Genomic DNA, 57,671 nt, shown 5'->3' with positions numbered 1-57,671 from the left:
TCTTTTTGGGGCCCGAGTTTCTCTTGTTCTATTATCCGTTTATCAAAAATAACGCAAAGGCACAGAAGTGGGCCCATCTCGCGGTTGCTCATACGACCTTGCTCTACCTGATTATACTGGTGACCACCCTCGGTTATTTCAATATGCGGCAATTACGGCATACCCTCTGGCCGACATTGATTCTCTCCAAAATCATCCGTTTTGCTTTCCTGGAGCGTTTTGACTATATTTACATCTTCAATTGGCTGCTCGTTATTTTCCCGATATGCTGCGTTTCGATCTGGGCGGCGGTCCGCATTTTGAACCAAACGCTGAAGTTCTCGAGGAGATGGGCGCTGGGGACGACCCTGCTCGTGATCATCGGGATGGTGCTCTCGCTGCGGACTCCCGTGAGTATCGAGCGGATGGAAAATGTCATCTCGCTGGTCGGCAGTACCCTGACATTCGGCTACCTTCCGCTGCTGCTCCTTATTGCCATAGGCAGACAGTGGGTAAAACAAAGCCGCTCGGCCCGGAGCAATTGACGACGGAGCCGGGCGGATTTTTTTGTTGCAATATACAGTAAAACTATATATAGTTAAACTATACAGTTGAACGATATATTTAGGACCACCTTGGGAGGAGGGACGAAACCGATGAGCAGGGACAAACATTTGCCCTTAACGGAAACGGTATATTACATTTTGCTCGCGTTGGCGGAGCCGGCGCACGGCTACCTGATCCTGCAGAAGGTGGAGGAGCTCAGCCACGGGCAGGTAAGGATGGCGGCCGGCACGTTGTACGGGGCGATCGACAATCTGGTGAAGCTGAAGTGGATTGAACCCGTAGCTACGGCGGACAGCCGCCGCAAGGTATACGCGATGACGACCCGGGGGAGGGAGATTCTAAGGCTGGATTACGAGCGGATGAACCAGATGAGGAACGTCACCCGGGACGTCATGTCTTGGGATTAAGGAGGAGGCAACGGCATGCGGCAAATTAAATTTTTCATCGGTTTTGAAAAAGAGGAGCAATGGCTGAACGAGATGGCCAAGCGGGGATTCGCGCTGGTAGGGAAGTCGGTCGCCTATGCCTTTGAACGGGCCGAACCGGAGGATGCGGTGATTAAAATCGACTTCCGTCAGTTTAAAAGCCGGGCGGATTTCGAAGACTACCTGGCCTTGTTCGAGGACAGCGGCTGGAAGCACGTGGCCGGCAGTAAGTCGTCCGGGTCGCAGTATTTCCGCAAGGTTGACGAGACCGTCAGCGATGATATTTTCTCGGACGCCGATTCCCGGGCGGGGCGCTACCAACGCTTGTCCCGAATGTGGTTCTCGCTCGCCTGCTGCTATATTCCGATTTTTGTGGCCATGGTCTCGACGGGATTGGTGGATGCCGCAGCGTTCACCCATCCGAAGGCTTTATATTACACCCCGGGTCTCTGGGAGAAAACGGGCGTTTCGTTTTGGCAGGCGTTTCTGTTCGAAACGCCGTTTGCGTTGGGGCGCGGCTTCGCTTGGTTGTTGTTCCCGCTGCTGATCGGGCTCTATTTCATCTTCTCGGCCTTGGCCAAAAGCCGGTACCGGCAGGCGAAATCGTAGGAGTAGGCTGTGTGGGGCAATAAAACAAAAAACCTGCAAAAATGCAGGCTTTTTCGGGGAAACTCGATAAACTAAAGAAATACCTGCAAAAGTGCAGGTATTTCTTCGGATTATTCCGGATTGGGCCAACTCTGGCCTAAATAACTGTATTTTTGCAGTTATTTTGAGTCGGAAGGCCATTGCGTTGATAAATTACTGCATTTTTGCAGTAATTTCACGACGTACAGGGGGAGGGGGGCTTGCACGAGGCGTTGGTTCGGTGAACCGCCGCCCAGCATCATGGCGTGCGACGCAGCCAAGCGTATGCCCCAGCGCATCATGGCGTGCGACGCAGCCAAGCGTATGCCTCCGCGCATCTTTCCCGCACATCCGCGCAGGACCCGTCCTTCTAGGCTTTGAACCCGCCGGTTAAGTGCTTCTCCGTCAGGATGGTCAGCATTTGGATGCCGACTTCGTTATGCCCGCCTTCGGGGATAATGAGGTCGGCGTATTTTTTGGACGGCTCAATAAACGCTTCATGCATCGGCTTGACCGTTGCAAGGTACTGTTGATGAATCGAATGGATCGAACGGCCGCGTTCCTCCATGTCGCGCAGCACGCGCCGGAGGATCCGTACGTCGGAGTCCGTGTCCACGAACACCTTGATGTCCAGCATCTCCCGCAGCTTTTCGTCATACAGGACGAACAGTCCCTCAACGATAATGATGTTGTTCGGCAGCAGCTTCACCGTCTTCTCGGAACGGGTGTGGATCGTAAAATCGTACACCGGCGCATAGGCGGCTTGTCCGTTCTTAAGTTGGGTAAGATGCTCCACCATCAGCTCGTTGTCAAAGGCGAAGGGATGGTCGTAGTTCGTTTTCTCCCGTTCGGACATGCTGAGATGCGACTGGTCTTTATAGTAGTTGTCCTGCGAGATGAACGTGACTTTATCCGTGTCCAGCTGGCCGATAACCGAACGGGCGACCGTCGTTTTCCCGGACCCGGTGCCGCCGGCGATACCTATGATTAACATGAAATTGAATACCCTCCTAAGTACATCCCTCTAAACGTTCCCGTTTAACATTTCAGTATTGTAGCATAGCCCGGGCATTTTTTCATCTTGTTGCGGCCTAAACGGGTGCCTTCATATTATGGCGATTTTATGGCAAGATATCGAACCGATCAGATTTTAAATTGGGACAACTTGTCCAGCAGCTCCTGCACCATGTTGCTCAGCGCTTCGCTGGAAGCGGAGATTTCCTCCATGGAGGCGAGCTGCTCCTCGGAAGCCGCGGCGACGCTTTGCGCCTCCGCGGACGATTCCGAAGCGATGTCGGCCAACTGCACCACGCTAGCGGAGACTTGATCCGTGCTTGCGGTCATCTGCTCGGCCGCGGCGGAGACTTCTTGCAACTGGTCGTTGACGTTGCTGATTTCAGCCAGAACGAGCGACAGCATCGCGTTGCTGTCGGTCACGCTTTTCACGCCCCGTTCGACCTGGTCGCTGCCTTTGGCCATGGAATCCGCCGCCACGCTGGTATCGGTGCGCACTTGTTCCACCAGCTCCGTAACCTGCTCGGCGGCTTGCTTGGTCTGATCGGCCAGCTTGCGGATCTCTCCGGCAACGACGGCGAAGCCGCGTCCGTGCTCGCCGACGCGGGAGGCCTCGATCGCCGCATTCAGCGCGAGCAGGTTCGTTTGCGTGCTGATATTGGCGATGAGTTCGATCATGCCGCCGATCGCCGTGGACCGCTCTTCCAAGCGCACGATGGAGGAGGCGGTGGCTTCGGTCGCCGCCTGAAGCTCCTTCATGTCGGACACCGCCCGTTCCAGTTGGACGCTGCTCTCCTTCGTTCTTGACGTGACTTCGCTCGCGGACACCGAGATTGCGGAGGAGGAGTCGGCAATGCGCCGCACGCCCATGGACATTTCGGACACGGCTTGCGATGACTCGGCAGCATAACCGTTTTGGTCCTGGGCACCCTGGGCGACGCGGCTGATCGAGGCGGCGATCGTCTCGGCAGCTTTGCCGGTCTGTTCGGCGCTGGCGGTCAATTGCTGGGACGTCGCCCCGACGGACATGGATAGATCGGCAACAAGCTGGAACATGTCGCGCAGCTTCTCGGTCATTTCATTGAAATGACCGGCCATTTTTCCAAACTCGTCGCCGCTTCGAACTTGCAGCTTCTGCGTGAGGTCGCCGCCTGCCATGAGCTGCAGCTTCCCCGTCAACAGGCGTAAAAGAAGAATGACCATGCGCCAAACCAGCAAGCCGAGAATCGCCGCAAGCACGACCAACGCACCTACGGACATGGCGATCGAAGTCGTTCTTGCCTGGGTGAAATCTTTCAGAATGACATCTTTGTCTACGGCCGTCTGCGTATACCAGACATGATCGCTCCCCGGCATGGTTACCGGTTCGAATGACCGAAGGACCTCTCGGCCCGCGGAGTTCAGGGTGTAGCCCTTCAGCGTTGCCCCGCTTTTCACTTGCTGCCACAGCGCTTCTTTTTCCGGATTATCGCCGTACGGCTGGAGGACCGACTCGGGATCATGCGGGTTGGCCGCATAAAGTCCGTTTTCCGTCACCAAGGCGACGTAACCGCCAAGCGGGGTGTATTTTGCTGCTGCCGTTTGCAAATAATCCATCAGCACGTCCACTTTGATAACGCCGAGAAAAGCACCCGACGCATCGAGTATCGGATAGGCTGCTGTCATCATTTGTACAGGATGCCCTCCGATCTCATCGGTATATGGCTCGAGGTAGGCCGCTTTTCCGGTGGATTTCGTGATTTGGTACTCCTCGTGCTCGTCGGGAGATCCGTAATCCGCCAGGGGCGCCAGCTTCGCCTGATCCCCTTCTTTATAGAGGTAAGGGAGAAACCGTCCGCTCGCGTCGTTGTAGGCCGCCTGGTTTGCGTTCTTTACGTCGGCGCCGTCAAAGGCGTTTGGCTCCCACAACATGCCGATTCCGTAGACCTCGGGGTGACTCAGCAATTCCTTCTCCAGCAGGGTTACGGCTTCTTCCCGGGACAGATCGCCTTCCTTGCCGGTCTCGACCATCATCTTGGCCAGGCTTTCCGAAGAAACCTTGAGGCCGATAAACATTCTTTCGAAATCGGCTTCGTATTGTTTGCCGGCCAATTCGGCTTCCAATTCGCCTTTGGCCATGCTGGTATCCATGGACTGGCCCAGGTTGACGAGAAGCAGAAGGGTCAAGGAAATGACCACGACCAAGCCGGCGGTCGTCATGAATTTGACAGCTAATGAGAGTTTGCGAAACATTTCAATGGATCTCCCCAATCTATGATGTAAGATGTTTCTACAAATATCGACATAATTCGCCGTGATTTGAATAGGCTGGCCAAACTTCTTACTATAAGGAAGATTGCATCATAATTTTCCGTGGATGTGGTTTACAATAATGGTAAGTCATTGCCTGCCAAATTTGAGTAAAGAGGTGCTGCCGCATGTGGCATACCAAAACCCGGGAGGCCGTTCTGCAGGAATTGCAGGTGGACCCCGCAGCCGGGCTCTCCTCGGGAGAAGCCGGAAAAAGGCTGTCCCAGTACGGGCCGAACCAAATCAAGGGCAAGCCGAAGCCTAGCGTGTGGTCGCTATTTTTCGCCCAGCTCAAGGATATGCTGATCTACGTCCTGCTCGGCGCCGCAGTCGTCACGCTCATCGTCGGAGAATACATGGATGCCGTCATCATCCTGGCCGTTGTCCTGTTGAATGCGATCATCGGGGTCATCCAGGAGCAGAAAGCGGAGAAAGCCATCGAGGCGCTGCAGCAAATGACGACGCCCAAATCGCTGGTGCGGCGCGACGGCGATGTGAAGGAGATCGATTCCGGGGAGATCGTTCCGGGCGATATCGTGATTTTGGATGCCGGACGCTTCATCCCGGCCGACCTGCGGCTGCTCGATAGCGCGAACCTGCAAATCGAGGAATCCGCGCTGACCGGGGAATCCGTGCCCTCGGACAAAAACGCGGACGACGTGCACGAGGAGGTTCAAACCCCGATCGGGGACCAAAGCAACATGGCGTTCATGTCCACGCTCGTGACCTACGGGCGCGGCGAGGGGGTCGTCGTCGGGACGGCCATGAACACCGAAATGGGCAAAATCGCCAAAATTTTGGACGAAGATACGCATGAGTTGACCCCGTTGCAAAAAAAGCTCGAAGAGCTCGGCAAAATGCTCGGGTATATCGCCATCGGGATTTGCGTCGTGATTTTCGTGATCGGCTTGATCCAGGGACGGGATCTGTTCGAGCTGTTCCTGACCGCGATCAGCCTTGCGGTCGCGGCCATCCCGGAGGGGCTGCCGGCGATCGTGGCGATCGTCCTCGCGCTTGGCGTAACCCGGATGTCCCGCGTCAACGCCATCGTGAAGAAGTTGCCGGCCGTTGAAACGCTGGGTTCGGTCAACATCATCTGCTCCGACAAGACCGGAACCCTGACCCAGAACAAAATGACGGTCGTCCAGCATTTTACCGCGCAGCCGCTGGGAGACGAGGCGCCGATCGAAATGCTCAAGACGTTCGTGCTCTGCTCCGACGCCACTTACGAGAACGGCCAGGGCACCGGCGACCCGACGGAAATTGCCCTTGTTGCCTACGGCGAGCAACATGACCTGCTCAAAAAATCGCTGGAGGTCGAATACAAACGGATCTCCGAGAAGCCTTTCGATTCGGACCGTAAGCTGATGTCCACGCTCAACCAAACACGGGAGGGGTATCGCGTTCATACCAAAGGGGCGATCGACCAGTTGCTGCGGATTTCGACTTCCGCCGTAGTGAACGGGGAGGTCGTGCCGCTGACCGAGGAACTGAAACAGCGCTACATCGAGGCGGCCGAAGTGATGTCGGACGATGCGCTCCGCGTGCTCGGGGCCGCTTACAAGGATACGGACCGCATCCTGCCGCCGGAGGAAATGGAGCAGGATTTGACGATCCTTGGCTTCGTCGGCATGATCGATCCGCCGCGGATCGAGGTGAAGGATTCGATCCGCGAAGCGAAGCGGGCCGGGATCACGCCGGTGATGATTACGGGCGACCATCGGAACACCGCCGTAGCGATCGCCAAGGAACTGGAGATCGCCAACTCCCTGGAGCAGAGCATGACCGGGGCGGAGATTGACGAGCTTTCGGACGAGGCTTTTGCCCAGAAAATTAACAACATCCGCGTGTTCGCCCGCGTATCGCCGGAGCATAAGGTGAAGATCGTCAAGGCCTTCAAGGCGAAGGGCAACATCGTTTCGATGACCGGGGACGGCGTCAATGACGCGCCCTCGCTTAAGACGGCGGACATTGGCGTGGCGATGGGGATTACCGGCACCGATGTGTCGAAGGGCGCCAGCGACATGATCCTGACGGACGACAACTTTACGACGATCGTCCAGGCGATCCGGGAAGGACGGAATATCTATTCCAATATTCGCAAGACGGTGACGTTCCTGCTCGCTTGCAATTTCGGGGAGATCGTGGCGATCCTCGCTTCGATTCTGTTCTTCTGGCCTTTGCCGCTCCTGGCGACCCAGATCCTCTGGATCAACCTGGTCACCGACACGCTGCCGGCCATTGCGCTCGGGGTGGATCCCGGCGAGAAGGACGTGATGAAACGTAAACCGCGCGATCCGAAGGAGAGCTTTTTCGCCGGGGGAGCGGCAATGCAGGCGGTGCTGGGCGGATTGTTGATCGGTGCGCTGACGCTGGTTGCCTTTTACGTGGGGCTTCGCGAACATGGGTATGGGTTGCGTTCTGCCGACATACCCGAGGATGTGATGACCTATGCGCGGACGATGGCTTTCGTGGTGCTGGCGGCTTCGCAGCTGTTTTACTCGTTCTCGAAGCGCAGCTCGACCAAGTCGATCTTTACGGTCGGCTTGTTCTCCAACCTGCTGCTGGTCGGAGCGGTCGTAGCCGGATTGCTGCTGCAGTTTCTTTCCATCTCCATTCCGTTCCTGGCCGCGGCGTTTAAAGTGCAAAATCTCAGCTTGGCCGACTGGGGGCTCGTGATCCTATTGGCGTTGATCCCGTTGCTCCTGAATGAAGTCGGCAAGATCTTCATGCGGGCCGGGAAAACGGAAAAGGCGTAGCAGAGGCGATAAATATGAGAATTTTGCTAGAAGACAGGAGAATTTTGAATTCCCCTCCTGCCATGGTTTGATAGATGATACAAGTGAATAAACAGAAGAAGCATAGGCCGCGGATGACAAGTCTCGCGGCCCTTGTTTCGTTGGAACAAACCAAGGGGGGCTAATAGATGAAGAATCAGGGGAATTCTCGGATGCGGCGAAACGGGCGGCACGCATTTTCGCTGGGGCGGAAGCTGACAGCGGCTTTTATTACCGTATCGCTGCTGGTCGGAGTCATTGCAGGAGTGGCTTACGTGTTCTTGAACCGGCTGGATCAAAACTATAGCGAGTTGCTTCAGCAAAATACGGCGGCCCTGGATCAAGTGGCCAAGCTGGAGATCGAGACGCAGCGCCAGAACAGCCTGCTGTTCGGGTATATCGTGGAGCCGGCGTCCGAGAAGGAACAGCAGCTGACGGAAGCCAATGCGCAGCTGAGCGCGTTGATCGACGAAATCGTAAGCGCTTCCGCAGGGAAGGAACAAGAGGCGGTGGCCTCCTCGTTGTCCGAGTCCAACGCCACGTTTGCCCGCCTGTTGGTGAAGGTCCAGGATTACGTCCATTCGGACAAGCCGGATCTGGCGAAAGCGGAGGCCTTGATGTGGGCGATCCCGACGTCGGATACGATGATTGAGGGAGCCGGCGAGCTGCGGACATTGCAGGAGAACGAGCTTCAGGCCAAATTAGGCGAGTTCCAGAAGGAATCGGCGCTGACGATGTGGATTTTGGCGTTATGCGGCGTCGTCGCGATCGTGTTCGCCGTCTTGACCGGCGTCATGTTGTCCCGGCAGATCGTCAAGCCGATGCGAGTGATGGTGAAGGGGGCGCGCGAACTGGCGGAAGGCGACTTGACGCTTACGGAGACGGTCGTGAGAAACCGCGACGAGATTGGCGAACTGGCAGCTGCGTTTAACCACATGAGACGCAGCTGGCAGGACATGATTGGCAATTTGGGGCGGCATGCCGGCCGGGTTGCCGAATCGGCTGATCAGTTGCGCCGCCAGTCGGAGCAGTTTCGTGCCTCCTCTGGAGAGATTTCGGAAATCATGGGCCAAATCTCGGCAGGGAGCGAGGAGCAGGTGCAAAGCGTGGAACTTGGCGTGGCCCAAGTGACGGAAATGGCGGACGGAGCCCGGGAGATGGCCGGCCTGGCGGACGATGCTCGTCAGCAATCGGCGTCGGCCGTGCATGAAACGAGAGCCGGCGAGGAGATCGTGGCGTCGGCGGCGGCTCAGATGGCGTCGATTCAGCGTCAAATGGACGAGCTGCGTGCGTTCATCGAACGGCTGGGCGTCCGCTCCGGGCAGATCGCGGAGGCGGCGGAGCTGATTGCCGGCATCGCCAAGCAGACGCAGATGCTGTCGCTGAACGCCTCGATCGAAGCGGCACGGGCCGGGGAAGCCGGCAAAGGGTTTGCCGTGGTCGCCGGCGAGGTGCGGAAGCTGTCGGCGGAGACCGGGGCAGCGGCCGCGGGCGTGGCCGAGATGGTTGAAGGCGTACGCAGCGAGATGGAGCTGGTGATCGAAGCGGCGCAGGCCGGTTCGCAGGAAGTGGCCGCCGGCATTGCCACGGTTCATCAGGCCGGCGAGGTATTCACCCGCATCCGGCAAGCGGTCGAGCAGGTGGCTGGACGGATCGGCCGGGTCGCCGGTCAGGTTGACCGATTGTCCTCGCAATCGGAGTCTGTGGTGCAGGCGATTTCCTCGATCGACCGAGTCGCGCAGCAAACGGCCGATGGCTCCCGCGAGGTGTACGCGCATACCGAAGAGCAATACGCCGGCGTTCAGGAAATGATGGCTTCTATGGAAGGACTCAGTCAGTTGTCCGAGGAACTGCAGGCGTTGATCGGAAAATTCAAAGTATAAGCGAGAGCCAGGTCCCGGTGGACAACAGTACTGACGTGATCAGCATCGCCAGCAGCGGCCGGAGCGCTTTGGAACGGAGCTCCCGCAGGTTGACGTTCAGCCCTAGGCCCACCATGGCCATCGTCAGCAAGAAGCCGGTCAGGGTGGAGATACCGCTTAGAGACGTATCCTTCACAGGGATCCAGGTCCCCAACGCATAGGTTCCGATCACGCTGGCCGAGATAAAACCGAGCAGAAACCAGGGGAACGGGACGGCGGCCCGCGGTTTAGCCGCGTATTCGTCGGCCGGTTTCGCGGCGGTTGGGTCTAGCGACCGTTTTCTATTGGCCCGCTTCATGCCATACATCAGCAGGAAACTAAGCGGGATGAGCAGAAATACGCGGCCCAATTTGGCTAATAAAGCGACGGCCAGGGCGTCCGGGCCGGCCGGCTCGGCGGCGAGCACCACATGGGCGATCTCGTGCAGGCTGACACCGCTCCAAACCCCATATTGAAGCTCGGACATCGGAAGCAACGGCCGAAGAAGCGTATATCCTACGGAGAACAGCGTGCCGACGAAAGCCACCAGTCCTGCGCCGATGGCGGTATCGTCTTCCTTGGTTTCGAGGATCGGCGAAACGGCCGCGATCGCCGCCGCTCCGCACACCCCGGTACCGATGCCCAACAGTAAGGAGAGGGAGAAATCCGCCTTCAACCATTTGCCGATCAGCAGAGTGGCGGCGATGCTGAAGGCGATCGTTGCGGCATCCCGCGCCAGCAGAGGTAGGCCCTGCTGCAATACGACGTCCAGGTTCAGCTTGAGCCCAAACAGAACGATGGCCAAACGCAGCAGTTGTTGGGAAGCGAACCGGATGCCCGGACGCAAGGCTTCCGGGTATCCGACGAAATGCCGGTAAAGGACGGCCAGCAAGATCGAACAACCCAGCTGTCCGATCCGGTTGAAGCCGGGCAGTTGTGCGAGTCCGAAGCCGAGCATGGCGATCACGAGCGTAAAGCCGATGCCTCCGAACAGGAGATCGGCTTTTTTCGTTGTTTCGGGTGTTGTCAACACCGCTTTAGATGGAATGAGAGGAGTTGCCACGTGAAATCACCTCCGTTGATTTGCCTTTTAAGCTTAATTCGGCTTTAATGATAAGTAAAATAATTCATATGTATAATTATGATAAGCATTTAATTATGAAAAAAGTTGTTTGATAGGAGGAGGAAGCCGAAATGGATCCGGCACTTGAGGTATTCCTTACCGTAGCGGAGAAGCAAAGCTTTACCCGGGCGGCCGAAATGTTGCATATGACGCAGCCGGCAGTGAGCCAATATATCCGTTCCTTGGAACAGGCGCTGGGAACGAAGCTGCTTGATCGCAGCAATAAATATGTGCGTTTGAACCCGGCAGGACAAATCGTCTATCATCATGCCCGGGAAATCTCCGGGTTGTATGCGCGTATGCAGTATCTCATCGACGACATGAAACACGCGGCGCGAGGGGATTTGTCGATCGGCGCCAGTTATACCTACGGGGAATACGTGCTGCCGCATGTATTGGCGGAGATGATGGCGGGGTACCCCGACATTAAACCGACGATCACCATCGGAAATTCTAAGGAGATCGTGGATTTGGTGGGAAGCCGCCGGCTAGACGTAGGAATCATCGAAGGAGAGGTTCGGGATGAACGCTACCGGATCGTGCCGATCGCCGATGACGCGATGTACGTAGTCGTCCCGGCGGGACACCGTTATGCCGAGCGCAGGGGACTTCGACTTGCCGATTTGAGCGAGGAGACCTGGATCGTCCGGGAAGCCGGCTCGGGGACACGCGAAGCGGCGGATCATCTGTTTACCCGGCATCATTTTCACCCGGAGCGGTTGATGGAATTCGGCAGTACGCAAATCATTAAGGAGTCGGTGGAGGCGGGGCTTGGGATCAGCCTGTTGTCCAAAGCGGCGGTGCGAAAGGAAATGGCGCTCGGAACGCTGAAGTTGCTGGAATTGGAGGGCTTACCGTACTACCGTCAATTTTCGTTAGTAACGCAGAAATCGCCTTTTTACACCAAGGCAATGGAAGTGTTCATGGACCTTGCGCGGGGATATCGTCCGATTTGACCAAGGTCCGGTGCAAGCAACGTGCTGATGAATAATGATCAGCCATTCAATGCAAACATCCCGCGGCTGCCCGCGGGATGTTTCCGGTTATATCGTATAAGGTACCGCTTCGAACGTCTCCGCTTTCGCGACGGCATCCTCCAGGGATAGCCCGGTGAAGCTTTGCGCGGGCAAGTAACGCCCGCTCTTCTTGTCGTCGACGAAAGCGCCGACCACGATGCCCGGCAGCACGCTTTCCACCGAGTTTGGGGCCTGGGGGCCTCCCAGATCGGTTCGGCACCAGCCCGGATCGTTCAAATTGATCATCACGTCCGTGCCTTCGAGGCGGGAGGCCAGATCTTTGGTGAACTTATCGAGCGCCGCTTTGCTGGCTGCGTAGCCGGCTTGCTCCGGCTCGTTTTTGATCCCGCTGGTGGTATTGATGACCCGGCCGAAGGCGCGTTCGATCATCTTGGGAATCAGACGGTTACAGATCGTCGCGACGGATATGAAATTAATTTGAAAGCTTTGTTCGAAATCCGAAACCGGGGTTTTCCAGTAGTCGGTCCGGTAGGCGATTTGCACGGCAGCGTTATTAAAAACAATGTCGACCGGCGTGCCCTTCGCTTCGATTTCATCCAGCATGGCCACGACTTCCTCATGGTTGGCCAGTTCGGCTTGGACGGAGTATACCTGGACGCCCATTGCCCGGAACTCCTGCTCCATCTGCCGGGTATGCTCCAGCTTGCGGCTGTGCAGAATCAAGTTGCATCCCTGCTCGGCCATAAACCTTGCGGTCTGGTCCCCCACCCCGCGGCTTGCTCCGGTGACGAGCGCCCATTTGCCTTTCACATTAACCATTCCGATATCCTCCCTGTTTGCGATTCTTCTAGGTTGGTGTCCTAACGAATCTCATTTTACTAGACTTGTAAGCGGTTTACCATCATCCGGTCTTAAATTTGACTGTAGTGAAATGGAACTATATAATGAACATCACATGTAATATATGGAACTTATGACCTATTCGAAGCTAGGAGGAGATACCCGAATCTATTAAAAATTTTACTAAAACAATGTTGATATCATTCCTACCATACTACGATCAAGGTGATGCTAAGATGAATCGAATTCGTAACATTTCTATCCGTACCCGGATCATGGTGCTTGTCTTCTTGGCCATGTTCGTCTCGAATACCGCATTAATCGTCACGTTGTCCTATAGCCAACATCATGACTTTTTTAAGCTGATTACGCCCTCTTTGGGATTAAAGGCACTGATCATTTTTATCATCTTTGAAGTGGGGGCGGCATTCATCTCCGAAGCTTTGCTGGTTCGGCCGCTCAAACAAGGCGTGAAGCTGGCCAATTCGATGGCCGAGAACGATTTATCCGCCGAGATCCGGACGACGCAGCAAGGGGAAGCGGGGCAGATGATCCAGTCGCTTCAGAAGGCCAGAGATAACCTGAAACACCTGATCGCGACGATCCAGTCCTCCTCCGAACGGGTGACGTTGTCTTCGGAAGAATTGAACCGGATTATTGAGCAGGCCAATGGACAGGTACACGAAATCAATGAGGGTGTTAAGCATTTGCTAAACGTGTTTACCCAAAACGCGGAAAGCATGAAGCAAACGGCCGTTGCCATTTCAGAAATAACGAACCATTCCCAGACGACGGCAGAACTCGCAAATCAAATTGCCGAGCGGGCTCAATTGGTCATGAATTCCGCGGAAGGCGGAAAGCAGTCGGTAGATTCCATCGTCGAGGCCATCAACGAACTGGCGGCGAACACCCAGCATGTCAGCGGCGAAGTACTCGCGCTGGAGGAACAGAGCCAGAAAATCACCGAGGTTGTCCGTATCATTCAACAAATTTCCGAGCAGACCCATCTGTTAGCCCTCAACGCGGCGATCGAAGCCGCCCGGGCCGGGGAAGAGGGAAGAGGATTCGCCGTCGTCGCCGGACAAATCCGGAAGCTGGCGGAGGATACGAATCAATCCTTGCAGGAAATCGGCAACCTGGTCCAGAATATGACCGTCCGAACCGGCAGCGTCGTGGCCGCCGTTGCCCAGACCGGGGAGAAGGTCCGAGAGGGCGTAACGCAATCGGAGAACGTGAAGACCAATATCGAGCACATCATCGACAATATGGAGAACACCTTCGCCATGTTGACCGAAATTTCCGGCGGCGTGAACACTCAAGCGGCTTCGCTGGAGGAAATGACCGCAACGCTGGAGGACGTCAACGGCACCATCGAGTCGGGGCTGCAGGTTTCCGGCAAGATCCAGGGGCAGCTCGGCACGCAGGAGAAGATTTTTGGCGAAATCGAGAAAACGTCCGGCAAGCTGGTCGAATTGTCTGAGAATATGAATGGGCTGACGAACGTATTTAAGCTTTAAATCTCCAACAACCATAAGGAATGAACGCTTGCGGATTGCAGGCGTTCTTTTTTTTGGATTATGGCGAATATCGTCGATAAATATTTGTCCGTAAAACGTGTTATTTGTCGAAATAAGACGGTTTATGTCTGTAAGGTTTCGATGTTCGAACCGATATATGAATCAACAACTTGATACTACTAACAAACATAAAAGGAGGGGTTGTATTGGGAGCCTGGATCCAGCGTTTACGTAACATCAAGATCGTGCACAGCGTAGTACTGTTGTGGGTACTTTCCTTGCTTGCCACCACGGCCATCGGCGTAGTTGGAATGAATTCGATTTTGAAGCTGCATCAAACGACGGAGGAGATTACCTCCGAGATCATCCCGGAGCTGAAGGATTGGGAAGATGTGAATGGCCACATGGGGAACCTGCGAAATACGGTGACGAAGATCATCGACCGCGATTATGACGAAGCGATGGTTCAAACGCTGGAGGAGCTGGAAGGGAAAATCTCCACGATCCTGGAGCGGAATGTGGCGGCTTCCCAAAACAACCCCGAAGAATCAGAATTGGCGCAGAAGGCCGCGCAAAGCTATGAAAAATACGTGTCTTACCTTCCAGCCGTGATCGAACAGCGAAAACAAGGACTGGTCGCCGATCGCAACTTGACGAACGTGGTCATGGCTGAGGCCGGGAATCAATTGACCCAGGACATCCTGAACATCGTCGATTACCAAAAAAACGTGGCGGAAGACCGGAGCCAGGCTTCCAAGCGGCTTTATGAGCAGAGCCTGAAATTCTTTATCTATATTTTCGGTGCGGCGCTCCTCCTGGTCAGCGCCATCTCCGTGCTCGTCGTCATCATGATTCGCTCTTCCATGAAGGAGTTCATCTCCAGGGTCGAGCTGGTTGCGGAAGGCGACGTGACGGTCCAATTTAACGGAAAACTCGGCAACGAATTCGGGATGATGAACCGCGCATTGAACAAGACGATCGGCTCGATCCAATCGATCCTGCAAACCATCGGGCAGGATTCGCAGAAACTAACTGAACAAACCATTGCGCTGACAGCCTCCTCCGAGGCGATGAACACGAGCGTCGGCGAAGTCTCGACGGCGATCCATGAGGTTTCCCTGGGCTCCGTCAATCAAGCGGAAGAGCTGGCTTCGATGACCGAATCCTTCCAAGCGTTCGGAGACCGCCTGGACGAAATTACCCGCTCGCTGGAGACGGTGGATGAGGCGGCAAAGCAAGCGAACGACAAGGCCCAAAGCAGCAGCGGGAAATTGGCCGAGTTGGTTACGTCCGTGAAAGGGATCGCCGATTCGTTCGAGGAAACGCAAAGCAAAGTCCATAACCTGACGGGCAGCCTAGCCCGCGTGACGGAGATTACCCGTTTGATTAGCGATATTTCCACGCAAACCAATCTGTTGTCGCTGAACGCGTCCATCGAAGCGGCGCGCGCCGGTGAAGCGGGCCGGGGCTTCGCCGTCGTGGCGGGGGAAATCCGCAAGCTGGCGGAACAAACGCAGCATTCCTCGCAAGGAATCGACGAGCTGCTGCAGGAGATCGGACAGGAAATGGACGGGGTATCGGCAACTTCAGCCAGAACGGGCGAAGTGCTCGCCCGGCAATCGGAGGTCGTGCTTACGACGATGGAGGCCCTCCAGGAGATCATCCGGTCCATTCGGGAAATGATGCCGCAAATCGAGGAAATCACGACGTCCGTGGTCGCCGTCAATGCGGACAAGAACCGCGTACTGCTTACGGTAAGCTCCGCCTCGGCCGTAGCCGAACAAAACTCGGCGTCCGCGGAGGAAATCTCCGCATCGTCCATCGAACTAAACGGCGCCACCCAGGAGATCGCCCAGGCGATCAAAGAGCTTGAATCGCTTTCGCGCGATATGATTCGCGAAGTGGAGAAATTCAAGCTGACGTAAGAGGTAACCCCCGCGACACGATCAACATCGCTTCCTGCTCCGAATCGAGCTATAATAAGCATAAATTCACAGTTTATGCAGACAGCTTGGAGAGGAGCGGCGAGGATCGATGTATGGAAACGAAGGAACGGCGGACAAGAAAACGTTAAAGACGGCATTTGATCGGACGGTTTATCAGGTGGGGGGCCACGGCAAACGGAATGTGGAGGTGCTGAAGAAGGCCTTAACCGTGATCGACGGGGAGCTGGACAGCGACATGTACGGCATCGGACAAGCCTTGGAAGCGTTCGAGGCGAAAATGGCCGGGGTGCTTGGCAAGGCCTCGGCCGTGTTTTTTCCCAGCGGCACGATGGCGCAGCAAATCGCCCTGCGGATCTGGTGCGACCGGAAAGGGACGAAACGCGTGGCGTATCACCCCCTATGCCATCTGGAGATTCATGAGGAAGATGGCTTAAAGGAGCTGCACGGGATCGAGCCGATTCTCCTGGCGGACAGGGACCGCCTGATCGGGCTGAAGGAAGTTCAGCGCTTGCCCGAGGACGTCTCGTGCCTGCTATTGGAGCTGCCGCAACGCGAGATCGGCGGCCAGCTGCCGCCGTTTGAAGAACTCGCGGCCATTTCCGGGTACTGCCGGGAGAAAGGCATAAAGCTGCATCTGGACGGTGCCCGGCTGTTCGAAATCCTTCCCTTCTACCAGAAAACCGCGGCCGAAATTTGCGCCTTATTCGACAGCGTTTATATCTCCTTCTATAAAGGCATCGGCGGGATCGCCGGGGCGATATTGGCCGGAGAACCGGAGTTTACGAAGGAATCCAAGGTGTGGAAAAGAAGGCACGGCGGCGATCTGATCAGTTTGTATCCGTATTTTTTGAGTGCGGATTACTATTATGAGCGGCGCATCGGGAAGATGGATCAATATTACCGGCAAGCGCAGGAGCTCTCCGGTCTGTATAACCGCTGCCAACATCTGAAGACCGTACCGGAGGTCCCGGTTTCAAACATGTTCCACGTCCATGCGGATCTCCCTAAGGATCGGCTGGAGCACATTTTGATCGAGGTCTACCGCGAAACCGGGGTTGGCTTAACGCACGTAGTCAAGGAGAAGGCGGAGCGGGCCTGCAGCTTCGAGGTAAGTATCGGGGACCGCTATGGCGAGGTGCCGAAAGACCGGCTGCAACTGACATTTGAACTGCTCGATCAAAAGCTGAGAGGTGAATCGTATGAACCGTAAAGTCGTTTTTCTGACCACCGACAGCTTGGGGAACGGCGACCCGGCGCTCGGGACGCAGCTGCTGGAAACGTTCCTGACGCTGTTGAAGCAACGGGAACAGGGGCAGCTTCCGGCGGCGGTGTTTTGCGTAAATCGGGGGGTTCTCGCACTGACGGAGCAGTCGTTTGCTTCGCTGCACTTGAAAGAGTTGGCCAACCGCGGCGTTCCGGTATTGGCGTGCGGCACCTGCGTGAATTATTACGGCATTCAAGATCAACTTGCAGCCGGCGAGGTATCCAGCATGGGGCATTTCATGGAACTGGCGGCGCAATACGAGGTCTTGACGCTAGCTTGATCGATTCGGCTTGGAATCATCCTAGAAAAACACCGTAAGAATACGGCTTCTGTCGTTTCTTACGGTGTTTTTCTCTTATCCGGGCTTTGCAATTCCTGCAAGTATTCGTCAAGCCGGTCGAAGCGGGCTTCCCACAAGCTGCGGAACGAAGCGATCCACTCGTCCAGCTCCCGAAGGGGCTCTGGCCGAAGCCGGTAAATCCGGCGATTCGCGACGGGTTGAACCTCGACGATGCGGGCTTCGTTCAACACCTTCAGATGCTTCGATACCTGCGGCTGCCGGACTTGAAGCCGGTCCGCGATTTCGCCCACGGTCAGGGGGCCGTATCGCAGCAATTCGACCATCTCCAGACGATGGGGTTCAGCAAGCGCGCTCAAAGTTGCAGTGTTCATCATTCTCACTTCCTTGGTTCAAGTATACCTTAACGAAATGGAAATATTCCAGTATAGGAATATAAAAAATAGGAACTGTTTTTTTGCAACTTGATGCATACTAACCTAAACGAGACTAAGGGAGGTACCAAGGTGCTTCGGACAAAAATCATCTGTACATTAGGCCCAGCCTGCGATTCGGTTTCCGTACTGAAGGAAATGATTCAAGCCGGGATGACGGTCGGCCGGCTGAATATGGCCCATGGCGAGCTCGAGGAGCATGTAGCCCGCATTCAGCGGGTGCGGCAAGCCGCGCAAGAACTGCATACCTTTGTGCCCATCATGATGGACATCAAAGGGCCGGAGGTGCGAATCGGCAAATTGCGGGAAGCTTCTTGCGAACTGATTGCCGGGGAGGAAATTGTCCTTACGACGGAGCCGCTAGCCGGAGACGCCGCAAGGATTTCGGTCAACTATCCCGAATTGCCCCAGGTGGTGAAGGCGAATGACCGGATCCTGATCGACGATGGATTGATTGAGCTGCGCGTAATGTCGGCCGAGGGTGCCGAAGTTCGCTGCCGCATCGTCAACGGCGGGAAGCTGAAGCCGAACAAGGGCGTCAATCTGCCGGGAATCCATACGACGCTGCCTGGCGTCACGGAGCGCGATATTCGGCATCTTCATTTCGGCCTGGAGAACGGGGTGGAGATGATCGCCGTATCGTTTGTCCGCAAAGGCGACGATATCCGTGAGGTTCGGCGAATCTTGCAGGAGAACAACGGGGGGCATGTCCAGATCATCTCCAAGATCGAAAACGAAGAAGGCGTGGACGATTTGGAGGATATCATCGAAGCCTCGGACGGCATCATGGTCGCGCGCGGCGATCTGGGGGTGGAAATTCCGGTCGAGGAAGTGCCGATGCTTCAGAAGGAAATGATCGACAAGTGCAACTTGGCCGGCAAACCGGTCATCGTCGCCACGCATATGCTGGAGTCGATGCAGGTCAATCCGCGTCCGACGCGGGCGGAGGTCAGCGACGTGTACAACGCCGTGATGCAAGGGGCGGATGTTGTGATGCTGTCCGGCGAGTCGGCGGCCGGGAAATATCCGGTCGAGGCCGTGCGGACCATGGCTGCCGTCGCGCGCAAGGCCGAATCCATGATCGATTACGGAGAGGCCTTCCACCGGAGAAGAATGCTGCATGGCACCAATATCACGGAGGTGATCAGCCAAGGAGCGGTCAGCGCTTCCCTGGAGCTCAACGCCAAAGTGATCATCACGTCCACCGAGAGCGGGTTTACGGCCAGAATGGTCTCGAAATATCGGCCGAAAGCGCCGATTCTGGCGATCGCCCATCACCCGCATGTGTTGACCAAGTTAATCCTGTTGTCCGGGGTCTTCCCTTATTTGGGCGGCCCGGTTACGACGACGGACGAAATGCTGGCCTCGGCGATCGACAGCGCCCGCCGATCGGGTTACGTCCAGGAAGGCGATACCGTGGTTTTCTCGGCCGGATTGCCGCTGGGTCAAGCGGGAACGACAAACCTGATTCAAATCCAGCAGGTGTAGAAAAAGCAAGGTCCCCCGAAGCCGTCACGACGGCTCGGGGGACCTTGTCTTTGTGTTAATGGATTTGATCCAGCATCTGGTAGGCTTCCTGTTTGGATTTCACCTGTAGCAATTGCTCGCGGAATCCGTCATCCATCAGCTTGCGGGATAACATTTGCAGGATCTTCAGATGCTCGTTGCCTTTATTTTCGGCGGGGACGGCGATCATGAAGATCAGCTTCGCGGGCGAACCGTCCGCGCTGCTCCAATCAACGCCTTCCGGCTTCATTCCGAATACGACCCGGGGCTTCAGCACGGCCGCCGATTTGCCATGCGGCACGGCGACGTTCATGCCGATGCCGGTAGAGCTTTCCTGCTCGCGCTTCAAAATCGCCTCTTTAAACTCGGACGAGGAAGTAAGCACTCCTTCGGCGTTCAGCTTCGCGATCATTTCGTCGATGATTCCGTCCCGCGTCGAGGCGGAAAGGGAAGGTTCGATCAAATCCAGACTGATGATATCGGTTAATTTGCTAACCGGACGATGGGCTTCGGCAGCCGGCATGCTCACCGGGCGGACGGTGCTTGATCGCGGCGCTTCAACGGCCGGAGCTGCCTCCTCCGCAGCGCTTGCCCCAACGAGCTGAGGTTCGGCCTGGTCTTTCTTCAGCAGCTTGATCATCAAGGCGGTAACAATGGAACCGACGATGACGGCTACGAAAAACATGAGGATATTGTCAACGGCGCCAAGCACGGCTACGATGGGACCTCCATGAGCGACACGGTCGCCGACGCCGCCCAGCATGGCGATCACGGAACCGGCCATCGAGCCGACCATGATGCTGGGAATGACGCGCAGCGGGTCTTGAGAAGCGAATGGAATCGCGCCCTCGGTAATCCCGAACAAGCCCATGGTAAAGGCGGCTTTGCCCGATTCCCGTTCTGCATCATGGAACTTGCGCTTGAATAAGAACGTTGCCAGACCCAGCCCGATCGGCGGAATGCAGATCGCCACGGCGATCGGACCCATGATTTGATAGTTGCCCTCCGCGATCATCGCGGAGCCGAACATGAAGGCCACCTTGTTGACCGGACCGCCCATGTCAAAGGAGATCATGGCGCCCAGAATCAATGCCAGCAGAATCGAGCTGGCTCCTTGCATGCTGGCGAGCCAGCTCGTCAGCGATTCGAACACCTGGGCGATCGGGCCGCCGAGCAAATAAATGAAGGCCAAACCGACAATTAACGAAGATAGGACCGGAATGATGATGATCGGCATGATCGGGTTAATCGCTTTCGGTACCTTCCACTTCTTGATCCACAGCGCGACGTAACCGGCCAGGAAGCCGGCGATAATCCCGCCGATGAATCCGGCACCGGCTTCACTGCCGTAGAAGCTGCCATTGGCGGCGATATAACCGCCGATGATCCCGGGAGCCAGACCCGGCCGGTCGGCGATACTGAACGCGATGAACCCGGCTAACACCGGTACCATAAACGTAAAGGATGCGGCCCCCAGCTTCTCGATTGTTTTCCAGAACGAGTCTTCGGGAATTTGCAGCCCGCCCGGCGTCGGTACGCCGCCGATCGAGAGAGCGATGGCGATCAGGAGACCGCCTACGACGATAAACGGAATCATGTACGAGACGCCGCTCATCAGGTGGCGATAAAAAGCATTTTGTTGCTTGGCGCCGGTTTGCTTCGCCGGCGTGCCTTCACCGCCGCCTTGTCCTTGGTATACCGGCGCTTCTCCGCGAATCATCTGTTTGATCAGCGCTTCGGGATTCCGAATGCCTTCCTGCACGCCGACGGCAATCAATTTCTTGCCGACGAACCGGCTTTTGTCTACCGATTTATCGGCGGCGATGATGATGCCGTCCGCTTGGCTGATATCTTCATCGGTGAACTGATTTTCCACGCCGATCGAGCCCTGGGTCTCGACCTTCATGGCTATGCCTAGCTTGTCGGCGGCTTTTTGCAGATTTTCCGCCGCCATGTACGTATGGGCAATCCCGTTGGGACATGAGGTAATCGCCAATAATTTCATGGTTGTTTCCTCCCGTATTCAAAGATCGAAATCGTTTACATCACCCATCTTATCGTAAAAAGAACGGCGGAAAAGAACTTTAGATTACCGCAAGTTGCGGAAAAACCGGATTATATCCCTATAAGAGGTTGTCGCTTTTTAAACAGGCACTATAAGCTGCCGAGGAGTTCCTCGGGGGTTTGCGCCCGCACTAACCGCTCGACCGTCGAAGGTTGTTCGCTTAGCAGAGACAGGCGCTGAAACAGTTTTTTCATCATTTCTTGCTCCTGCGGGGCGAGCGCCAGCATAAACACGATGGAAACCTTCTCTTCCTGCCATTCCAGGGGCTCTTGCAGGGTAGCCACGGCGATCCGCGAGGTCCGAATCAGCTTCGGATCGCCATGGGGGATCGCGATGCCGCCGCCGATGGTCGTGGATGAAAGGCGTTCCCGCAGCAAAGCTTGATGTGCGTAATCCCGATCGACGAACCCCTGATCCGCCAATTCGTTCGCCAACCATTCGATCAGCTCGAACCGATGGCCGATGGAGAGGCGCGGATAAACGAGCGAGGGCTGGGTATACAAGCCTAGTATCGAGCCGGCGTGTTCGGCATGACCGGGTTCTTGATCCAGCTTGCCGATGAAGTCGGCGATCTTCTGCATTTCGCCGGCCTCCAGCAGCGGGGACACCGTGATGGAGGGGGTGTTGACCTGCTCCAGCGGAATCGTGGAGATGATAAAGTCAACCGAATGTTGGGCCAAATACGCCGGGAGGTCGGCCTTCCGAACGGAGTCCAATACATCCAGCTCAGGAAACTTCCGCTCCAGTTTGGTGCGCAGGATCTGCGACATGCCGACCCCCATATGGCAGACGGTCACGATTCTCTTCCGATCCTCGGCCGGCTGGCTAAGCCGCTCCACTGCGGCCTGAAAATGCAGCGTCAAATAGGCCGCTTCTTCCTCGGGAATGGCGAAGGGATATCCTGCGCTTAACTCCCTTGTCGCATAGATCACCATATCGAACATGTAAGGATACATTCTCTTGATATCCTGCAGCATCGGGTTGGATACCGTAAGTCCATAGCTTAACCGGTTCAATGTGGAATATAAATGAATGCGCAGCCCTTCCATCAAAACCTCGTCTTTGCCAAAATCCACCCAGGTCAAGGCCGACATTTTCCGAACGAGCGTCTCCGCCAAACCGCGGGCTTCGGCCGTTTCCGCCGCCGGAGCTGCTCCGGGGTCCTCCGTTTCGATCCGTGCTTGAGAGCGGATTTTCCCGCCTAGAATATGAGCGGTCAAATAAGCGGCTTCGTCCTCCGGAAAGTGCACCGCAAAGAGACGCTCCAGCTTACGGATGAAGGCTCCGGTCCAGCGGAACTCCTGCTTCTCGCGGACAAAGATTTTCTCCTGCTCGGAGAAGGTGATCGGCTGCTTCAGCTTCGTCCGGCGAATCATCAGCAGCGTATGGATCAGCAGGTTGTCGAACGCTTCGTCCGTAAACGCAAGCTGCGCATCAAGTTCGAGCTGCTTGAGCTCCCGGGTCACGATATCGAGCTCATGGGGGGCAAACCGATCCTTGATGAATGTCTGGCCTGCTTCGCCGGTGAGTTGGGACAACTTGGACAACGCCGCCCGCTTGTCCCGTTCTTTCCCGTCGACGAGGACGCCGACCTTTTGCTTGGAAACGACGGCCAGATCTCGTTTTTCGAGCCATTCCCGCAAGGTGTCCAAATCCTTTTTGATGACGGTCTTACTGGTATAATGCTTGTCGGCCAGTTCTTGGATCGTTATCGGCTTCGTCTCCATCAGCAGCTGATAGGCTACGGCAACGAGCCGCTCCTCCTCCGTCTCCTGCTCCTTGTGCTTGGCGGGCCGGAGCAGCCGTGAGGCGATCTCGGACTTGTCCGACTCGGTCATGTCCAGGGTGACCCCGAATCCGGGTTTGCGGACAAGCCGGGCGTTCGACGTCTCGGTCAAATACCGGTCGATTTCATCCAAATCGTTGCGTATGGTTCTCTCCGAGCAGCCAAATTGCAGGGCAATGTCCCGGACCACCAAGTGAGGCCGGGTTTCGGTGAGCAGCATATGTAAAATGTCCTTCTGACGGTTGTTCATCGGTTCGCGTCACCCCATCGATCTGGGATTTAAGTATCCGCGTCAGGCTTTTCACACTTCGTCTAGCATTTCTGGAAAAGGCAGATTCGATACGGGCGGGCACCAAACCAAGCATCCGCACGTACACTAACCTAGATTCACCCGAATATTGACAAGGAGGGGAACAGGTTTGATCCTTCTGCCGCCAAAAGATAAAAGGCAACTATCCCAAATGATGTTGCCAGCGTTTCAACGGGACATCGTGCAGGCTCAAGAAAGAAGCCCGGTGCCCTATCGTTACGGCTCATTGGATGAACTGCTGTTTGAACTAAGCTTGCGCAATTCGATCGTCGACTCCGCCCTGGCGCTCAATGAGAGCGGTGCCCAATTCGCCGTCTACCGCAAATCCCGATGCAATGAGATGTACTGGAACCGCACGGAGGAGGGAGGGTTCCGGCTGAGGGCCGGAGCTGCGCCGGCGGACGCCATCCTGGACATCTACCGGAACGGTCCGCTTTACGGCTTCGAATGCTCGATGGCGATGATGATCGTGATGTATAAAGCCGTGCTGGATCAAATCGGCTACCAGGCGTTCAATACTTATTTCACCAATCTGCTTCTGTACGATTGGCAGTATGACAGCGATCTGGGTTTTCGTCAAGGCAGTCTGCGGCTGGGCCCGTATCCCGGAGATATTCTCTACTTCAAAAATCCGGACCATCATCCCGAAACTCCGGAATGGCAAGGGGAGAACGTGATCATGCTGGGCGAGGACCGCTATTACGGCCATGGTATCGGCATTCGCTCGTCTTCCGGGATCATCGAGGCGCTGAACCGGCGAAGAAAACCCGGCAGCCGGAAATCGGCCTATTTGCTGGATACGATCATTTATCCCAATTACGAGCATATCCGCAGCCTGAGGGGCGTGTATGCCCGGATCGGCAGCACCGTGTACCGATACGGTCAATCGGAGGAGAGAGCATAACCCTCCCCATGATGTGGCAGGATAAAGCTGATCTAACTGCATTTGAGGAGAGGAATTGCGATGTCCGGAACTATCCCAATCGAGAACGAGGCGCTGACCGGATCCCTGCAGCAGGATATCCGAACCTTGAAAGGTATTTTGGACCGGTCCGCGGACATCCAATTCCGCTACCTGGAGATCGGATCCCGCTTGCATGGGGTTCTCGTGTTTGTGGATGGACTCACCAATCAGGACTTAGTAAACACTCATGTCGTCAAGCCATTAATTGAAATGTCTTCCGGGGAGCCGGAGGTTCCGCCGGAAGACATGGCGGCAATCCTGAAGAACCGGGTTTTATCCGTGGGCCAGATCACAACCCCGCAGCGAGTTGGCGAATTGGTCGACGACATTTTATCGGGAAGCACCGTGCTTTTAGTGGATGGAATGAAGCAGGCAGTCTCCGTCAGTGCGGTGCAATGGGATAAGCGTTCGGTGGAGGAGCCGACCACGGAAGCCGTCATTCGAGGCGCGCGGGACGGATTCACCGAATCGCTCACTACGAATACGGTGCTGATTCGCAAGCGATTGCAAACGCCACAGTTGAAGATGGAATCGATGAAAATCGGCAGATTGTCGAGAACCCAAGTGATCCTTGCCTATTTGGACGGAATTGCCGAGCCGGCCGTCATCGAGGAAATTCGGAGCCGGTTAAAACGTATCGACATCGACGGCATCCTGGAAAGCGGATATATCGAGGAACTGATCGAGGACAATCATCGTTCCATATTTCCGCAGATCCTAAATACGGAGCGTCCGGATCGGGTAGCCGCTTGCCTTCTGGAAGGGAAAGCGGCCCTCCTCATCAACAACACGCCGTTTGCCCTCGTGATGCCGATGACTTTTCTCGGATTCTTACAAGCCACAGAGGACTATTACCAGAGATATCTCTTTTCCACGTGCCTTCGCTGGCTAAGGTATTTCTTTGGGTTTTGCGCTTTGACGTTGCCTTCGATTTATATTGCCCTAACGACCTTCCATCAAGAAATGATTCCGCTAAGCCTTTTACTTAGCATTGCGTCTGCACGGGATACCGTGCCGTTCCCCGCAGTGGTCGAAGCCTTGCTTATGGAGGTCACTTTTGAAGGTTTAAGGGAAGCCGGGGTCCGGTTGCCCAAAACCGTCGGACAGGCCGTCAGCATCGTGGGCGCCCTGGTCATCGGACAGGCCGCCGTTCAAGCGGGCATCGTGGGCGCGCCGCTGGTCATCATCGTTTCTTTTACCGGGATCTCCTCCTTCGTGCTTCCCTCCTATAATCAGGCGATCTCGATCCGGCTGTTGCGGTTTCCCCTGATGTTCCTGGCTTCGACGCTAGGTTTATACGGCATTTTGCTGGGAATTCTAGCGATATTGATTCATCTGGCGCGGCTACGTTCCTTCGGCGTCCCCTTCATGGCTCCGATCGCGCCGGTGCATCTCGGCGCATTGAAAGATACGCTGGTACGGTCCCCTTGGTCGGAGATGAAGACCCGCCCGCCGGAAACCGCGAAACGAAACCTGACGAGAATGCGAAATAGCGATGAACGGAGATGATTCGATGGACGGTTTCCATAGAGGCTGGTGCGTATTGCTGGCCTGCTGTGCGGCCTCTCTTCTCCTGTCGGGATGCTGGAGCCGAAACGAGATCAACGATATCGCGGTGGTTACCGCAATAGGCATCGATAAGCAGAAAGACCAGTATACCGTGAGCCTGCAAGTGCCGATCTCCCGTCTCCTGGGGCCCGCCATCTCAGGCGGGGGGACCAACACCAAGCTGGTTTCCGATGCGGCTAGAACGATTTCGGAGACCGGGGCAACCATTATGGAAGCTTACCGGAAAATTCAACAGAAGGTCCCCCGGGAAATATACTTCACCCATAGTCGAATCATCATCTTCGGACAAGAGTTGGCGCAAAGCGGAATATTGCCCGTAATGGACTTTTTCGAACGATACCGGCAGCCGCAGCTTGCGAGCTATATCCTCGTGACGAAAGGGAAAGCGCTTGATGTTTTGTCGTACAAACCTAAGATCGAAAGCCTGGACGGTCACCAGTTTCGGGAGGAATTGACCAACGGGTCCGTGCTTGCGGTCCACGCCAAGGACTTTATGAACGCGTTGATGAACGATGGGATAGAGCCTTCGGCGGGACAGGTGGAAGTTATCTCCGGATATAATCGACGGAAAAAGGAAACAACCGGGCAGAACCTCGACCTGCCCGACGAGAAGACGACCATCGCCATGCTCGGAACGGCGGTTTTCAAGGACGATAAGTTGGTGGGTTGGTTGGATGATGAAGAAACGCGAGGATTGCTCTGGATCAAAAACGAGGTCAAATCGGGCAGCGTCATCACGGTTGCTGTCCCCGAAACCGAAGGGGGCGGTACAATAAGCGCACAGTTGAATGCGTGCAAAACCAAGGTGACTCCGAACATAGGCGGGGATGAACCCTCCCTTGGGCTGCGGATCAACTCGGGTGTGGAAATCTACGAGAATAATAGCCGACTGGATTTAAGCGATCCGCGAACGGTCGAAAAGGTGGAGAAGATGATGGAGGCCGCTGCCTTGTCCCGCATCGGCGAGGTGCTGGACAAGGTGCAAAAGGAATGGCGGGCCGACATATTTGGGTTTGGCGATGCCTTCTATCGGAAGTATCCGAAAGTATGGAATCAAGAGTTGAAGAAACAATGGGACGACAGGTTTCCGTATCTTCCGGTACGGATCACCGTACAGGTTAAGGTCGTGGGAACCGGACTAAGCAACAAGAGTTACAGGGACGGATTCAAATGAGGATACGCTGAAAGGAAAGGGCCAATGGTAAAGATCTCTGCCTACCAATTGTTTGCGGTTACGTCCATGTTCCAACTTGGGACGACTCTCATCTTCGCTTTTGGGGCGAGCGCCGGCCGGGATGCCTGGATCGCCGCTTTGCTCAGTACCGGTCTGGGAACGGTGCTTATTGGGATGTATACGGTTTTGCAGAAAATGCATCCGGGGCAAACCTTGGTGGAATGGTTTCCTTACGAATTCGGCCGGTGGATCGGCGTTCCCCTGGCCTGGCTCTATCCCTTGGTGTGGCTCTATGACGCGGGGCGCGGAGTGGCGGATTTGAAGTTCCTGCTGCCCGCGACCATTCTCCCGGGAACCCCGGCTTGGATCCTCGTCGGGAGCTTCCTGCTGCTAGTCCTCTATTTCTTGTTCAGCGGGATCGAGGTGATATGCCGCTTGGGAGGGATGATCTTCCCCGTGCTGGTGGTTCTTTTTTCACTTGAGATTTTTCTGCTGTTAAGCTCGGGAATGCACCATTTCTCTTACTTGCAACCGGTTTTGGGGGAGGGCTGGGGGCGGGTATGGAAGGCGGTATGGCCGCTTGGCGTCACGCAGAGCTTCGGGGAGTCGATCGAACTCGCCATGATATGGACTTTGATGGCTTCGCCGAAGAGGCTGATGGGGATTAATCTGGCGGCAGCGCTGAATGCGGGCATCGTGATTACGCTTTTCGATGCGCTGGCGATTATTGTGCTGGGCGAGAAAATATTCATCCGAGAGTATTTTCCTTTAATCCAGACATTAAAGCAGGTAAGTCTTGCAGAGTTCATCGAGAATCTGGACGTTCTGTTTGTGATTTACTTGTTTATTTCCACCTTTTTCAAAATATCGCTACATATGTATATGTCGGTCATTGCGGCGAAGCAATTGTGCCGCATTCGCAATCCGAAAGGGTTGATGGTGCTCTTTGCGGCCATCACGTTTATCGTCGGCATGACGATGGCGAAAAACATGCCGGAGCATACGACCGTAGCCTTTAAAACGCTGCCGAATTACATCTGGCTTCCCTTGTTTATCGTCCTTCCGGTTCTGCTGTTTCTCGTTTCGATGGTTCGGAAGCTCCTCGGCAAAAGGAGGTACGCTTAAGTGAACGCCGCGATCCTATGGCCTTGGGGATACGAGGCGATGACCCTCTACCCCTGGGAGTTCCTCGCCTTTATCGGCATTTTGGCGCTGCTGTTGTCGACGATTACCTGGGTTCGGGCCAAATCGCTAGGCAAACCCGGCAACGACGCCTCCCGATCGAAATCCAGCCAAGGGCAAGAAAGCAAGGCCTCCCGCCATTAACGGGAGGCCCTTTGCATGCTTTTTAGATGAAAAACGGGAAGAAAAAGCTTCTGAAGAAGAAAAACGGGAACGGCCGGCGGATAAAGCGGCGGAAGCGACGTGGATAACCGTAGCCGTAACCATAGCCGCCGTAAGGGAAACCGCCATAGGGATACCCTAACCCCCGATCATCCATATCCCCGACGGGAACGAGTAAGTAGACGTGTTCATCGTCCATTCCGTCGATGATGCCTTCATACATCTTGCCGTCGGTCCCTTCCATTTGCATCAGATGGTGGTGGTATTTTTTACACATTTCCATCATCTGTTTCTTGTGGTCGTACCCCATCGGTTCCTGGCTCATCGGGCTAACTTGGCTTGGCGTGCCGCCATAAGGCGTATACATATTAGGCATTCGAATCCATTCCTCCTTTGTTCTTGCTGCAGTATATTCGCGGAACTGGGCATTTGTGCGATAGGTTCTTGTACCCGTTTTGCCACGATCGGCTTGTACCGGAACACACTCGAATATGCTAAGATGGGGATGCATTGGGCCATGGCCTCATCCAACGACATAATTGATGAAAAGAGGAGCGATCACACATGGACAAACAACCGTTGGGCACCAAAGTGATTACGCAAATCGGGATCGTCGTCCGGGATATCGAAGCCGTTTCGCAAGCCTACGCGGATTTCCTGGGCGTGGAAAGCCGGCTTGGTTTTGGACAGACGCGGTAGAGGTGGCGAAGACGGAATATCGGGGAGCGCCCTCCCCGGCTCGCGCCAAATTGGCGTTTTTTGATTGCGGCCAACTGCAGTTGGAACTGATTGAACCGGATGAGCATCCAAGCACTTGGCGGGATTTCCTGGAGGAGAAAGGGGAAGGCATGCACCATATCGCCTTTGTGATCAACGGGATGAAGGAGAAGATCCAACTGCTCGAAGGAAGAGGCATGCCGCTAGCGCAAAAAGGGGAATACACCGGCGGGCGTTACGCCTATATGGACGCCACGCGAGACCTGAAGCTGTGGATCGAGCTGCTGGAGAACGACAACTAGGCGGCAGGCGTTTCGAGAAATGTAAACGGATTCATATCGATCAAAGGAGGCAAAGGTTGGATGATGAGACTGATCGTAACGGGAGCGGGTAAGGGACTAGGTCGGGAGATCGTCGGGGAAGCGCTGCGGCGCGGCCATGAGGTAGCAGCCGGCATTCGCTCGCTGGAGACGAACGTGGAAGCATTGGAAGAACTCCAGGAGGGAGCGCCGGGGAAGCTGACGCTGCTTGAGCTTGACGTGGATGAAGAGGATTCGGTCGCCAAAGCGAAGGAAGCTATGGCCGCCAGATGGGGCGCCGTTGATGCGCTGATCAATAACGCGGGCATTTTGCTGGCACGGGAGCAGCCGATCGAGCGATTGGAGTTCGCCGCCGTGGAGAACACCTTTCGCACCAATCTGTACGGCCCCATGAAAATGGTGAAACATTTCCTGCCGCTGCTGAAGGCCGGTAACCGGCCGTTGATCTTGAACGTGTCTTCGGAAGCGGGCTGTTTGGCCGGCGCTTACGGCGGCGATTACCCGTATGCGTTGTCCAAGGCAGCGCTCAACTATTTTACCGCCCAGCTGCGTAAGGAGCTGGTGCCGCAGGGATTCGGGGTGTACGCCATGCATCCGGGCTGGATGCGCACCCCGATGGGCGGCAATCAGGCGCCGGGAGACCCGCTGGATTCCGCGCGGTCGATCCTCGACTTGGCCGAGGGCAAGCTGGAGGCGGATAACGGCGCGGTCATGATCGGCATCGACGGGAAGGCGATGCCGCTGTAAGTATCCGCGGGAGGCGGGATAGGGTAGCCCCGTTACCGTAGGGATCTGGCGCCGCAGTCCGGCGCCTTTACGGCAGGCATCCGGCGTGCCGATAGGCACCGTCGCTGCAAGCACCGGTGTCTTGATGCGGCACTGTCGAGGCAGGCATGCGGCATGCCGGTGCGGTACTGTCGCGACAAGCACCGGTGTTCTGATGCGGCACCATCGCACAGCATCCGTCGTCCCGATGTTCGGAAGGCCTTGCGGCTCTTTCTTACGATAGCGGTATTTTAGGGCCTTATTTCAGCTGGGAGGGCCGTTTTCGAAATAATAAGGGAACTTTTTTCCGTTATTCACTCGCGGGAGCCCCATTTTAGCTTGTTTTGCTATGGTATCGTGCAAATAAGGCCCTTTTTGGGCCTTATTTTTGTGGAATCGGTCTTACGAGGAGAAATAAAGCCATCTTTTACCGCTATGGTCACCGTACGCTTGTACGCCGTGCTATCAACATCGGCACTCGCCCCTCTGAACAGTTCTTCCCCTTGCCTAACGTTTCTGCAAACCCGCGCCGTTGTGCGGTTTTCCCGGGGACAAGCCGGGAAAAATGTACGCTCCGCTACCCAGGAGTACCTATCCAAGCGAAGCAAACCTCGATATGCTTTTACTGATGGGGCGCTTGATGCCGCTAGACAGAATAAAACGGAACTAGATATAATGATGAAACCGAAAAGGCGGGCGGCTCGGCCTGAAATGATAGCGCTACCAATAAAGATGGGGGGTCATCCCATGCTTCGGCATTCCCGGGTTTTCCGCAACTTTCTGATTTCTTACGTCGCCATCCTGCTCATCCCCTGCATCGGCGGGTACATCTCCTACCGGACGTCCATCTCCGTTACGGAGTCGATCTCGATCGAGAACAGCGTCATCCAGCTGGAGAAAAGCCAGGAGCTGCTCGAACACCGGATGGCGGAAGTGGAAGGCATGACCCGGCAACTGGCGATCAGCCAGGAGATTAACGCCCTGATGAACGACCGCGGCACCGAAAGGGACGTGTACGGCATTTGGAAGGCGATGCGCAACGTGCTGACGTTTGGGCAAACGAACGATTTTTTGCGGAATTATTATATTTACCTGGCTAACTATAATTTGATCGTGACCTCCGGATCCTCTTTCCGGCCGGAGCACTATTACGAATATTTCCATTACGACAACCTGTCATTGGAGGAGTGGGAGCAGCAGGTGCTGGGCAAAACCCACCGCAGCGAAATCAAGCCGCTGACCCCGTTCAGCGAGCGGGACGTGAAGACTTCGGTCATTACGTACATGCAATCGCTGCCTCTGGACAGCTTTAACGATACGTCCCCGGCGATCGTCGTCGTCCTGATCGACCAGAAGACGATTGCGGGGCTGTTGTCCGGCTTAACGGAACAAAGCGGCGGCTGGGTTCACATCTACGACGCGGAAGGCAACACGATCTTCCTCCAGGGCGAAGCGGTGCCGGATATCGCCAAGCTCCACGCCGATCCCGGGTTTGACGAGAATAAGACGAGCCAATTCTATGGCAGCGATCTCGTAATTACCACCCGCTCGGAGAAGAACGGCTGGGTCTATCAAGCCGGCATTCCCCGGAGCACGCTGATGGAGAAGCCAAACCGGATCAAGCAGGCTTCGTGGATGATTACCGGCGGCGCCATGTTGATCGGAGTGTTGGTCGGTTTGTTCCTGGCCTACCGGAACAGTCTCCCGATCAACCGTTTGATCGGCGTGATGAAGGAGCAGTTCGGCAAGGACGAAGATACGGGTCGCAACGAGTTCGACTTCCTGAGCGGGAATATCGCCGGCATGATCACGAAAAACAAACTGTTGGAGTCGGAACTTCACCGCCAGCTTCCTTTGGTGCGCGATGCCTTCCTGAGGCGGCTGATTGCCGGCGAGTTCGAATCCCGGGACGAGATCGCCTCGGCGGCGGCCCAAGCCGACATCTCGCTGCGGCAAGGCGAGGGTTACGTCGGCATCCTGCAAATCAACGGTTATGCCGGCATGGATACCGTTGAGGTGCTGAACGAGCTGAACGCCGCAAGGCTGCTCATGAAGCAAGCCGTCACGGAGCTGGCCGGGCCGGTGCCGATGACCGATTCGGGGTCGGACAAAATCGTCTTGCTGTTCTTCTCCGAGGCCGACCGGCTCCCGGGTCCGGCGGAAGAAGAGCGGATTTCGGAACTGATGGAGACGCTCGCCCAGCATATGTTCGCCGAATACAAAATCTCGATGCAAGCCGGCTTCGGCGAACCGTTTACCAGCGTCACGGAGGTGGGCCAATCCTTCGACCAAGCAAAGCAGGCGCTGGAGTACGCGATTTACCTGAACAAAAAAGGCATCCTGTGGAGCCATGATACGCAAATCGAAAACACGACGTATTATTATCCGCTCGATACCGAGCATCGCCTGATCAGCACGATCCGTGCCGGGGAACTGGAGGAGGCACGGAAAATCATCGATTCGATCATCGCGCAAAATCTGGAACAACGCGAGTTGTCGGTCGAGATGAAACACCAGCTGGTCGGGGAAATGAAGGGTACGTTCCTCAAGCTGCTGGACCAGAAAATCTTCCTGGAATCCCCGCTGTTCGAGAGCGTCAAGAAGCGAATCATCGACATTGGATTTTCCGGGCCGCTCGAAACGATCCAACAGGATATCCACGCGATCATTCAAGAATTGTGCAGCTTTATCGCCAACAAGAAGAAGGATTCGCACGCCCAGCTGATCAAGCAGATTTATCAGTATACGGCCGAAGCCTACGCGGATCCCGACCTGACGCTATACCGGGTCGCGGAACATGTGGAGCGCCCGGAGAAATACATTTCCCAGCTGTTCAAAGAGGTCACCGGGGTCAACTATTCCGACCACCTGATCAAAGTGCGGATGGATCAGGCCGCTGTGCTGCTCAAGGAGAGCAGCTATACCGTCGACGAAATTGCCGCCCGGGTCGGGTACAACAGCTCGCATTCGTTCCGTCGGGCGTTCAAGCGATTAACCGGAATTTCGCCGAGCGCTTATCGGCAATCGTGCCAAGATTGACCTGTCTTTCATTCACCTAAGCTTATCGATATCGCTCCGCCAATGCAGCGGCCGTACCTTCCGATCCAGGGAGGCGCGGCCGCTGTTTTCTTTTTACGGAAAAATGGCTCCAGGCCCGAAGGATGACCCCCGAAAAACGGGAGATCTGTACGCCAAAAGACGGAAGTGTACCTGTTCAGCGCCGCCAAACATGCCCTATGATCGACTCGTAAAGAAAACGCTACCATAACACCGCAGGCCATCTGCTAAGCCTATGCTTCCGAAGCAAGTTTTGTTTGAAGCTGTCTTTAGGGGGTGGCACTTACAAAACTTTTAGGGGGAATTATTCTGGAAAAACAACTTGCTTTCAAGCCGGATTACGTGCCGGACGCCAAACGAAAGGTCAGTTACTGGCGGGTTGCGCGCCGAAACATCAAGAAGCACTGGCAGCTGCATTTGCTGGTGATTCCTCCGCTCCTGTTCTTTCTCGTCTTCAAATATTACCCGATGCTGAATGCGGTGCTGGCGTTCAAGGATTACAACGTCATCAAGGGGATCTGGGGAAGTCCATGGGTGGGGTTCAAGCATTTCCAACTGTTCTTCGAGAACCCGCAGTTCTGGACGTTGGTGAAGAACACGGTCATCCTCAGCGGTTATCTGATCCTGGCCGGATTCCCGATTCCGATTCTTCTGGCGCTGATGATCAACGAAATTCGCGGCGGCCGCTTCAAGAAGTTCGTGCAACTGGTTTCCTTTGCGCCGTATTTCATTTCGACCGTCGTCATGGTGTCGATTATCATGCTGTTTCTGGCGCCCCGGCTCGGCTTTGCCAATATCGCGCTCAATTACTTCGGGCTGGAGTCCATCAACTTCCTGGGCGAACCGGGCATGTTCCGTTCGATTTACGTCTGGTCGGATATTTGGCAAACCGCGGGTTATAATGCCGTGATCTATCTGGCGGCTTTGGCGGGAGTCGACCCGACCTTGTATGAAGCGGCCAAGGTGGACGGGGCCTCGAGGTTCCAGAAAATCCGCCACGTCGACTTGCCCGGGATCGTGCCGACCATCGTGATCATCTTGATCCTGAACGTCGGCAACGTCATGGCGCTGGGCTTTGAGAAGGTGTATCTGCTGCAAAACCCGCTGAACCTGGTCAATTCCGAAATCATCGCGACCTACGTTTACCGGATCGGCTTGCTGAACGCCAACTACAGCTTCGCGACCGCCGTCGGTTTGTTTAATTCCGTCATCAATCTTGTTTTGCTGCTGACCGTCAACGGTCTAGCCAAACGGCTTACGAAAAACAGCATCTGGTAGGAAAGGAGTTAGGATATGGCAGCTACAGCAATTCCCAAGAAAAGAATCAAAGAATCGGCGGGAGACCGGATATTTATCGGCGTCATCTACGTCATCCTGACCCTGCTCGTCATCGTCGTGCTTTATCCGTTAATCTATATCGTCAGCAGCTCCATCAGCAGTCCGGCGGCCGTCACTTCGGGCCGGGTCTGGTTATGGCCGGTGGAGTTATCCTTTAAAGGTTTTGAAGAGCTGTTCCGCAGAGGCGAGGTGATGACCGGCTACCTGAACTCGATCTTTTATACGACGGCCGGGACCCTGATCAGCGTCACGCTGACCATTATGATCGCTTATCCGCTGTCGCGCCGGGCGTTCTTCGGACGGAACGCGCTGATGATGGTCATCACGTTCACGATGATCTTCAGCGGGGGGCTCATTCCGACCTATATGGTCGTGAAGGGCCTGGATCTGATCGATACGCGCTGGGCGCTCTTGATCCCGAATGCGATTTGGGTTTGGCAGGTCATCATTGCCCGTTCGTTTTTCCACTCCTCGATTCCCGAGGAGCTGCTGGAGGCTAGCGAAATCGACGGCTGCAGCGATCTGAGGTTCATCTGGAGCGTTGTGCTGCCGTTGTCCAAACCGATCATTGCCGTTCTCGTGCTGATGTATGCGGTCGGGCAGTGGAACGCCTATTTCGATGCGTTGATTTACTTGAAATCCGCAGACCTGTTCCCGCTGCAGCTCATCCTGCGAAGCATCATTATCCAGAATAACAGCGGCAGCAACATGGATGCGATGGCCATCGTCGAGAAGCAGCAGCTTGCCGAGCTGCTGAAATACTCGCTGATTGTGGTCGCCACGCTGCCGGTGCTGATTATTTATCCGTTCGTGCAGCGCTATTTTGTCCAGGGCATGCTGGTCGGTTCCGTGAAAGGCTGATCGGCCGCAAGGTCCGGAAATGGCGGTTGCGCCTTAAGGCTTCTGACTTCATTATAGAAGGAGGTGATGCTCTCGATTGGCACCAGGAGAGTTGCAAAAGGGAAGCGATGGACACTATCAAAAAGGGAGCGATCAAATTTGAAAAAAACCCTGTTAAGCATGTTCATGCTGGTTCTGGCGATTACGCTGGTGATCAGCGGCTGTTCGGGCAAAAATACAGAGAGCTCGAACAATGCCCAAGGCAACGGCTCGTCCGGCGGCGCCGAAGCGTCGAAGCCGGTGGAAGTCAGCGTCTTCGCCGTTCAGGAGTCGGGGATCGACATTCCGACCAACAAGTTCACGAAGTTTTTGGAAGAGAAGTTCAACATCAAGTTTAATTGGCAGATCAACCCGTCCGACGGCGCGAAAGAGAAACGCCAAATCTCGCTGGCGAGCGGCGACTATCCGGAAGCCTACCTGCTGACGGCTTACATCGACGAGTTCTCCCAAGCCGACGTGCTTAAATACGGGCAGCAAGGGGTATTGATCCCGCTGAACGACTTGATTGATAAATACGGCCCGAACATCAAAAAAGCGATGGAAGAATCGCCGGAAATGAAAGCGCTATATACCGCTCCGGACGGAAACATCTACGGGCTGGGCGCCTATACGGAATGCTTCCACTGTTCCTACCCGAACAAAATGTGGGTGAACACCGAATGGCTGAAGAAGCTGAACCTGGAAGAGCCCAAAACGACGGAAGAATTCAAGGCGATGCTGCAAGCGTTCAAAACGAAAGATCCGAACGGCAACGGCAAAGCCGACGAAGTGCCGCTCAGCGGTTCCACGGAGGATTTCGGCGTACGTATCGTACCGTACTTGATGAACGCCTTCGTCTATGATGACGACCGCAATTACTTGAACATGGAAAACGGCAAGGTGGTCTCCGCGGCGATCAAGCCGGAATGGAAGGAAGGCTTGGCCTACATCAAATCGTTGTATGATGAAGGGTTGATCGACCCGGGTGCCTTTACGCAAAACGCCGAAGCCTATAAGAAAATCGGCGAAAACGCGGATGCGGAAATCCTCGGCGCCGGCGCGGGCATGCATCCAGCCATTTTCGTGAACATTGATCCGGGCAATACCCGTTCCGCGCACTACAACCCGCTGGCTCCTTTGGCGGGGCCAAACGGGGTATCGTTCACCACGCATGATGCCGGGGGCGTTACCTCCGGAGCGAAATTCGTCATTACGAACAAAGCCAGCGAAGAGGTCCAAATCGCCTTGATCAAAGCGATCGACTACCTGTACACGCCGGAAGGGCAAACCAATGCCGGCACAGGGATGAAAGGCATCGACTGGACCGATCCGGAGCCTGGGGATAAGGCGCTGGGCGAAGGCGTAACGCCGATGGTCAAGACCATTCCGATGAAGGAAGGCGAAGCGCCGCGCAACGCGGGCTGGAGCGGGATGGGCCATTTCTACATGCCGAAGGAATACCGCGATACTTGGGTGCAAGGCGAAGACATCTATGCTTCGGACGGTTATGAACGCAGATTGTACAACGCCACGCTGCTGTATCAGGGACATGAACCGAAGGAGATTTTCCCGATCTGGTCGATTTGGATCGATCCGAGCGAAATCGATGAAGCCAGCATGCTGCAAACGAACCTGAAAAATTACATCGAGCAAAGCCAGCTGCAATTCATCACCGGCAACAAGGATTTGAACAAGGATTGGGACGCCTACGTGCAAGGTCTGAAAGATCTTAAGCTGGACCGCTATCTGGAGATTCTGCAAAAAGCTTACGACCAATCGGCGAAATAATATAACTTTCGCGCCGCCACGCCTTCGGGCAGCCGGCGGCGCGGATCACGGAAGCCGGCCTGTCGGGCCGGCGTTCCGTTTTTCATGGGATATCGACGGATAGAGAGGAGCGGATGGAGATGCCCGATACAGACACGGGCGTGCCGGGATTGACGCCCGGACACGCATGGATCGTCCCCCGCATGGGGCTGCCTCGGGTCTGCGCCAAGCGTGCTGAGGACGGGGATGTTACGGTCGCTTTTTTGGGAGGCTCGATTACGGAAGGGGCAGGCGCCTCGGCGGCGGACGAGACCAGCTGGCGTGCGCTGACCGGGAAATATTTGCGGAAGCGGTTGGACGGACGGCTGCTGCGCTGCATCAACGCCGGCGTGGGAGGCACCGATTCGACCCTGGGGGCGCACCGTTTGCGGGAGCATGTGCTCCGGGAGGGGCAGGTCGACCTGCTGTTTGTGGAATTCAGCGTCAACGACGGCGAAGACCGGGAGGAATCGCTGCGCGGCATGGAGGGGATTGTCCGCCAATGCCGGCGGTTGTCGCCGGCGACGGACCTTTGCTTTATCTACACGGGAGCGGAGAAGAACCTGACGTCCTTGCGGCCCTTTAATATTGCCGTTCATGAAGAAGTGGCGGAGCATTACGGCATTCCTTCCATTAATTTTGCCGCCGGCGTGTATGGGTTGATCCAAGAAGGGAGAGTGGAGTGGGGGGATCTTGCCCCTGACGGCTATCACCCGAACGATGAGGGGCATGCGCTGTATGCCCGATTCCTGCGGGAGTATCTGGATGCTGCCTTATTTGCCGGGGAGTCGCCGGTTTCTTCTGGGCAGATCCCCAAGCTGCCCGGCGAGCCCCTGATCGCCGGGAGTTACGAGCATGCCGCCATGCTGATCTATGAAGCCGCCGACTATTCGGAGCACTTCCGGATCCGCAAGCTGCGGCCGAACGAACCGCTGATGAATTGGCGGTACTCCACGGAGCATGTATTCGCCGAAGCATCGGGCGCCGGCTTGACCTTTCAGGTTGAAGGCCGGGGCGCGGGCATGCTGCTGCTCTGCGGTCCCGACACCGGGATCCTTGAATATTCGGTTAACGGAGCGCCCTATGTGGCGGTCAATCCATTTGACGACTGGTGCATCGGGGCTTACCGTCCGGTGCCGGTCCTGTTCCCGGCGCTGGAGCATCACGGGGAACTTCAGGTAACGGTCCGCAACACGGGCCGGAAGGATGAGCGAAGCAAGGGTACGGGACTGCGGATCTTAAAGCTGTTGACTTCCTAAGGGGAGTCGGCACAAGATGAGGGTAACGAGGACTAGGGGGGATACGGATGCGCTGGGAGCAGGAAGAAAGGAAAGGGGATAGGGTTTCCCTTGGCGAAGAGAAACCGGTAACCGTGATCTCTTTGAGCGATTACGGGGCCCGGCCGGATACGCAAGAGGATACGCAGCCGGCCATGCGGATGGCACTGGAGGCGGCCGCGCGGGCGGAGGGCCCGGTCGTGCTGGATGTGCCGTTCGGGCGGTATCATTTTTATCCGCAATCGGCCATCCGGGCTCCTTATTATGTGACCAATACGGCAAGCGAAGAGGAGCAATCCGACGTCATGAAGACGATCGGTTTGCTGCTGAAAGGGAGGCGGCGGTTGACCATCATGGGGAACGGGGCCCTGTTCCTGTTTCACGGCAAGCAGACGATGCTGTTGATTGACGGCTGCGAAGACATCGCCATCCTCGACCTTCGCTTTGATTACGCCGTGCCGACAGTGACGGAAATGACGGTGGAGCGTTGCGAGCAAGAGGGGGGCTGGATGGAGGCGGCGGTACATCCGGATTCGTGGTATGAAGTGAAGGAAGGCCGGCTGGAATGGGTCGGCGAGGACTGGCGCTTTCAAGCCGGGCCGATGCAGCTCTGCGATCCGGCCGAAAATACGACTTGGCGGGTGGACAACTGGCTGGAGCAGGCGGCCACGCGGACGGAGGAAGCGGGCTCTGGACGGTTAAGGTTTTATTTTGGCGGCGGCTTACCCGAGGGTTTGGCCCCTGGCCGGATCATACAGATGCGCGACGGCATTCGCGATCAGGTCGGCGTCCTGGTTAGCGAAAGCTCGGGCATCACGTTCTCCGGCTGCGGCATGCATTTTATGCATGGGCTCGGGATGGTCGGGCAATTCAGCGAAAATCTCGCCTTCGAGCGCCTGGACTTGTCGCCGCGCGCCGACAGCGGCCGGACGGTCGCCGGCTTCGCCGATTTCATCCATCTGTCGGGATGCCGGGGACGGATCGCCATCCGGGATTGCCGGTTTGCCGGTGCGCACGACGACGCGATCAACGTCCACGGCACATACCTGCGAATCGTCGGCCGTCCGGCGCCGAACCAGGTGGTCGTACGGTTTATGCATCCGCAAACCTACGGATTGCCGGCTTTTCGCGCTGGAGACGAGGTCGGCTTCGTCGAGGCGGATTCGCTCGCGACGCAGGGAACCGGCGTGGTAAGCGAGGTTCTTCGGTTAAGCCCCCGCGAGCTGATGCTTACGCTGAAGCGCCCGGCGCCGGAGAACATAGGACCGCGGGACGTGGTGGAGAACGTCACCTGGTCGCCGGAGGTAGAAATCACGGGCAACCAGTTCGCCCGCATTCCGACACGCGGGGTGTTGGCTTCCGCACGCGGGCGGACCGTGATCCGCGGCAACGTGTTCGAACGAACGCGGATGAGCGCCATTCTGGTCGCGGCCGATGCGAATTCCTGGTATGAATCGGGCGCGGTCCGGGACATGGAGATCAGGGGGAACCGGTTTATCGGGTGCGGCGACGATGCCCAAGCGGTCATCGCGATCGTGCCGGAAAACCGGGAAGCGCTCCCGAAAAGACCCGTTCACTGCGGGATAACGATCGTCAACAATCGTTTCGAGCCGGAGCCAGGAGGCCTGCTGCTATCCGCGCGCAGCACGAAGGAATTGGTGTTTCGCGGGAACGAAGTTTGGTCCGCGTCCTCTGGCGGGTTCGACCCGGAGCGACTCGTCCGGCTGGAAGCTTGCCCGGGTGCGGTAATTGAGGACAACGTCTTCTGCGGCGATGAAGCGCGGGGGAACGAGAAATAAGAACAGGCAGGGGAGGAAGGAACGATGGAGCAAAACACGAAGCTGCAGTACGACAGGCCGGCTACGGTCTGGACCGAGGCGCTGCCGGTCGGAAACGGGCGCCTCGGCGCGATGGTTTACGGCGGGGTGGAGCGGGAAACGATCAGCCTGAACGAGGATACCTTATGGTCTGGGTATCCGCGCGATTGGAACAATCCATCTGCCCGGCAGGTATTGCCCGAAGTGCGGAAGCTCGTTCGGGAAGGCCGATACGAAGAGGCGGACCGGCTGGGACGTCAGATGCTGGGACCCTATACGGAATCCTATTTGCCGTTCGGCGACTTGCAGTTGACGTTTGAGCACGGGGCGGCTTGCCGGAGCTACCGGCGCACGCTGGACTTGGCGAACGCCGTCCACCTGACGGAATACGCCGTCGGGGAAGTGACCTATACGCGGGAGATCTTCGCATCCCACCCCGACCGGGTGATCGCCCTGCGGCTGACGTGCAGCCAGGCGGGGGCGCTCGGCTTTCACGCGCGGCTCGATAGCCCGCTCCGCCATGCTACCGTCGTGGAAAACGGCACATTGGCATTGCGGGGGACGGCGCCGGAACGGGTGGAGCCGAACTACGTGAGCGCGGATCGTCCGATCCGGTACGGCGACCCGTCCGTCTCGCCGGCGATGGCTTTCGAGGGCCGGCTGGCGGTTGCCGAAACCGATGGCCGGGTCAGTCTCGACGGCACCGGCATTCGCGTGCTGGACGCGACGGAAGCGGTATTGTACTTCAGCGCGGCCACCAGCTTCGACCGGTTCGATCAGGTTCCGGGCGCGGGGCGGCCGGGACCTTTGCCGGCGGACGTGGCGGCGGTGCGCGCCGAGGCCGACTTGGCCGGCGCATTGGCCGGCCGCTATTCGGAGCTTCGGGCCCGGCATATCGAGGATTATCGGGCCCTATTTGGCCGCGTCAGCTTGCGGCTAGGCGAATCGCCGGCGGCGGATGGGATGGACACGGAGCGGCGAATCGTGGAATACGGCGCTTCCGATCCGGGCTTGGTCGAGCTGTTGTTCCATTACGGCCGGTATTTGCTGATCGCCAGCTCCCGGCCCGGCACGCAGGCAGCCAACCTGCAGGGCATCTGGAACGCGATGACCCGGCCGCCATGGAGCAGCAACTGGACGCTGAATATCAACGCGGAGATGAACTATTGGCCGGCCGAGGCGTGCAACCTCGCGGAATGCCATTGGCCGCTTCTGGAGATGATCGGCAACCTGGCCGAAAACGGGGCCAAAACGGCCGCCGTCAACTACGGCACTCGCGGTTGGACCGCCCATCATAATTCGGACATCTGGGGGCAAACCGCCCCGGTGGGCGATTATGGGGATGGCGATCCCGCCTGGGCGCTTTGGCCGATGGGCGGCGTCTGGTTGACGCAGCATCTGTGGGAGCATTACGTCTTTGGCGGGGATGTCGCCTATTTGCATGATTTTGCTTACCCCATTCTGAAGGATGCCGCCTTGTTTGCCCTCGACTGGCTGATCGAAGACGAGTCGAGCCGTCTCGTGACTTCGCCGTCCACCTCGCCGGAACATAAATTCCGTACGGCGGAAGGCGTGGCGGCGATTAGCGAAGGATCGACGATGGACCTCTCGCTGATCTGGGAGCTGTTTACGAACTGCATTGAAGCGGCGGGCGTGCTCGGCATCGACGAGGCGTTTCGCGAGGAGCTGCGGCAGGCCCGCGAACGGCTTCTGCCGCTGCAGGTCGGGAAGTATGGGCAACTGCAGGAGTGGAGCCGGGATTTCGAGGACGAAGACGTCCACCATCGGCACACTTCCCATCTGGTAGGCGTGTATCCCGGCCGTCAGCTGTCGGCGGAGGAAACGCCGGAACTGTTCGCCGCGGCGCGGCAGGTGCTGGAGCGGCGGGGCGATGAAAGCACCGGCTGGAGCCTGGGCTGGCGGGTCGCCTTGTGGAGCCGGTTCGGCGACGGAGACCGGGCGTTGCGGCTGCTCGGCAATATGCTGCGGCTGGTGAAGGACGGCGAAACCGAGCGCTACAATCACGGCGGCGTATACGCGAGCCTGCTGGGCGCCCATCCGCCGTTCCAGATTGACGGCAACTTCGCCGCATCGGCCGGGATCGCCGAGATGCTGCTGCAGTCGCATCTCCCTGCGCTGGTGCTGCTGCCCGCTTTGCCGGAAGCTTGGCCGGACGGCGAAGTCCGGGGCCTTCGCGCCCGCGGCGGCTTCGAGGTGAGCCTGCGCTGGGCGAACGGCAAATTAGCCGAGGCGGAAATCGTCTCGACGCTGGGGCATGCCTGCCGCGTTCGCGACGGGCTCGGCGGGGGCGCGCCGCTGGTCGTTTACCACGGCACCGCCAAGGTAGCCGCGGAACGGACCGCGGAAGGCGAAACCCGATTTGCGACGGAATCGGGACAAACGTATCGGCTGGTGCCGGGTGACGCGGCGGCCGGGAAGGAGTGAAGGGGATGAAGGAGAACGCAGCGGAGCGCGGTTCAACCAGGCTCTGGTATGACAAGCCGGCTGCGGCGTGGCCGCAGGGGCTGCCCGTGGGCAACGGGCGGATCGGCGCCGTCGTGATGGCCGCGCCGGACCGCGAGGTCTGGAACCTGACCGAGTCGACGTATTGGTCGGGCCGAGCGGATGAGGGGGCACCCGCCGCGACCGGAGGCAAGGCGGCGCTGGCGGCGATCCGCGAGCGGCTGTTCGCCGGCGATTACGCCGGCGGCGACCGGCTGGCGAAGCAGGCGTTGCAACCGCCCAAGCCGAACTTCGGCACCCATCTGGCGATGTGCGATGTGGTGATTGAATTTGCCGGGAGCGGGGAGGAGACGGATGAGGGCGGCCTTGGCGGCCCTGGCGGGTTCGTCCCGGCCCGGTCCGGTGAACCCGGCCGGACCGGAATGTCCGACGGGTCCTTCGTACCCTTCCGGCGCGAGCTGGATTTGGCGACCGCCCTGCTGACGACGACCGCCGGCCCTCCCGGATCGACCCTGGTCCGCGAGCTGTTCGCTTCCCACGCCGACGATGTCCTCGTCTCGCGGATAGGGAGCGAAGCGGCGGGCGGCGTCTCGTTTACGCTCGCCATCGCGGGGCTCACGCCCGAGTTCGCGGTATCGGCGGAGGGGGAAGCGGCGCTCGAATTCCGCGGCCGGGCGACGGAGACGGTGCATAGCGACGGCGCTTGCGGCGTCATGTGCCGCGGCCGCATCGAGCTCGAGACCCGGGGCGGGAGCATCCGCGTCCAGGACGGCCGGCTGGTTGTCATCGGGGCGGACGAAGCCTGCATTTACCTGGCCGTCGCCACGGATTACCGCAGCGAGTCGCGCGCGTGGGAGCGGGCGGCCCGGCTGCAGACCGCCCTGGCGTTGTCCAAGGGTTACGAGCGCCTGCGGGCGAGTCATTTGGCCGACTATGAGCCGCTGTTTCGGCGGGTATCCGTCGATCTTGGCCCTTCCGGGGCGGCGGATTTGCCTACGGACCAACGGATGCAGCTGCTGCGGAAGGAAGGCGGCAACGATCCCCAGTTGTTCGCTTTATTTCTGCAGTACGGCCGCTATTTAACTTTGGCCGGCTCGCGGGAGGATTCGCCGCTGCCCTTGCATCTGCAAGGCGTCTGGAACGATGGCGAAGCTTGCCGCATGGGCTGGAGCTGCGATTACCACCTCGACGTGAACACGGAGATGAATTATTATCCGACGGAGGCGGTCCACCTTGGCGAAAGCCAACTGCCTTTGATGCGGTATCTGGAGGATTTGGCCCGGGCGGGCCGGAAGACGGCTCGCGACACCTACGGTTCGCCGGGGTGGGTAGCGCATGTTTTCTCCAACGTATGGGGATTTACGGAGCCGGGTTGGGACACCTCGTGGGGATTAAACGTCACCGGCGGGTTATGGCTGGCCATGCAAATGATCGAGCATTACCGGTACGGGCTGGACCGCGCATTCTTGGAGAAGCAGGCGTATCCGGTGCTGCGCGAAGCGGCGTTGTTCTTCCTCGACTACATGACGGTGCATCCGAAATATGGCTGGCTCGTGACCGGGCCGTCGAATTCCCCGGAGAACCATTTCTACCCGGGGCGTCCGGAAGAAGGCCACTGGCAGCTGTCGATGGGACCAACGATGGACCAGGTGCTCGTGCGGGAGTTGTTTACGTTTTGTCTCGAGGCCGCGGAGCTGCTGGAGGAGGATGTGGAGCTGCGCGAACGCCTGGTCTCCGCCATCTCCATGCTGCCCCCGCTGCAAGTCGGCCAAAAAGGCCAGCTGCAGGAATGGCTCGAGGACTTCGAAGAGGCGCAGCCGGAGCATCGCCATTTGTCGCATCTGTTCGCGTTGTACCCGGCGCATCAGATCACGCCGGAGGAAACGCCGGAGCTGGCGGCCGCGGCCCGGGTGACGCTGGAAAACCGCATGCAGCAGGATGAACTCGAGGATATCGAGTTTACGGCGGCGCTGTTCGGGTTGTTTTTTGCCCGGTTAGGCGACGGAAACCGCGCCTTGAAGCATATTTCGCATCTGGTCGGGGAGCTATGCTTCGACAATTTGTTCAGTTATTCCAAGGCCGGCATCGCCGGGGCGGAGACGAACATCTTCGTCATCGACGGCAACTTCGGCGGTACCGCGGCGATCGCGGAAATGCTGCTGCAGAGCCGTCCCGGCGGCGAAATCCGCTTGCTGCCGGCGCTTCCCGCGGCCTGGCCAACGGGCCGGGTGACGGGGCTTAGGGCCAAAGGCAATGCCGAGGTTGATCTTGCTTGGGAAGCGGGGCGGTTAACGACTGCGGTGATTCGTACCCATTCGCCCGGGAGCTTGACGGTATGCTTGGGCGACCACCGTATCGCCATTGCGGCCGAGGCTGGCGGCGAATATGAATTGAATGGCCCGGATTTGCGTTTCGCTAGGATGAATTGAATTAAATGGAAGAAAGAATCACGAAGGAATCAAATCACTGCGTAAATGCAGTTGTTTCCGTGTACCTCGGCCCAATCGATTAAATAGTTGCACAGATACAGTTATTCCTGGGCAATTTCGAGACAATCGGATCTTATCTTTAGGAGTAACTGTATTCTTGCAATTATTATTCGGGAGAACCCGATAATTTGGAAAAATTGCTGCACTCTTGCAGTAATTTCTCCGACGGACCTAAGAGTCTCTTCCTGCTCTGGTTTCGAGGATGATCTGAATTATGCCGGACCGGACCGTTAAACTCCTGACTGGGACCCGATCGAGGAGGCTGGGCCCCCCGCCCGGATATAAGTACTCCGTCAAGTTGAGGAAATGTACGCTGCGCAACGCAAAGGTACCTTTACGCTCCCCCGGGCACGAGGTAACATCATGCCTAGAAAGCGCTGTCACGGACGGCGATCACCTTCAACACGGCAAGCAAGACAAGGGGGAGACACGTGAAAAAACTGCATTTGCTTAGCAATGCGCATCTGGATCCGGTGTGGCAATGGGAGTGGGACGAAGGAGCCGCCGCGGCGATTTCCACGTTCCGGGCGGCCGCGGATTTTTGCGAAGAATATGAAGGCTATATCTTCAACCACAATGAAGCGATTTTGTACCAATGGATCGAGGAGTATGAACCGGCATTATTCGCCCGCATTCAAACGTTGGTCCAACAAGGCAAATGGCACATCATGGGCGGATGGTACCTGCAGCCGGATTGCAACATGCCGTCGGGCGAGTCGTTCGCGCGGCAGATTCTGCTCGGACGGGAGTATTTCCGCGAAAAATTCGGCGTGAAGCCAATGACCGCGATCAATTTCGATTCGTTTGGCCATACGCGGGGGCTCGTCCAAATCCTGCAGCAGGCGGGCTACGATTCTTATATTTTCATGCGTCCGGACGAGTTCCCGGCGCTGCTGGCGCGGGATTTTATCTGGGAAGGGTATAACGGCAGCCGGTTGATGGCCCACAAGATCGAAGGCAGCTATAATTCGGCGCTGGGGAAGGCTCATGAAAAAATCGGCGAGTGGCTAAACCGTCACGGCGACGAGCCCATCGGCCTGATCCTGTGGGGCGTCGGCAATCATGGCGGCGGCCCGTCCCGTCTCGACCTGGACCGGATTGGGGAAATGATGCGGCGGCCCGGCGAATTCGATTTGGTCCATTCCACGCCGGAGGCATATTTCCGCGAGTTGCCGAAAGCCAAGGTGCTGCCGACCTACGCCGGAGACCTGAATCCCCGCTTCGTCGGCTGCTATACCTCGATGATTCGCATCAAACAGCGTCACCGGAGGCTCGAGAACGAGCTGTATGTGACGGAAAAAATGCTGTCCGCCGCCGCGCTGCAACACGCCCTCCCCTATCCGGCGGAGGAGCTACGCGCCGCCTTGCGGGACCTGATGACGGCGCAGTTCCACGATATATTGCCGGGGACGTCGATCCAGCCGGCCGAGGAAGCCTCGCTGCATTTGCTCAGCCACGGACTGGAAACCGTATCCCGCCTGAAAACGCGGGCCTTCTTTGCCCTGTCCGCCGGTCAGCCGAAGGCGCGGCCCCGCGAGTATCCGGTGCTGGTGTATAATCCGCATCCCTTCCCGGTCAAGGGGACCTTCGAATGCGAATTCATGCTGGAGGACCAGAACTGGGGCGAAGGGTTCTCGAACCCCGTCGTTTGCCGGGACGGCGTGCCCATCCCTTGCCAGGCGGAGAAGGAAGAAAGCAACCTGAACCTCGATTGGCGCAAGCGGGTCGTGTTTGCGGCGGAATTGGCCCCGTCGTCGATGAACCGTTTCGATTGCCGGATCGAAATGCTGGACAACAAGCCGGTTCCGGCGTTGCGGGAGGAGAACGGGGCCTGCCGGTTTCGGGGCGAGGAGCTGGAGGTCACGATTAACTCCCGCACCGGACTGATCGACGAATACCGGGTTCGCGGCGGCGAATCCCTGCTTCGGCCGGGGGCGTTCGCGGCGCTCGCCGTCCGGGATAACGAGGACCCGTGGCGCATGGATACCCATGCGTTCCGCGAGGTCGCCGGCCGCTTCGAGCTGATGGATCCGGCGGAGGGAAGCGCCTTTTCCGGCACCCGGACGACGCTGCCTTCCGTTCGCGTCATTGAGGATGGCGCAGTGCGAACGGTAGTCGAGGCGGTATTTCGGTACCGGGATTCTTTTCTCGTTCAAACTTACAAGCTGCCGAAGCGGGGGACGGAGGTCGAAATCGGATTGCGCGTCTATTGGAACGAGAAGGACACGATGCTGAAGCTGGCCGTACCAACCGTGTTTGGCAATCGCGGGCAATTCCGCGGCCAGACGGCCTTTGGCATCAGCGACCTGCCGGAGGACGGCACAGAGGCCGTTGCCCAGAAATGGGTGGCTGTCCTTGGGGAGACGCCGGAGGGTCGACGGATGTTGACCTGCATCAACGACGGGATCTACGGCTGCGACTATCTGGACGGCGAACTGCGGCTGTCGTTGTTGCGCAGCCCGGGCTATTGCGCCCACCCGATCGGGGATCGGCCGATCCTGGCCCAGGACCGTTTCTCGCCGCGGATCGACCAAGGGGAGCATCGGTTCACCTTCTGGCTTAACGCGGGCGAAGCCCAGAACCGGGCCGCTCGCATTGACCGCGAAGCTGCCCTGCACAACGAGCGGCCGTACGCGTTGTCGTTTTTCCCGTCCGGGGAGGGGGACTTGTCCGGGAAGCTGTTGGAGCTGGAGGATGAGGCAGTCCAGTTGAGCGCCTTCAAGCAAGCGGAAGACGGGAACGGCTATATCCTTCGGTTGTTTGAACCCACGGGTCAAGCGAGGAGGACGGCGATCGCGATACCGGCGCTAGGCCTTCGTGAGGAGATTCGCCTGAACGGCTTCGAAATCGCCACGTATCGAATCGATCCGAAGGCGAGGACCCTCCAGCCTGTCGATTTAAATGAGAACCCGGCTTCAAGGGAAGGAGCGAATCCCCATCATGCCCAATAAGAAAAACAGCAAAGCAAAGAGGCCCTCCGGCAATAAGGCAACCGGAAAAGCACAGTCGGGATCGGCCCAATTCGTGATTACTCTCATCGCCGCCGGGATCGTCGTATTGGCCGCCGTGATCCTGCTTTGGAAGAACGGCGATTCCGCAGCTTCCGGCTTGAACGGACTGCCCAATTATACGGAGATCCGCGGCGATTACGATGCCGAAGGGTTGAAATACGAGAAGCAGCCGCATCTCGGCAGCCGCGATGCCCCCGTCAAAGTCATCGAATTCGCCGATTTCAAATGCCCCGCCTGCCAGAAGTGGGAGGAGACCTATATGGAACGCTTCCAGCGGGAGTATCTCGATACCGGCAAAGCGGAGCTGTATTTCATGAACTTTGCCTTCATCGACCGGGATTCGATTATGGCCGCCGGGGCGGGCGAAGCGATCTATGCGCAGTCGAACGAGAAGTTCTGGGAGTTCAAGCGCAAGCTGTACGAGCACCAAGGCGACGAAACGCAAATCTGGGCGACGCCGGCGTTCTTGCTTGATTTCGTCAAGGACAACATTCAGGGCATCGATTTCGAACGGTTTCAAAAAGACCTCACGGAGCATGCCTATCTGCTCCCGGTCAAGGAGGATTTCAAGACCGCCGGCAATTACGGCGTTAACGGCACGCCGCAATTCATGGTCAACGGCAAGCTGCTGAGCGGCTCTACCTATGAGGAGCTGGCCGCGGCGATCGATGCGCAGCTGCCATGATCCGTAAAACCCAAAGGGAAGCTCTCTGGAACATAACGGGTTTCCGAGCTCATGACGATGCTTTTCCTTGCCTGGCCGGCATGATATAGTAACACCAGAACCTGTGCGAGTGAGGAGGAAGGGTCGTGTATCAAAAGCTGGTTGCGTATTGTTTGTCCAAAAAAGGGGCCGTCCAGGAGTATCCTTTTGGCCCGGAAACGACGGTCATGAAGGTCGGGGGGAAAATGTTCGCCTTGCTGCCCGTCACGTCCGATGATAGGGCGGCGAGCATCTCCTTGAAATGCGATCCCGTGATCGCCGCCAATCTCCGGGAACAGCACGCCTGCGTGAAGCCGGGGTACCACCTGAACAAGAAGCATTGGAATACGATCACGGCGGACGGCAGCCTGCCGATGGACGACTTGCGGGCCATGATCGATCATTCCTACGACCTGGTGCTTGGCGGTTTGACGAAAGCGGCCCGCGAGGCGGTCCTGATGCGCATCGGCGGATAACGCCCAGGCCTTGGAGACTCGGGGCCGTCCGGGGCTTACCCCTTGGGAATGCCGCGATATTCGGTCGGAGAGTACCCCATGATTTTCTTGAATAGCCGCGAAAAATAATACGGGTCGGACAGGCCGACCGCACCGGCGATCTCTTTGACGCTTAAGCCGGTGAGGTCGAGAAGCTGTCCGGCCCGCTGCATTTTCAGCCGCAAAAAATACTCGATCGGCGGGAGACCCGCCTCGCGGTTGAACAGGTACACGAGATGCTGCTTCGACAGCCCGACCTGCTTCGCCAGTTCGGGGAGCGTGACGCTCTCCGCCAGCCGTTCGGTCATGTAGCGGACCGCCTCGTCGAAATAGCGCTCGCGTTTGCGGGCCTGCGCCGAACGCTCGGCGCTGAGCCCGATGCTGCTGAGCAGGTGGCGCATCGTCTGGGCAACATGGATTTGCGCGGGGAGGGAATAGTGCTTGTCGTAAAGCAGGCGGTAGCACTGTTCAAACTGCTCCAGCAGTTGGGCATGCACGCTGAGCGGCAGCCGGACGGGGCCACCCTGATCCAAGCCGTAGGTGCGAATCAGCTCCGCGGTATCCTCGCCCTGAAGATGAAACCAGTAAATGCTCCAGGGCTTGTCGGCCGACGCCCCGTACCGATGCGGCGTACCTGCCGGGACGACCGCCAGCTGACGCTCCGTCAACGGATAGCTCCTTTCCGTGCTGCTCGGTTCTTCACTCCATTCCACCCATCCCTCGCCCTCCACGCAATAGATGAAAATATGAGCGTCCGCCCCTTCGGGGCGCTCCCGAAAATGGTGCCGCGCTTGCGGGAAAAAGCCGATATCGCTGACGAACAGCGGACGGGTCAGCGCGGAGTTGTTCAGTTCTTTCAGCATATAATCCGGTTGAACGAACAGCTTCTGCGCATCAAAACCGTCAGGTTTGCGAATTTGGTTATCCACGGAATCCCCTCCTCATAAGAATATAGTCCATCATCTCCCGTATTTCGTCAATTGGAATTCCTCCGGGTCCGGGGTACATTGAGGTTACAACCGTTACAACCAACGAAGGGGAGGATTTCAATATGAACGATCGGCATCGAGGCGCCGCCCAAACGACCGCGGTAAGGGTCTGGGAAGAGGATAAGCTCATTCCGACGTACGGGGTTGGGGAGCCTGACAAGAACCCGATGTTTTTGGAGAAACGCGTGTATCAAGGCAGCTCCGGACGGGTTTACCCCCATCCGGTAATCGATAAGATTCACGACGAGAAGCAGGAGGTCAGCTACCGGCTGGCGATTTTGGAGAATGAGTACGTTCGGATCGAAATCATGCCGGAGCTGGGCGGGCGGATCTACCGTGCGCTCGATAAGACGAACAACTACGACTTCGTTTACTATAACCAGGTCATCAAACCGGCGCTGGTCGGCCTGGCCGGGCCGTGGATTTCCGGCGGCATCGAGTTCAACTGGCCGCAGCATCACCGGCCGAACACTTATGGCCCGGTCGAATACCGGCTGGAGCAAGGCGAAGACGGCAGCGCCACCGTCTGGGTCAGCGAGATCGACCGCATGTACGGTACGAAAATGACGGCCGGATTTACGCTGTATCCTGGCAAGGCGTATCTGGAAATCTCCGCGCAGCTGTACAACCGGACGCCGGAGCCGCAGACCTTCCTGTGGTGGGCCAACCCGGCCGTGGCGGTCAATGACCACACGCAGTCCGTGTTTCCGCCGGACGTTACCGCCGTGTTCGACCACGGCAAACGGGACGTCTCGCGTTTTCCGATCGCCACCGGCACGTATTACAAGATGGATTATTCGGAGGGCGTTGATATTTCCCGGTACAAAAACATCCCGGTGCCCACGTCCTACATGGCATACAAGTCCGACTTCAACTTCGTCGGCGGGTATGACCACGGCGTGCAAGCCGGCCTGCTGCATGTGGCCAACCACCACATCTCCCCGGGGAAGAAGCAGTGGACTTGGGGGAACGGCGAATTCGGCCAGGCTTGGGACCGCAACCTGACGGACGAAGACGGCCCGTACATTGAGCTGATGACCGGGGTGTATACCGACAATCAGCCGGATTTCACCTGGCTGCAGCCCTACGAGGAAAAGACGTTTAAGCAGTATTTCATGCCGTATAAAGACATCGGCGTCGTGAAAAACGCTTCGATCGAAGCGGCCGTCAACCTCGAGGTCGACGAGACAGCGCGTACGGCAACGGTGTTGGCTTATGCAACCTCCGATTATGAAGGGGCAGTCGTGGAGCTGAAGGGCGCACGCCGGGTCTACGTATCCGATACGGTGCGGCTGTCGCCGGCCTCGACGTACAAATCGGTTGTCGCGCTGGACGAAGGCGACCAGCCGCATGACTTGCTTGTGACGGTGCGCGACAGCGAAGGACGGCTGCTGATTTCGTATCGCACGGCCAAGCCGTCGATCGAGCAGGTGCCGGAAGCCGCCAAGCCGCTGCCCCGGCCGCAAGAGCTGAAAACGAACGAGCAGCTGTATCTGGCCGGCCTTCACCTGGAGCAGTACCGTCATGCCACGTTCGAGCCGGAAGCGTATTATCTGGAAGGCTTGAAGCGGGACGCCGGAGACATCCGCATCAACGTGGCCTACGGCACGCTGATGCTGCGCCGGGGCCGGTTCGCCGAGGCCGAGGCGCATTTCCGCACGGCGGTGAAGTCGTTGACCTGGCGCAACCCTAACCCATACGACAGCGAGGCGCTGTACCAGCTCGGGCTGGCGCTGCAGCTGCAAGGGCGGAACGAAGAGGCGTTCGCCGCCTTCTACAAATCCGTCTGGTCCGCCGCCTGGCAGGACAGCGGCTACTTCTCGCTGGCGGCGATCGCATGCGGCCGCGGCAGCTACGCGGAAGCGCTTGAGCTGGTCACCCGCTCGCTGATCCGCAATAGCCGCAACTATAAGGCGCGGCATCTGAAAGCGGCGCTGCTGCGGAAGCTCGGGCGGCCGGCGGAAGCGCTCGGCTATGCCGACGAGACGTTGGCGCTCGACCCGGCCGACTTCGGCGCCGCGAATGAGCGCTGGGCCGCGCTGCTGGCCTTGGGCGATGCGGCCTCGGGCGCTGCAGCCTTGGCCGAGCTCCGGCGGTTGATGCGCGACGACGCGCATAACGCCTTGCAGCTGGCCGCGGATTACCTCGGCTTCGGCCTTTACGACGAGGCCGTGCAGGTGTTGCAGCGGATCGCGCCGGACGCGGAAACGCCGGCTTACCCGATGCTGCATTACACCTTGGCCTATGCGCTTGAACGGGCCGGACGCGGCGAATTGGCCGCGCGCCACCGGCAAGCAGGCGCCGCCGCGCCGGCGGATTACTGCTTCCCGAACAGCCTGACGGATCTGCTCGTGCTGCAAAGCGCGATCGAGGCAAACCCGGGCGATGCCAAAGCGCATTACTACCTCGGCAACTGGATGTACGACAAGAAACGCCCGGACGAAGCGATCGCCCACTGGGAGACCTCCCGGAAGGCGGACGCCGGGTTCCCGACCGTGCACCGCAATCTGGCGCTGGCTTATTTCAATAAGCGCGACGATGCGGACGCGGCGCGGGAAGCTTTGGAAACGGCGTTCGCCTTGAACACGGACGACGCCCGCGTGTTTTATGAATTGGACCAGCTCTATAAGAAGCTGGGCCGTCCGGCGGCGGAGCGGCTTGCGGCGCTGGAGCGTCATCTCGCTCTGGTGGGCAAGCGAGACGATTTGTATCTGGAATACGTCACGCTGCAGAATACGCTGAACCGCCACGAAGAAGCCTTGCGGGCGCTGGAAGCCCGGAAATTCCATCCTTGGGAGGGCGGCGAAGGCAAAGTGACCGGGCAATATCGGTTTGCCCTCGTCGAGCTTGGGAAGCAAGCGCTGGAGGCCGGAAACGGCGAACGGGCGATCGAGCTGCTTGAGCGGGCGCTCGTCTATCCGGAAAATCTCGGGGAAGGCAAGCTCACCGGGGCACAGGAGAACGACATCCTGTATTACCTGGGCTGCGCTTATGAAGGGCAAGGCCGGCTTGAACTGGCGACGCCCTATTGGCAGGCCGCCTCGCAAGGGCTCGAGGAGCCGGCCGGCGCGATGTACTATAACGATCAGCCGCCGGAGATGATTTTCTACCAAGGGCTGGCTTGGCGGAAGCTGGGCGTGGAGAAAGAAGCGAAACGCCGGTTCAACAAACTGGTCGACTATGCCGAGAAACATCTGTTCGATGAGGTCGAGTTCGACTACTTCGCCGTGTCGCTCCCGGATTTCCTCGTCTTCGAAGACGACTTGAACAGACGCAACGGAATCCACTGCCGCTTCATGTTGGGGCTTGGCAAGCTGGGCCTTGGCCAGGCGAAGGAGGCCGCCGAGCGGTTCGACGAAGTGATGGCCATGGAGCCGAGCCACCAGGGCGCAATGATCCATCGGCGGATGTGCCGCGGGTAAGCCGGCGGTATGGCGGGCCGGGCCGGGCCGCTGAGGGAACCCACCTGCCGTAATGGACGAACCGATGGATCGAAGAACCGGACGCAGGCGTATAGCGAAGAAAGGCATGAGGTTAGGCATGAGGGTAGGTTTGCGCTAACGCTTGCCACAACGCTTATTTGGCTTCAAATGGCGGTTTTGATTTTCTAACGCGGATCAGCGTGCTTATGGGGGCGATTGAGCCCCCTTTTTACTATAAAATGAGCAAATAAGGTGTCTGGTAAGCGTTAGATCCAGCGTCCCCCCTTTTTGCTCAAATAGCGCCGGCCACAAGCGTTAGAGGGTCTAGATCACGTTGCATAGAGAGGGCAACCCGCGGCAAGCGGGCAAAATTCAACAACGTATCGCCTTACGGCTATCCAGTTGGAGGAGGAGTATGCGAATGATACAATGGCGCAAGACCCAAGCGGAAGCTTGGGATGCCTGGACGGGAGAAACCGGCCTCCTGGCGGTGACCGTGGTTCCGGAGCTTGGCGGCAAGGCCGTTTCGCTGAAGAATCGCAAGACCGGGCGCGAATGGCTGTGGCGGAGCGATAAACCGCTGGGGAACGGAGGTTACGGCACGTCCTTCGCAGCCGGCGACGAAAGCGGCTGGGACGAAATGTTCCCGGCCATCAACGTCGGCGCTTACCCGCAGGAGCCTTGGCAAGGCCGAACGATCCCCGATCACGGAGAGGTCTGGTCCCGGGCTTGGGAGCACCAGGCCGCGAACTCAGCCCTGACCTGCCGTATCGGCGGCGTACAATTTCCGTACATCCTGGAGAAAGCATATACTTTCCCCGCCGAAGACACGTTGCGCGTCGAATACGCCGTTACGAACCTGTCGGGTGCCCCCTTCTCCTTTCTATGGGCGGCGCATCCGCTGCTGCAGGCGCGGGAGGGCATGAAGCTCCACGTACCGGCCGATTTAACGGAGATCGAGGTCTCCTATTCCGCGGAAGGAAGGCTAGGGTCGTTCGGCGACAAGCAACCTTGGCCGCTGGCGCACGGCGCGGCCGGAGAGCCGGTCGACCTGCGCACGGTGGAGCCCAATGCCGGCCGGTTCGCGGAGAAATATTATTTCTCCGGCCGGCTCGGTGCCGGCTTTGCCGGGATCAGCGATCCCGCCACCGGCGAGGCGCTGACGTTCCGCTTCCCTGCGGACCGGGTGCCGTACTTGGCCGTCTGGGCCAACTACGGCGGGTTCGGCGGCAACTACCAAATTGCCCTGGAACCGGCTACGGGCCGCATGGACGAACTCGCCCATGCCGTCGGCCGAGGCGAGGCCGCCATCGTTCCGGCACGCGGGGTGTACCGCTGGCATCTGGACGTGAACCTGATCTAAATTTGTAAACTTACTATCCATGACCTCAGGGGGAACCGACATGATCAAACGACTGTTCATGAACCAAAGCATCCGCGCCAAACTCGTCTGGAGCACCGTGTTGATCTCGCTGGTTCCCTTGCTGGTCCTGTCCTATCTCTTTTACCAGAACAGTACCCGTTCCTTGGAGCAGGCGATGGTACGCAGCTCGGACCAGAATGCCGAGTACTTATCCGATTACCTGGACGAGTATTTTCGCAGCTTCTCCACGTCCGCCCTTCAGGTCTACGGCTTTAAGCGGGTCATCGACCTCATGGAATACGGCACCAATTATAACGACGCCGACATCATCGACGTTCGGGAATCGCTGGCCAGCTATTACCGGCTGGCGGTGAACAACAACGCGGACATCATCAAAATCATGGTGTACGGCAGCGATAATACGCTGCGGGACAGCTGGTCCCGCGCCGACAGCTACAACGCGATCGCCCTGGACCGGGCTACGCCGCATTATGGCGACGTTGTGGAGCTGCCGTTTCAACATTCCCTCATGTTTACGTATAAGGATCCCGCGATCAGGCAGGATCTTTTTGTCTATGCGCTGCCCATTTACGACCCGTTTTACCGCGAGAAATTCGGGACCCTGTTGTTTTATGTGTTGGGCAAAGACCTTGTGAAGAAAGTGGAAACCTACAACCGGGCACCTAACGTGATCGTGCTGCAAAACGGTAGGGGAGAAACGTTCTACCGGACGAATCCTAGTTACGATGCGGAGATCCGGCCGTATCGGCTGCCCGCCGAGCTGAACGACAGCAACGAACAGGTGCTCCAGTTTACGGAAGGCAGGAAACTATTAATAAGCGCCTCCCCTTTGGACCATGGCAATATCGGACTCAACATCGTATATCCCAGCACCGAACTCGCCCATAACCGGCAAACGACGCTAAGCATAACCATCTCGGCCCTGGCCCTGGTCATGCTGGTGATCGCGGCATTTTCCCTGTTGGCCCAGCAGTTTATCACCCGGCCGATCCAATATCTCGGAAAAGCGATGAAAGCCGTCCGCAAAGGGAACTTCGACGTCGCCCTGCCTACGAATCGCTGGCATGACGACCTGTCCGAACTCACCGCAAGCTTCAACTTCATGACCCGGACGATTCAGGAATTGATCGAAAAGGAATACAAACTGCAGCTGCGCAACAAGGAAGCGCAGTTTTTGGCCCTGCAGATGCAAATCAACCCGCATTTTCTATATAACACGCTGCAGACGATCGGCGGCAAGGCGGTTCTGGCCGGGGATTACGAAATCTATGAGATGTGCCGGGCCCTGGGCGACATGTTCCGCTACAGCTTTTATGAGGGGAACATGGAATCGACGATCGGAGCCGAACTGGCGCACCTGAACAATTATTTGTACATCCAGCAGTTCCGGTTTGAGGAATCGCTAAAAACCCGGTTCGACGTGCAATCCGAGTTGATGGATGCCCCAATCATCCGTTTCGTGCTCCAGCCGATTCTCGAGAATATCATGGTGCATGCGCTGGGCAAGGAGAGACGGAGCGTGGTACGAATCGAGGTGTCCCGCGGCGGGAAGGCGACCATATCCGGTTTTCGATATCCGATGACGGGCCCGGCATGGAACCGGACAAGCTGAAGGCCTTGCGGGCGGCTTTGGCTCATCCCGCCTCTAAGGTATTCTCAGGCGTATCCATCGGACTTCGGAATGTCCATGAACGGATCCGGCTCTTTTACGGCCCCCCTTACGGGCTCGACATCGACAGCAGCCCAGGCCGCGGGACGACGGTAACCCTGGCGATTCCTTATCATGCGGATTCAGAACAACCTCTACAAACAAGGGGAGACGAATGATGTATAAAGTCATGGTCGTGGATGACGAGACGCTGGGCCGCAAATCCATACGAAAAATGATCAGCGAGCTGTCGTTGGACGTCGAAGTGATGGCGGAGGCCCAAAACGGCGAAGAAGCGCTGGAACTGATCGAAATCAGCAAGCCGCACATCGTGGTCACGGATATGAATATGCCGGTGATGGACGGCCAGCGTTTTCTGGAGGCGCTGCATGACCG

General features: G+C 57.5%; 42 protein-coding genes and 1 pseudogene (2 of these 43 cut by a window edge). 34 read left to right on the top strand and 9 right to left on the bottom strand.

From position 1 onward, the window contains the following. From MJ257_RS03825 to MJ257_RS03815, 3 genes are all read left to right on the top strand, one after another. Positions 1–524, top strand: partial view of a GerAB/ArcD/ProY family transporter gene (locus MJ257_RS03825; protein ID WP_240267987.1) — the final stretch only. It extends 586 nt beyond the left edge of the window; 524 of the gene's 1,110 nt are visible here — the last part of the coding sequence; its start codon lies off the left edge, out of view; its stop codon occupies positions 522–524. Positions 525–635: 111 nt separating this feature from the next. Next, positions 636–953, top strand: a complete 318-nt coding sequence (locus MJ257_RS03820; protein WP_240267986.1) for a PadR family transcriptional regulator — start codon at positions 636–638, stop codon at positions 951–953. A gap of 15 nt (positions 954–968) precedes the next feature. After that, the gene (locus tag MJ257_RS03815; protein ID WP_240267985.1) at positions 969–1,580 is read left to right on the top strand and encodes a DUF2812 domain-containing protein; all 612 of its coding nucleotides are present in this window, start codon (positions 969–971) and stop codon (positions 1,578–1,580) included. Positions 1,581–1,968: 388 nt separating this feature from the next. On the opposite strand, the gene udk is transcribed toward MJ257_RS03815, so the two are convergent. Beyond that, on the bottom strand, positions 1,969–2,592 hold the full coding sequence (udk, locus tag MJ257_RS03810; protein ID WP_240267984.1) for a uridine kinase: 624 nt from the start codon (positions 2,590–2,592) through the stop codon (positions 1,969–1,971). A 149-nt stretch (positions 2,593–2,741) separates the two neighbouring features. After that, entirely contained in the window at positions 2,742–4,844 is a 2,103-nt protein-coding gene (locus MJ257_RS03805; RefSeq protein WP_240267983.1) for a methyl-accepting chemotaxis protein, read from the bottom strand. A 185-nt stretch (positions 4,845–5,029) separates the two neighbouring features. Here MJ257_RS03805 and MJ257_RS03800 point away from each other — a divergent pair, with 185 nt between their 5' ends. After that, entirely contained in the window at positions 5,030–7,660 is a 2,631-nt protein-coding gene (locus MJ257_RS03800; RefSeq protein WP_240267982.1) for a cation-translocating P-type ATPase, read from the top strand. A 167-nt stretch (positions 7,661–7,827) separates the two neighbouring features. After that, positions 7,828–9,561: a methyl-accepting chemotaxis protein gene (locus MJ257_RS03795; protein ID WP_240267981.1), complete on the top strand. Its 1,734-nt coding sequence runs from the start codon at positions 7,828–7,830 to the stop codon at positions 9,559–9,561. Here MJ257_RS03795 and MJ257_RS03790 read toward each other — a convergent pair. Beyond that, positions 9,551–10,627, bottom strand: coding sequence for a YeiH family protein (locus MJ257_RS03790; RefSeq protein WP_372489737.1), 1,077 nt, complete (start codon positions 10,625–10,627; stop codon positions 9,551–9,553). The genes MJ257_RS03795 and MJ257_RS03790 overlap by 11 nt on opposite strands. A 146-nt stretch (positions 10,628–10,773) precedes the next feature. Here MJ257_RS03790 and MJ257_RS03785 point away from each other — a divergent pair, with 146 nt between their 5' ends. After that, positions 10,774–11,658, top strand: coding sequence for a LysR family transcriptional regulator (locus tag MJ257_RS03785; RefSeq protein ID WP_240267980.1), 885 nt, complete (start codon positions 10,774–10,776; stop codon positions 11,656–11,658). Between the two features lie 87 nt (positions 11,659–11,745). Here MJ257_RS03785 and MJ257_RS03780 read toward each other — a convergent pair whose 3' ends face one another. Next, a complete protein-coding gene (locus tag MJ257_RS03780) occupies positions 11,746–12,498 on the bottom strand; it encodes an SDR family NAD(P)-dependent oxidoreductase (protein ID WP_240267979.1) in 753 nt (250 codons plus the stop codon). A 257-nt stretch (positions 12,499–12,755) separates the two neighbouring features. Here MJ257_RS03780 and MJ257_RS03775 point away from each other — a divergent pair, with 257 nt between their 5' ends. The 4 genes from MJ257_RS03775 (at position 12,756) to MJ257_RS03760 (ending at position 17,526) form a co-directional block, all read left to right on the top strand. Next, a complete protein-coding gene (locus MJ257_RS03775) occupies positions 12,756–14,036 on the top strand; it encodes a methyl-accepting chemotaxis protein (RefSeq protein WP_059042044.1) in 1,281 nt (426 codons plus the stop codon). A 206-nt stretch (positions 14,037–14,242) separates the two neighbouring features. After that, positions 14,243–15,961 (top strand): methyl-accepting chemotaxis protein, encoded by a 1,719-nt coding sequence (locus MJ257_RS03770; protein ID WP_240267978.1) that lies wholly within the window; start codon positions 14,243–14,245, stop codon positions 15,959–15,961. A 109-nt stretch (positions 15,962–16,070) separates the two neighbouring features. Beyond that, on the top strand, positions 16,071–17,192 hold the full coding sequence (locus tag MJ257_RS03765; RefSeq protein ID WP_240267977.1) for a threonine aldolase family protein: 1,122 nt from the start codon (positions 16,071–16,073) through the stop codon (positions 17,190–17,192). Continuing rightward, entirely contained in the window at positions 17,182–17,526 is a 345-nt protein-coding gene (locus tag MJ257_RS03760) for a DsrE family protein (protein ID WP_240267976.1), read from the top strand. Before MJ257_RS03765 ends, MJ257_RS03760 begins: the two co-directional genes overlap by 11 nt. A gap of 59 nt (positions 17,527–17,585) precedes the next feature. Here MJ257_RS03760 and MJ257_RS03755 read toward each other — a convergent pair whose 3' ends face one another. Further along, positions 17,586–17,918 carry an ArsR/SmtB family transcription factor gene (locus MJ257_RS03755; protein WP_240267975.1) on the bottom strand — a complete coding sequence of 111 codons (333 nt, stop codon included), beginning with the start codon at positions 17,916–17,918 and terminating at the stop codon, positions 17,586–17,588. A 132-nt stretch (positions 17,919–18,050) separates the two neighbouring features. Here MJ257_RS03755 and pyk point away from each other — a divergent pair, with 132 nt between their 5' ends. Then, positions 18,051–19,466: a pyruvate kinase gene (gene pyk / locus MJ257_RS03750; protein ID WP_240267974.1), complete on the top strand. Its 1,416-nt coding sequence runs from the start codon at positions 18,051–18,053 to the stop codon at positions 19,464–19,466. 55 nt (positions 19,467–19,521) lie between these two features. On the opposite strand, the gene MJ257_RS03745 is transcribed toward pyk, so the two are convergent. Beyond that, positions 19,522–21,489: a PTS fructose transporter subunit IIABC gene (locus MJ257_RS03745; protein ID WP_240267973.1), complete on the bottom strand. Its 1,968-nt coding sequence runs from the start codon at positions 21,487–21,489 to the stop codon at positions 19,522–19,524. Positions 21,490–21,638: 149 nt separating this feature from the next. Continuing rightward, positions 21,639–23,585, bottom strand: coding sequence for a BglG family transcription antiterminator (locus MJ257_RS03740; protein ID WP_240267972.1), 1,947 nt, complete (start codon positions 23,583–23,585; stop codon positions 21,639–21,641). 148 nt (positions 23,586–23,733) lie between these two features. Here MJ257_RS03740 and tgl point away from each other — a divergent pair, with 148 nt between their 5' ends. From tgl to MJ257_RS03715, 5 genes are read left to right on the top strand one after another with little or no spacing between them, the layout of a single operon-like run. Further along, a complete protein-coding gene (gene tgl, locus MJ257_RS03735) occupies positions 23,734–24,549 on the top strand; it encodes a spore coat transglutaminase TGL (RefSeq protein ID WP_504928356.1) in 816 nt (271 codons plus the stop codon). A 60-nt stretch (positions 24,550–24,609) separates the two neighbouring features. Beyond that, positions 24,610–26,118: a spore germination protein gene (locus MJ257_RS03730; protein ID WP_240267970.1), complete on the top strand. Its 1,509-nt coding sequence runs from the start codon at positions 24,610–24,612 to the stop codon at positions 26,116–26,118. After that, positions 26,105–27,352 carry a Ger(x)C family spore germination protein gene (locus tag MJ257_RS03725; protein WP_240267969.1) on the top strand — a complete coding sequence of 416 codons (1,248 nt, stop codon included), beginning with the start codon at positions 26,105–26,107 and terminating at the stop codon, positions 27,350–27,352. Before MJ257_RS03730 ends, MJ257_RS03725 begins: the two co-directional genes overlap by 14 nt. 24 nt (positions 27,353–27,376) lie before the next feature. Next, positions 27,377–28,477, top strand: coding sequence for a GerAB/ArcD/ProY family transporter (locus tag MJ257_RS03720; RefSeq protein WP_240267968.1), 1,101 nt, complete (start codon positions 27,377–27,379; stop codon positions 28,475–28,477). Then, positions 28,478–28,678, top strand: a complete 201-nt coding sequence (locus MJ257_RS03715; RefSeq protein WP_240267967.1) for a hypothetical protein — start codon at positions 28,478–28,480, stop codon at positions 28,676–28,678. Between the two features lie 22 nt (positions 28,679–28,700). On the opposite strand, the gene MJ257_RS03710 is transcribed toward MJ257_RS03715, so the two are convergent. After that, on the bottom strand, positions 28,701–29,072 hold the full coding sequence (locus MJ257_RS03710) for a hypothetical protein (protein WP_240267966.1): 372 nt from the start codon (positions 29,070–29,072) through the stop codon (positions 28,701–28,703). A 188-nt stretch (positions 29,073–29,260) separates the two neighbouring features. On the opposite strand from MJ257_RS03710, the pseudogene MJ257_RS03705 reads away from it, so the two are divergent. The 13 genes and pseudogenes from MJ257_RS03705 to MJ257_RS03645 all read left to right on the top strand — a co-directional run bounded on the left by MJ257_RS03705 (position 29,261) and on the right by MJ257_RS03645 (position 49,814). Further along, positions 29,261–29,715, top strand: a pseudogene (locus MJ257_RS03705) (VOC family protein). A 60-nt stretch (positions 29,716–29,775) separates the two neighbouring features. Next, positions 29,776–30,480, top strand: coding sequence for an SDR family NAD(P)-dependent oxidoreductase (locus MJ257_RS03700; RefSeq protein WP_308193151.1), 705 nt, complete (start codon positions 29,776–29,778; stop codon positions 30,478–30,480). A gap of 765 nt (positions 30,481–31,245) precedes the next feature. Continuing rightward, complete coding sequence (locus tag MJ257_RS03695) at positions 31,246–33,537, top strand: helix-turn-helix domain-containing protein (RefSeq protein ID WP_240267965.1); 2,292 nt, start codon at positions 31,246–31,248, stop codon at positions 33,535–33,537. A 441-nt stretch (positions 33,538–33,978) separates the two neighbouring features. Beyond that, a complete protein-coding gene (locus tag MJ257_RS03690) occupies positions 33,979–34,833 on the top strand; it encodes an ABC transporter permease (protein ID WP_372489736.1) in 855 nt (284 codons plus the stop codon). 15 nt (positions 34,834–34,848) lie between these two features. Next, the gene (locus tag MJ257_RS03685) at positions 34,849–35,754 is read left to right on the top strand and encodes a carbohydrate ABC transporter permease (RefSeq protein ID WP_240267964.1); all 906 of its coding nucleotides are present in this window, start codon (positions 34,849–34,851) and stop codon (positions 35,752–35,754) included. A 138-nt stretch (positions 35,755–35,892) separates the two neighbouring features. Then, the gene (locus MJ257_RS03680; protein ID WP_240267963.1) at positions 35,893–37,560 is read left to right on the top strand and encodes an extracellular solute-binding protein; all 1,668 of its coding nucleotides are present in this window, start codon (positions 35,893–35,895) and stop codon (positions 37,558–37,560) included. Between the two features lie 119 nt (positions 37,561–37,679). Further along, a complete protein-coding gene (locus MJ257_RS03675) occupies positions 37,680–38,837 on the top strand; it encodes an SGNH/GDSL hydrolase family protein (RefSeq protein WP_240267962.1) in 1,158 nt (385 codons plus the stop codon). A gap of 47 nt (positions 38,838–38,884) precedes the next feature. Continuing rightward, positions 38,885–40,654: a right-handed parallel beta-helix repeat-containing protein gene (locus tag MJ257_RS03670; protein ID WP_240267961.1), complete on the top strand. Its 1,770-nt coding sequence runs from the start codon at positions 38,885–38,887 to the stop codon at positions 40,652–40,654. Positions 40,655–40,678: 24 nt separating this feature from the next. Beyond that, a complete protein-coding gene (locus MJ257_RS03665) occupies positions 40,679–43,117 on the top strand; it encodes a glycoside hydrolase family 95 protein (RefSeq protein WP_240267960.1) in 2,439 nt (812 codons plus the stop codon). A gap of 5 nt (positions 43,118–43,122) precedes the next feature. Next, positions 43,123–45,564, top strand: coding sequence for a glycoside hydrolase family 95 protein (locus MJ257_RS03660; protein ID WP_240267959.1), 2,442 nt, complete (start codon positions 43,123–43,125; stop codon positions 45,562–45,564). A 491-nt stretch (positions 45,565–46,055) separates the two neighbouring features. Beyond that, positions 46,056–48,575 carry a glycoside hydrolase family 38 N-terminal domain-containing protein gene (locus MJ257_RS03655; protein ID WP_240267958.1) on the top strand — a complete coding sequence of 840 codons (2,520 nt, stop codon included), beginning with the start codon at positions 46,056–46,058 and terminating at the stop codon, positions 48,573–48,575. Then, a complete protein-coding gene (locus MJ257_RS03650) occupies positions 48,565–49,320 on the top strand; it encodes a DsbA family protein (RefSeq protein WP_240267957.1) in 756 nt (251 codons plus the stop codon). The genes MJ257_RS03655 and MJ257_RS03650 overlap by 11 nt, the downstream gene beginning before the upstream one ends. Before the next feature lie 125 nt (positions 49,321–49,445). After that, positions 49,446–49,814, top strand: a complete 369-nt coding sequence (locus tag MJ257_RS03645) for an MmcQ/YjbR family DNA-binding protein (protein WP_240267956.1) — start codon at positions 49,446–49,448, stop codon at positions 49,812–49,814. A 35-nt stretch (positions 49,815–49,849) separates the two neighbouring features. Here MJ257_RS03645 and MJ257_RS03640 read toward each other — a convergent pair whose 3' ends face one another. Beyond that, positions 49,850–50,761, bottom strand: coding sequence for an AraC family transcriptional regulator (locus MJ257_RS03640; RefSeq protein ID WP_240267955.1), 912 nt, complete (start codon positions 50,759–50,761; stop codon positions 49,850–49,852). A 122-nt stretch (positions 50,762–50,883) separates the two neighbouring features. Here MJ257_RS03640 and MJ257_RS03635 point away from each other — a divergent pair, with 122 nt between their 5' ends. The 5 genes from MJ257_RS03635 to MJ257_RS03615 all read left to right on the top strand — a co-directional run. Next, complete coding sequence (locus MJ257_RS03635) at positions 50,884–54,243, top strand: tetratricopeptide repeat protein (RefSeq protein ID WP_240267954.1); 3,360 nt, start codon at positions 50,884–50,886, stop codon at positions 54,241–54,243. A 421-nt stretch (positions 54,244–54,664) separates the two neighbouring features. Next, positions 54,665–55,606 carry an aldose epimerase family protein gene (locus MJ257_RS03630; protein WP_240267953.1) on the top strand — a complete coding sequence of 314 codons (942 nt, stop codon included), beginning with the start codon at positions 54,665–54,667 and terminating at the stop codon, positions 55,604–55,606. Positions 55,607–55,646: 40 nt separating this feature from the next. After that, on the top strand, positions 55,647–57,239 hold the full coding sequence (locus MJ257_RS03625; RefSeq protein WP_240267952.1) for a sensor histidine kinase: 1,593 nt from the start codon (positions 55,647–55,649) through the stop codon (positions 57,237–57,239). Beyond that, positions 57,221–57,454, top strand: a complete 234-nt coding sequence (locus MJ257_RS03620) for a sensor histidine kinase (RefSeq protein WP_240267951.1) — start codon at positions 57,221–57,223, stop codon at positions 57,452–57,454. Before MJ257_RS03625 ends, MJ257_RS03620 begins: the two co-directional genes overlap by 19 nt. Next, positions 57,454–57,671, top strand: the 5' end (the start) of a protein-coding gene (locus MJ257_RS03615) for a response regulator (RefSeq protein ID WP_240267950.1). It continues 1,417 nt past the right edge of the window; only the first 218 of its 1,635 coding nucleotides appear in the window; its start codon is at positions 57,454–57,456; its stop codon lies beyond the right edge, outside the window. The genes MJ257_RS03620 and MJ257_RS03615 overlap by 1 nt, the downstream gene beginning before the upstream one ends.

It is taken from the genome of Paenibacillus timonensis, assembly GCF_022427145.1.
Lineage (GTDB): Bacteria > Bacillota > Bacilli > Paenibacillales > Paenibacillaceae > Fontibacillus > Fontibacillus timonensis.
This window is presented reverse-complemented; position numbering and strand designations above follow the sequence as displayed.

Excerpts from the sequence above, each read along its gene's own strand:
- MJ257_RS03700 (WP_308193151.1), top strand. The coding sequence starts at position 29,776 with ATGATGAGACTGATCGTAACGGGAGCGGGTAAGGGACTAGGTCGGGAG.
- MJ257_RS03795 (WP_240267981.1), top strand. The coding sequence starts at position 7,828 with ATGAAGAATCAGGGGAATTCTCGGATGCGGCGAAACGGGCGGCACGCA.
- MJ257_RS03665 (WP_240267960.1), top strand. The coding sequence starts at position 40,679 with ATGGAGCAAAACACGAAGCTGCAGTACGACAGGCCGGCTACGGTCTGG.
- MJ257_RS03805 (WP_240267983.1), bottom strand. The coding sequence starts at position 4,844 with ATGTTTCGCAAACTCTCATTAGCTGTCAAATTCATGACGACCGCCGGC.
- MJ257_RS03775 (WP_059042044.1), top strand. The coding sequence starts at position 12,756 with ATGAATCGAATTCGTAACATTTCTATCCGTACCCGGATCATGGTGCTT.
- udk (WP_240267984.1), bottom strand. The coding sequence starts at position 2,592 with ATGTTAATCATAGGTATCGCCGGCGGCACCGGGTCCGGGAAAACGACG.
- MJ257_RS03800 (WP_240267982.1), top strand. The coding sequence starts at position 5,030 with ATGTGGCATACCAAAACCCGGGAGGCCGTTCTGCAGGAATTGCAGGTG.
- MJ257_RS03785 (WP_240267980.1), top strand. The coding sequence starts at position 10,774 with ATGGATCCGGCACTTGAGGTATTCCTTACCGTAGCGGAGAAGCAAAGC.
- MJ257_RS03695 (WP_240267965.1), top strand. The coding sequence starts at position 31,246 with ATGCTTCGGCATTCCCGGGTTTTCCGCAACTTTCTGATTTCTTACGTC.
- MJ257_RS03660 (WP_240267959.1), top strand. The coding sequence starts at position 43,123 with ATGAAGGAGAACGCAGCGGAGCGCGGTTCAACCAGGCTCTGGTATGAC.
- MJ257_RS03635 (WP_240267954.1), top strand. The coding sequence starts at position 50,884 with ATGAACGATCGGCATCGAGGCGCCGCCCAAACGACCGCGGTAAGGGTC.
- MJ257_RS03765 (WP_240267977.1), top strand. The coding sequence starts at position 16,071 with ATGTATGGAAACGAAGGAACGGCGGACAAGAAAACGTTAAAGACGGCA.
- MJ257_RS03730 (WP_240267970.1), top strand. The coding sequence starts at position 24,610 with ATGTCCGGAACTATCCCAATCGAGAACGAGGCGCTGACCGGATCCCTG.
- MJ257_RS03755 (WP_240267975.1), bottom strand. The coding sequence starts at position 17,918 with ATGAACACTGCAACTTTGAGCGCGCTTGCTGAACCCCATCGTCTGGAG.
- MJ257_RS03685 (WP_240267964.1), top strand. The coding sequence starts at position 34,849 with ATGGCAGCTACAGCAATTCCCAAGAAAAGAATCAAAGAATCGGCGGGA.
- MJ257_RS03815 (WP_240267985.1), top strand. The coding sequence starts at position 969 with ATGCGGCAAATTAAATTTTTCATCGGTTTTGAAAAAGAGGAGCAATGG.
- MJ257_RS03630 (WP_240267953.1), top strand. The coding sequence starts at position 54,665 with ATGATACAATGGCGCAAGACCCAAGCGGAAGCTTGGGATGCCTGGACG.
- MJ257_RS03670 (WP_240267961.1), top strand. The coding sequence starts at position 38,885 with ATGCGCTGGGAGCAGGAAGAAAGGAAAGGGGATAGGGTTTCCCTTGGC.
- MJ257_RS03720 (WP_240267968.1), top strand. The coding sequence starts at position 27,377 with ATGGTAAAGATCTCTGCCTACCAATTGTTTGCGGTTACGTCCATGTTC.
- MJ257_RS03710 (WP_240267966.1), bottom strand. The coding sequence starts at position 29,072 with ATGCCTAATATGTATACGCCTTATGGCGGCACGCCAAGCCAAGTTAGC.
- MJ257_RS03725 (WP_240267969.1), top strand. The coding sequence starts at position 26,105 with ATGAACGGAGATGATTCGATGGACGGTTTCCATAGAGGCTGGTGCGTA.
- MJ257_RS03820 (WP_240267986.1), top strand. The coding sequence starts at position 636 with ATGAGCAGGGACAAACATTTGCCCTTAACGGAAACGGTATATTACATT.
- MJ257_RS03675 (WP_240267962.1), top strand. The coding sequence starts at position 37,680 with ATGCCCGATACAGACACGGGCGTGCCGGGATTGACGCCCGGACACGCA.
- MJ257_RS03745 (WP_240267973.1), bottom strand. The coding sequence starts at position 21,489 with ATGAAATTATTGGCGATTACCTCATGTCCCAACGGGATTGCCCATACG.
- MJ257_RS03760 (WP_240267976.1), top strand. The coding sequence starts at position 17,182 with ATGAACCGTAAAGTCGTTTTTCTGACCACCGACAGCTTGGGGAACGGC.
- MJ257_RS03625 (WP_240267952.1), top strand. The coding sequence starts at position 55,647 with ATGATCAAACGACTGTTCATGAACCAAAGCATCCGCGCCAAACTCGTC.
- MJ257_RS03650 (WP_240267957.1), top strand. The coding sequence starts at position 48,565 with ATGCCCAATAAGAAAAACAGCAAAGCAAAGAGGCCCTCCGGCAATAAG.
- MJ257_RS03620 (WP_240267951.1), top strand. The coding sequence starts at position 57,221 with ATGGAACCGGACAAGCTGAAGGCCTTGCGGGCGGCTTTGGCTCATCCC.
- MJ257_RS03780 (WP_240267979.1), bottom strand. The coding sequence starts at position 12,498 with ATGGTTAATGTGAAAGGCAAATGGGCGCTCGTCACCGGAGCAAGCCGC.
- MJ257_RS03740 (WP_240267972.1), bottom strand. The coding sequence starts at position 23,585 with ATGAACAACCGTCAGAAGGACATTTTACATATGCTGCTCACCGAAACC.